Origin of the sequence: Nonomuraea sp. B19D2, from assembly GCF_040137845.1 — a bacterium.
Classification (GTDB): Bacteria; Actinomycetota; Actinomycetes; order Streptosporangiales; family Streptosporangiaceae; genus Nonomuraea.
In genome coordinates this window covers 506761-563854 of the sequence record NZ_JBEFAK010000003.1, presented here as the reverse complement: position 1 = coordinate 563854, position 57094 = coordinate 506761, and the positions used below count along the sequence as shown (strand labels likewise).

General features: G+C 69.7%; 49 protein-coding genes and 2 pseudogenes (2 of these 51 running past the window's edge). 31 read left to right on the top strand and 20 right to left on the bottom strand.

Features of this window, described 5'->3' with window-relative positions:
- The 4 genes from ABN273_RS09290 to ABN273_RS09275 form a co-directional block, all read left to right on the top strand.
- On the top strand, nt 1-982 hold the 3' portion of the coding sequence (locus ABN273_RS09290; protein WP_349448243.1) for a FecCD family ABC transporter permease. Its footprint begins 53 nt before the window's first position; the window shows 982 of its 1035 coding nt (coding positions 54-1035); its start codon lies beyond the left edge, outside the window; its stop codon occupies nt 980-982.
- On the top strand, nt 979-1752 hold the full coding sequence (locus ABN273_RS09285) for an ABC transporter ATP-binding protein (RefSeq protein ID WP_349448242.1): 774 nt from the start codon (nt 979-981) through the stop codon (nt 1750-1752). The genes ABN273_RS09290 and ABN273_RS09285 overlap by 4 nt, the downstream gene beginning before the upstream one ends.
- Nucleotides 1749-2387, top strand: a complete 639-nt coding sequence (locus ABN273_RS09280; protein ID WP_349448241.1) for an adenosylcobinamide amidohydrolase — start codon at nt 1749-1751, stop codon at nt 2385-2387. Before ABN273_RS09285 ends, ABN273_RS09280 begins: the two co-directional genes overlap by 4 nt.
- A gap of 63 nt (nt 2388-2450) precedes the next feature.
- On the top strand, nt 2451-3038 hold the full coding sequence (locus tag ABN273_RS09275) for a Uma2 family endonuclease (RefSeq protein WP_349448240.1): 588 nt from the start codon (nt 2451-2453) through the stop codon (nt 3036-3038).
- Here the strand turns inward: ABN273_RS09275 and ABN273_RS09270 are convergent.
- Both ABN273_RS09270 and ABN273_RS09265 read right to left on the bottom strand, forming a co-directional pair.
- On the bottom strand, nt 2987-4681 hold the full coding sequence (locus ABN273_RS09270; RefSeq protein ID WP_349448239.1) for a hydantoinase B/oxoprolinase family protein: 1695 nt from the start codon (nt 4679-4681) through the stop codon (nt 2987-2989). The two genes, ABN273_RS09275 and ABN273_RS09270, sit on opposite strands and share 52 nt — an antisense overlap.
- Complete coding sequence (locus tag ABN273_RS09265) at nt 4666-6696, bottom strand: hydantoinase/oxoprolinase family protein (RefSeq protein ID WP_349448238.1); 2031 nt, start codon at nt 6694-6696, stop codon at nt 4666-4668. The genes ABN273_RS09270 and ABN273_RS09265 overlap by 16 nt, the downstream gene beginning before the upstream one ends.
- 104 nt (nt 6697-6800) lie before the next feature.
- Here ABN273_RS09265 and ABN273_RS09260 point away from each other — a divergent pair, with 104 nt between their 5' ends.
- The 6 genes and pseudogenes from ABN273_RS09260 to ABN273_RS09235 all read left to right on the top strand — a co-directional run bounded on the left by ABN273_RS09260 (nt 6801) and on the right by ABN273_RS09235 (nt 14083).
- Entirely contained in the window at nt 6801-8279 is a 1479-nt protein-coding gene (locus tag ABN273_RS09260) for a hypothetical protein (RefSeq protein ID WP_349448237.1), read from the top strand.
- Nucleotides 8279-10003 (top strand): serine/threonine protein kinase, encoded by a 1725-nt coding sequence (locus ABN273_RS09255; protein WP_349448236.1) that lies wholly within the window; start codon nt 8279-8281, stop codon nt 10001-10003. The genes ABN273_RS09260 and ABN273_RS09255 overlap by 1 nt, the downstream gene beginning before the upstream one ends.
- A 135-nt stretch (nt 10004-10138) precedes the next feature.
- Nucleotides 10139-10276: pseudogene (locus ABN273_RS09250) on the top strand (LuxR C-terminal-related transcriptional regulator); the annotation flags it as partial.
- 62 nt (nt 10277-10338) lie between these two features.
- A complete protein-coding gene (locus tag ABN273_RS09245) occupies nt 10339-12402 on the top strand; it encodes a DUF6421 family protein (protein WP_349448235.1) in 2064 nt (687 codons plus the stop codon).
- A complete protein-coding gene (locus ABN273_RS09240) occupies nt 12399-13028 on the top strand; it encodes an SDR family NAD(P)-dependent oxidoreductase (protein ID WP_349448234.1) in 630 nt (209 codons plus the stop codon). The genes ABN273_RS09245 and ABN273_RS09240 overlap by 4 nt, the downstream gene beginning before the upstream one ends.
- Nucleotides 13025-14083, top strand: coding sequence for a threonine aldolase family protein (locus ABN273_RS09235; protein WP_349448233.1), 1059 nt, complete (start codon nt 13025-13027; stop codon nt 14081-14083). The genes ABN273_RS09240 and ABN273_RS09235 overlap by 4 nt, the downstream gene beginning before the upstream one ends.
- Before the next feature lie 22 nt (nt 14084-14105).
- Here ABN273_RS09235 and ABN273_RS09230 read toward each other — a convergent pair whose 3' ends face one another.
- Together ABN273_RS09230 and ABN273_RS09225 are read right to left on the bottom strand one after the other, a co-directional pair.
- The gene (locus tag ABN273_RS09230) at nt 14106-15518 is read right to left on the bottom strand and encodes a phytoene desaturase family protein (RefSeq protein ID WP_349448232.1); all 1413 of its coding nucleotides are present in this window, start codon (nt 15516-15518) and stop codon (nt 14106-14108) included.
- Between the two features lie 6 nt (nt 15519-15524).
- Nucleotides 15525-16160 (bottom strand): DUF305 domain-containing protein, encoded by a 636-nt coding sequence (locus ABN273_RS09225; protein ID WP_349448231.1) that lies wholly within the window; start codon nt 16158-16160, stop codon nt 15525-15527.
- A 120-nt stretch (nt 16161-16280) separates the two neighbouring features.
- Here ABN273_RS09225 and ABN273_RS09220 point away from each other — a divergent pair, with 120 nt between their 5' ends.
- On the top strand, nt 16281-16991 hold the full coding sequence (locus ABN273_RS09220; RefSeq protein ID WP_349448230.1) for a thioredoxin-like domain-containing protein: 711 nt from the start codon (nt 16281-16283) through the stop codon (nt 16989-16991).
- A gap of 71 nt (nt 16992-17062) precedes the next feature.
- On the opposite strand, the gene ald is transcribed toward ABN273_RS09220, so the two are convergent.
- Nucleotides 17063-18181, bottom strand: coding sequence for an alanine dehydrogenase (gene ald / locus ABN273_RS09215; RefSeq protein ID WP_349448264.1), 1119 nt, complete (start codon nt 18179-18181; stop codon nt 17063-17065).
- Nucleotides 18182-18329: 148 nt separating this feature from the next.
- On the opposite strand from ald, the gene ABN273_RS09210 reads away from it, so the two are divergent.
- Nucleotides 18330-19310 carry an excalibur calcium-binding domain-containing protein gene (locus tag ABN273_RS09210; protein WP_349448229.1) on the top strand — a complete coding sequence of 327 codons (981 nt, stop codon included), beginning with the start codon at nt 18330-18332 and terminating at the stop codon, nt 19308-19310.
- On the opposite strand, the gene ABN273_RS09205 is transcribed toward ABN273_RS09210, so the two are convergent.
- The 3 genes from ABN273_RS09205 to ABN273_RS09195 all read right to left on the bottom strand — a co-directional run bounded on the left by ABN273_RS09205 (nt 19307) and on the right by ABN273_RS09195 (nt 23181).
- Nucleotides 19307-20692: an NCS2 family permease gene (locus ABN273_RS09205; protein WP_349448228.1), complete on the bottom strand. Its 1386-nt coding sequence runs from the start codon at nt 20690-20692 to the stop codon at nt 19307-19309. The genes ABN273_RS09210 and ABN273_RS09205 overlap by 4 nt on opposite strands.
- Before the next feature lie 61 nt (nt 20693-20753).
- Complete coding sequence (locus tag ABN273_RS09200) at nt 20754-20987, bottom strand: EF-hand domain-containing protein (RefSeq protein ID WP_349448227.1); 234 nt, start codon at nt 20985-20987, stop codon at nt 20754-20756.
- A complete protein-coding gene (locus ABN273_RS09195) occupies nt 20971-23181 on the bottom strand; it encodes a xanthine dehydrogenase family protein molybdopterin-binding subunit (RefSeq protein WP_349448226.1) in 2211 nt (736 codons plus the stop codon). The genes ABN273_RS09200 and ABN273_RS09195 overlap by 17 nt, the downstream gene beginning before the upstream one ends.
- A gap of 95 nt (nt 23182-23276) precedes the next feature.
- On the opposite strand from ABN273_RS09195, the gene ABN273_RS09190 reads away from it, so the two are divergent.
- Nucleotides 23277-24770 carry a PucR family transcriptional regulator gene (locus ABN273_RS09190; protein WP_349448225.1) on the top strand — a complete coding sequence of 498 codons (1494 nt, stop codon included), beginning with the start codon at nt 23277-23279 and terminating at the stop codon, nt 24768-24770.
- A 201-nt stretch (nt 24771-24971) separates the two neighbouring features.
- Here the strand turns inward: ABN273_RS09190 and tnpA are convergent.
- A pseudogene (gene tnpA / locus ABN273_RS09185) lies at nt 24972-25206 on the bottom strand (IS200/IS605 family transposase); the annotation flags it as partial.
- A gap of 64 nt (nt 25207-25270) precedes the next feature.
- Between tnpA and ABN273_RS09180 the strand changes: the two are divergent.
- From ABN273_RS09180 to ABN273_RS09140, 9 genes are all read left to right on the top strand, one after another.
- On the top strand, nt 25271-26521 hold the full coding sequence (locus ABN273_RS09180) for an RNA-guided endonuclease InsQ/TnpB family protein (protein WP_349448224.1): 1251 nt from the start codon (nt 25271-25273) through the stop codon (nt 26519-26521).
- 76 nt (nt 26522-26597) lie between these two features.
- Entirely contained in the window at nt 26598-26972 is a 375-nt protein-coding gene (locus ABN273_RS09175; RefSeq protein ID WP_349448223.1) for a hypothetical protein, read from the top strand.
- Between the two features lie 127 nt (nt 26973-27099).
- Entirely contained in the window at nt 27100-27414 is a 315-nt protein-coding gene (locus ABN273_RS09170) for a PucR family transcriptional regulator (RefSeq protein WP_349448222.1), read from the top strand.
- A complete protein-coding gene (locus ABN273_RS09165; RefSeq protein WP_349448221.1) occupies nt 27415-28398 on the top strand; it encodes a M48 family metalloprotease in 984 nt (327 codons plus the stop codon).
- Nucleotides 28399-29351: 953 nt separating this feature from the next.
- Entirely contained in the window at nt 29352-34175 is a 4824-nt protein-coding gene (locus tag ABN273_RS09160; RefSeq protein WP_349448220.1) for a LamG-like jellyroll fold domain-containing protein, read from the top strand.
- Between the two features lie 87 nt (nt 34176-34262).
- Nucleotides 34263-35138: a hypothetical protein gene (locus ABN273_RS09155; protein WP_349448219.1), complete on the top strand. Its 876-nt coding sequence runs from the start codon at nt 34263-34265 to the stop codon at nt 35136-35138.
- 241 nt (nt 35139-35379) lie between these two features.
- Entirely contained in the window at nt 35380-35649 is a 270-nt protein-coding gene (locus ABN273_RS09150; protein ID WP_349448218.1) for a hypothetical protein, read from the top strand.
- A 730-nt stretch (nt 35650-36379) separates the two neighbouring features.
- On the top strand, nt 36380-36607 hold the full coding sequence (locus ABN273_RS09145; protein WP_138714219.1) for a GntR family transcriptional regulator: 228 nt from the start codon (nt 36380-36382) through the stop codon (nt 36605-36607).
- 747 nt (nt 36608-37354) lie between these two features.
- Nucleotides 37355-37480: a helix-turn-helix domain-containing protein gene (locus tag ABN273_RS09140; protein ID WP_349448217.1), complete on the top strand. Its 126-nt coding sequence runs from the start codon at nt 37355-37357 to the stop codon at nt 37478-37480.
- Here ABN273_RS09140 and ABN273_RS09135 read toward each other — a convergent pair.
- Entirely contained in the window at nt 37473-40286 is a 2814-nt protein-coding gene (locus tag ABN273_RS09135; protein ID WP_349448216.1) for an AfsR/SARP family transcriptional regulator, read from the bottom strand. The two genes, ABN273_RS09140 and ABN273_RS09135, sit on opposite strands and share 8 nt — an antisense overlap.
- A gap of 425 nt (nt 40287-40711) precedes the next feature.
- On the opposite strand from ABN273_RS09135, the gene ABN273_RS09130 reads away from it, so the two are divergent.
- The 4 genes from ABN273_RS09130 to ABN273_RS09115 all read left to right on the top strand — a co-directional run bounded on the left by ABN273_RS09130 (nt 40712) and on the right by ABN273_RS09115 (nt 45232).
- Nucleotides 40712-41995 carry a helix-turn-helix domain-containing protein gene (locus ABN273_RS09130; RefSeq protein WP_349448215.1) on the top strand — a complete coding sequence of 428 codons (1284 nt, stop codon included), beginning with the start codon at nt 40712-40714 and terminating at the stop codon, nt 41993-41995.
- A 44-nt stretch (nt 41996-42039) separates the two neighbouring features.
- Entirely contained in the window at nt 42040-42633 is a 594-nt protein-coding gene (locus ABN273_RS09125; protein WP_349448214.1) for a copper resistance CopC family protein, read from the top strand.
- Nucleotides 42630-44606 carry a bifunctional copper resistance protein CopD/cytochrome c oxidase assembly protein gene (locus ABN273_RS09120; protein ID WP_349448213.1) on the top strand — a complete coding sequence of 659 codons (1977 nt, stop codon included), beginning with the start codon at nt 42630-42632 and terminating at the stop codon, nt 44604-44606. Before ABN273_RS09125 ends, ABN273_RS09120 begins: the two co-directional genes overlap by 4 nt.
- Before the next feature lie 218 nt (nt 44607-44824).
- On the top strand, nt 44825-45232 hold the full coding sequence (locus tag ABN273_RS09115; RefSeq protein ID WP_349448212.1) for a sensor histidine kinase: 408 nt from the start codon (nt 44825-44827) through the stop codon (nt 45230-45232).
- A 13-nt stretch (nt 45233-45245) separates the two neighbouring features.
- On the opposite strand, the gene map is transcribed toward ABN273_RS09115, so the two are convergent.
- A complete protein-coding gene (gene map, locus ABN273_RS09110; protein WP_349448211.1) occupies nt 45246-46094 on the bottom strand; it encodes a type I methionyl aminopeptidase in 849 nt (282 codons plus the stop codon).
- Between the two features lie 5 nt (nt 46095-46099).
- Between map and ABN273_RS09105 the strand changes: the two genes are divergently transcribed.
- Nucleotides 46100-46300 carry a hypothetical protein gene (locus ABN273_RS09105; RefSeq protein WP_397145341.1) on the top strand — a complete coding sequence of 67 codons (201 nt, stop codon included), beginning with the start codon at nt 46100-46102 and terminating at the stop codon, nt 46298-46300.
- Here ABN273_RS09105 and ABN273_RS09100 read toward each other — a convergent pair.
- Nucleotides 46297-46941 (bottom strand): cyclase family protein, encoded by a 645-nt coding sequence (locus tag ABN273_RS09100; protein WP_349448209.1) that lies wholly within the window; start codon nt 46939-46941, stop codon nt 46297-46299. The genes ABN273_RS09105 and ABN273_RS09100 overlap by 4 nt on opposite strands.
- Nucleotides 46938-47189: a CBU_0592 family membrane protein gene (locus ABN273_RS09095; RefSeq protein ID WP_349448208.1), complete on the bottom strand. Its 252-nt coding sequence runs from the start codon at nt 47187-47189 to the stop codon at nt 46938-46940. Before ABN273_RS09095 ends, ABN273_RS09100 begins: the two co-directional genes overlap by 4 nt.
- A gap of 73 nt (nt 47190-47262) precedes the next feature.
- On the opposite strand from ABN273_RS09095, the gene ABN273_RS09090 reads away from it, so the two are divergent.
- Nucleotides 47263-48270: a LysR family transcriptional regulator gene (locus ABN273_RS09090; protein ID WP_349448207.1), complete on the top strand. Its 1008-nt coding sequence runs from the start codon at nt 47263-47265 to the stop codon at nt 48268-48270.
- Here the strand turns inward: ABN273_RS09090 and ABN273_RS09085 are convergent.
- A complete protein-coding gene (locus ABN273_RS09085) occupies nt 48245-48823 on the bottom strand; it encodes a hypothetical protein (RefSeq protein ID WP_349448206.1) in 579 nt (192 codons plus the stop codon). The two genes, ABN273_RS09090 and ABN273_RS09085, sit on opposite strands and share 26 nt — an antisense overlap.
- Nucleotides 48824-48997: 174 nt before the next feature.
- Between ABN273_RS09085 and ABN273_RS09080 the strand changes: the two genes are divergently transcribed.
- Nucleotides 48998-50140: a lipase family protein gene (locus tag ABN273_RS09080; protein ID WP_349448205.1), complete on the top strand. Its 1143-nt coding sequence runs from the start codon at nt 48998-49000 to the stop codon at nt 50138-50140.
- A gap of 74 nt (nt 50141-50214) precedes the next feature.
- Nucleotides 50215-50868, top strand: a complete 654-nt coding sequence (npdG, locus tag ABN273_RS09075) for an NADPH-dependent F420 reductase (RefSeq protein WP_349448204.1) — start codon at nt 50215-50217, stop codon at nt 50866-50868.
- 34 nt (nt 50869-50902) lie between these two features.
- Here npdG and ABN273_RS09070 read toward each other — a convergent pair whose 3' ends face one another.
- The 6 genes from ABN273_RS09070 to ABN273_RS09045 form a co-directional block, all read right to left on the bottom strand.
- On the bottom strand, nt 50903-51508 hold the full coding sequence (locus ABN273_RS09070; protein ID WP_349448203.1) for a response regulator transcription factor: 606 nt from the start codon (nt 51506-51508) through the stop codon (nt 50903-50905).
- Complete coding sequence (locus ABN273_RS09065) at nt 51505-52590, bottom strand: sensor histidine kinase (RefSeq protein WP_349448202.1); 1086 nt, start codon at nt 52588-52590, stop codon at nt 51505-51507. The genes ABN273_RS09070 and ABN273_RS09065 overlap by 4 nt, the downstream gene beginning before the upstream one ends.
- A gap of 65 nt (nt 52591-52655) precedes the next feature.
- Complete coding sequence (locus ABN273_RS09060) at nt 52656-53369, bottom strand: ABC transporter permease (RefSeq protein ID WP_349448201.1); 714 nt, start codon at nt 53367-53369, stop codon at nt 52656-52658.
- Nucleotides 53366-54253 (bottom strand): ABC transporter ATP-binding protein, encoded by an 888-nt coding sequence (locus ABN273_RS09055; RefSeq protein WP_349448200.1) that lies wholly within the window; start codon nt 54251-54253, stop codon nt 53366-53368. The genes ABN273_RS09060 and ABN273_RS09055 overlap by 4 nt, the downstream gene beginning before the upstream one ends.
- Before the next feature lie 45 nt (nt 54254-54298).
- Nucleotides 54299-54985 (bottom strand): alpha/beta fold hydrolase, encoded by a 687-nt coding sequence (locus ABN273_RS09050; protein WP_349448199.1) that lies wholly within the window; start codon nt 54983-54985, stop codon nt 54299-54301.
- Between the two features lie 13 nt (nt 54986-54998).
- Nucleotides 54999-56417, bottom strand: coding sequence for an aminotransferase-like domain-containing protein (locus ABN273_RS09045; protein WP_349448198.1), 1419 nt, complete (start codon nt 56415-56417; stop codon nt 54999-55001).
- Nucleotides 56418-56476: 59 nt separating this feature from the next.
- Between ABN273_RS09045 and ABN273_RS09040 the strand changes: the two genes are divergently transcribed.
- Nucleotides 56477-57094: the 5' portion of a trans-sulfuration enzyme family protein gene (locus ABN273_RS09040; RefSeq protein ID WP_349448197.1), read on the top strand. Its footprint extends 570 nt past the window's final position; only the first 618 of its 1188 coding nucleotides appear in the window; it begins with the start codon at nt 56477-56479; its stop codon lies off the right edge, out of view.

Genomic DNA, 57094 nt, shown 5'->3' with positions numbered 1-57094 from the left:
CCTGGGCGTGCTGGCCGTCTGCATGATCGCCGGCCTGATCGGCGGGGCCGCCGACATCTCGCCCTGGCAGGTGGTGCTCCAGGCGCTGGACTGGCTGCCGTTCGTGCGTCTGGACTCCGGGCTCGCGCCGGTCGAGCAGGGGCTGCTGTTCGAGCTGCGGCTGCCCCGGGTGCTGGTGGCCGCCGTGGTCGGGGGGCTGCTCGCCATGGCGGGGGCGGGGTACCAGGGCGTGTTCCGCAATCCGCTCGCGGACCCGTACCTGCTGGGCGCGGCGGCCGGAGCCGGGCTGGCGACGACCGTGGCCGTCGTGCTGCTGCCGGTGTCGGCCGGGAGCATCCCGGTCGCCGCCTTCGTCGGGGCGGTGGGCGGCGTGTTCCTGGCGTACACGCTCGGCAACACCGCCGGGCGCGCCGGCGGCACCGCGACGCTGGTGCTGGCGGGGGTGGCGGTCACGTCGTTCCTGACCGCGATCCAGACGTTCATCCAGCAGCTCGACGTCGAGGAGTTGCAGCGCATCTACGCGTGGATCCTCGGCGACGTCGGCGGCGGGTGGGACCAGTTCTGGCTGGTCCTGCCGTACGCCGCCGTCTCGGCCGTGCTGCTCCTGCTGCACGGGCGGATGCTGGACGTGCTGTCCGTGGGCGACGAGGAGGCCACGAGCCTCGGCGTGCGGGCGGCCAGGGTGCGACTCACCGTGCTGCTGGCCGCCTCCCTGGCCACCGCGGCGGCCGTGGCGGTGAGCGGGCTGATCGGGTTCGTGGGCATCGTCATCCCGCACATCGTGCGGCGGCTGGCGGGCGGCTCGTACCGGATCGTGCTGCCGCTCTCGCTGATCGTCGGCGGGGCGTTCCTGGTGCTGGCCGACCTCATCGCACGCACGGTGATCGCGCCCGCCGAGCTGCCGATCGGGGTGGTGACCATGTTCGTGGGTGCGCCGTTCTTCGTCGGCGTCCTGCGCATGACCAGGCGGGCGGCCACGTGATCAGGACCAAGGGACTGTCCGTACGGCTCGGCGATCGCGAGGTCGTCTCCGAGGTGGACCTCGAGGTGCGCGGCGGCGAGTGGCTGGCCGTCATCGGGCCCAACGGGGCCGGTAAGTCCACCCTGCTCAAGGCCGTCATGGGCCTGGTCGCGCACCGCGGCGAGGTCACCCTGGACGCCCGGCCGTCCGCCCGGCTCAAGCCCCGCGAACGGGCCCGCCTGCTCGCCTACGCCCCGCAGGCCCCCGCCCTGCCGCCCGACATGACGGTCTTCGACTACGCGCTGCTCGGGCGTACCCCGTACATCCCCTATCTGGGCCGGGAGAGCGCGCACGACCGGGAGGTGACGGCGTCGGTGCTCGACCGGCTCGACCTGACCGCGCTCGCCATGCGCCGCGTCGGGGAGCTGTCCGGCGGCGAGCGCCAGCGCGTGGTGCTGGCCAGGGCGCTCGCCCAGCAGGCGCCCGTGCTGCTGCTCGACGAGCCCACGACGGCGCTGGACCTCGGCCACCAGCAGCAGGTGCTGGAGCTGGTGGACCGGCTGCGCCGGGCCGACGGCCTGACCGTCGTCACCACCCTGCACGACCTGACCGTCGCAGGCCTCTACGCCGACGCCCTCCTCCTGCTGGCCGGCGGGCGCGCGGTGGCCTCGGGCAAACCCGCCCAGGTGCTCACGGAATCGTTGGTGGGACGGCACTTCGACGCCCATGTCAAGATCGAGCCAGGGCCGGACGGCCGGCCTGTCGTGCACCTGGTCAGGGGAGGGCCGTGAAGCTCACGTATCGGGTGGAGGACGGGGCGCGGCTGGGGGCGCTGCTGTGGGAGTTCGGACCGGGGTGGCGGATGATCTCCTCCGCGCTGCTCGGCGGCGGCATCGGGGTCCGTGCATGGGTGCTGAACGCGCAGGTGGTGGCGGGCTATTCGCGGATGGACCCGGTGGACCACCTGGTGTCGTTAGGCCCCGGCGGTGACGGCGTCGGCATGCTGACCGCCGCCTCCGTCGACCGGTACATCCAGGCTTCGGACGGCGGCGTGGAGGCGTACGCGACCGTCGGCCTCCGCGTCCCCACCTGGGCCGCCGCGCCCGAGGGCGCTCAGGACCCGGAGCTGGCGCCCATCCGGGCGGGCACCGTCAACATCGTGGCCGTGCTGCCGGTGGCCATGACGGACGCGGCCCTGGTCAACGCGGTGATGACCGTCACGGAGGCGAAGTCCCAGGCGCTGATCGAGGCCGGGTTCCCGTGCACAGGGACGGCGTCGGACGCGGTGTGCGTGGCGGTGCCCGTTGACGGGCCCGTGGAACTGTTCGGCGGGCCGCGGTCGGAGTGGGGGGCGCGGCTGGCCCGGGCCGTGCACACGGCCGTGCACAAAGGCGCCGGGGCGTGGCGGGCTCGTGACTTTAAGTGACGGAATTCGGGCAAGTAGCATGTGGGCGAGGGCGAGACTCCCGATACTGAGTGGGTGACCGCAATGGCGACGATCGAACCGACCGCGAGGCGCAAGCTTGTCCTTCCTGCGCCGCCATACACAGTCGACGACCTGCTCAAACTCCCGGACGACGGGAATCGTTACGAGCTCTTCAACGGGAGCCTAGTAGTGAGCCCTGCCCCCACCCCCCTGCACCAGCGTGCCATCTACCGGCTGGCGTATATCCTCACCGAAGCGGCGCCACCTGGGCTGGAGGCATTGCCCACTGTTAACGTCTGCCCGGGCGACAAGGATTTCTACATTCCCGACCTCGTCGTGGTGCCCGAGGCGGCGTCTGAGTCGGTAGGGCTCATGTTCGCGCCCAGCGATCTGCTGCTGGCTGTGGAGGTGGTCAGCCCGAGCACCAAGATGCATGACAGAGGGGCCAAAGCGGTGGCATACGCGGCAGCGGGCATTCCCCTCTACTGGCGCGTCGAACCCGAACCAGGACCGGCACTCTACGTTTACGAACTCGAGGGTGACTCCTACCGGGACCCCAGCGTCTACAAGGCAGGGACCACGATCACACTGTCGGCGCCTTACCGCGTCAGCTTTGATCCCGCAGACTTGCTCGGCCGCCGGAATCCGTAGTCCTCGGCCGCTCCCCGAGGCGTGACGCGCCCCGCCTCGAGGTCGGCCAGGACCGCCTCCCGGGACCGCTCGCCCGGCGGGCCGAGCCCCCCGCCGCCCGTCGTCTCCACGATGAACGCCTCCCCGGCCGCGAACCGCACATTGTTGACCTTGGACGCCAGGCGTTCCACCGTCCCGTCCAGGTGGCGCTTGAAGAAGCCCCCGAGGCGGCCCGGTGACCCGCCGTCGCGGCCAGGGGGTGCGAGGCGGAGGCGGTCGCCGCGGGTCGTGACGTGGCAGTCCGCCAGGAAGCGGTAGACCGTGCGCGAGCCCAGGCCGCCGCGGAAGCGGCCGGGGCCGCCCGAGTCCGGGATGGTCTCGATGGACTCGACGATCAGCGGGCAGCGGCTCTCCACCGGCTCCGCCTGCGGCACGGAGTTGCGGCCGATGCCGAAGTGCACGCCCGTCGCGTCCGGGCCGTCCAGGCCGGGGCGGGCGCCGACGCCGCCGAAGTCGTAGGAGAGGTGGATCCAGTACGGCGCCCCCACCGCGGCGATCGAGAACGGCTGCAGGATGCCGCTGGCGGCGATGGCCTGGTCGGGGACGGCGTCGGACATGGCCTGGAAGACGGCCTCCATGGCGGCGTAGATCGGGACGTACCGGCCGCCGCACGGGTAGGGGGAGCGGGCGTTGAGCAGGGAGCCCTCGGGCAGGCGCACCTCGATGGCCCGCAGGCAGCCGTCGTTCATGGGGATCGTGGGGTCCAGGAAGCAGCGGACGGCGAAGACGGCGGCGGCGAGGGACTGCGAGGCCGAGGCGTTGATCGCCGCCGGGACCTGCGGGTCCGTGCCGGCGAAGTCCAGCACGGCCTGGTCGCCGCCGAGGGTGACGGCGACGCGGATGTGGTGGGGTTGTTCCGGATTCATGCCGTCGTCGTCGATCGGGTACGCCGCCTCGAACCGGCCCTGCGGCAGTTCGGCCAGCGCCGCCCGGGTCCTGGCCTCCGTGTAGTCCAGGTAGTCGTCGATGCCCGCGCGCAGGCCATCCGCGCCGTACTCGCCGGCCAGGCTCTCCAGGCGGGCGGCGGCCACCGCCGTCCCGGCCACCAGCGCCCGTACGTCTCCCATGACCTTGTCGGGGGTGCGGCTGTTGGCCCTGAGCACGGCCTCGACGGCCGGGTCGAGTCCGTCCCTGGTGGCCAGGCGTACCGGGGGGAGCTGGAGGCCCTCCAGGAAGATGTCCGTGGCCAGCGGGGCCATGCCGCCGGCCGAGAGGCCGCCCAGGTCGGAGACGTGGATCATGGTGGCGGTGAAGTACGCCGGGGCGCCCCGGACGAAGACCGGGCGGTAGACGAGCAGGTCGTTGGTGTGCACGCCGCCCCGGTAGGCGTCGTTGAGCACGTACACGTCGCCGGGGCTCATCGTGTCCGGTGGGATGTCCTTGAGCAGTTCGGGGAGTGCCACCTTGAGCGCCATGCTGTTCATGAGCGTGGTGGCCATGGAGTGCGCGATCAGGCGGCCCCCGGCGTCGAGGACGGCGGCCGAGGCGTCGGAGCCCTCGACGATGAACGTCGAGTACGCGGAGCGCACCACTACGATGCTGGCCTCCTCGGCCGCCACGACCAGCGCGTTCCTGAGCACCTCGGCGGTCAGGGGGTCCGGCATGTCGTGCTCCCGGTGAGGTGTACGGCGCGGGTCTCGGCCAGGGCGGCGGCCCAGCCGGGCGGGACCACGATCGTGGACTCGGCGTCCTCGACGATCGCCGGGCCGTGGAGGGGTCCGGTGCCCATGGTGTCCCTGGTGTGCACGGGGACGTCGGTGTAGCCGCCCGCCTCCACGAAGTACGCCCGCCTGGTGCCCGGCCCGGCAGTGTCCGGCGGCGGTGGGGTGGAGGCGGCATCGAGGGCGGGGACGGCGTCAGAGGCGGCGGGGACGGTGACGCGGACGCGGTAGCTGACGAGCTCGATCTCGCCCCGTTGCGCGATGCCGTACACCGCCTCGTACCGTTCGAAGAAGCGGGAGGCCAGCACCTCGCGCTCGGGCGTCCACTCCACGGTCAGGTCGTGGGACTGGCCCGTGAAGCGGACGTCCACCGACCGCGACACCAGCACCCCGGGATCCGAAGGCGAGACGCCCAGGTCGGCGGCGGCGTCCGCGGCGAGGGACGCGAAGACGGCCGCGGGGTCGGGAGCGTCCAGGCGCGACAGGACGCGGTCCGTGGACAGGGCGCCCGACAGGAGACCCGCCGCTGAGGCCACGCCGCAGTACGCGGGCACCACCACCGTCCCGATCCCGAAGCGCTCCGCCACCCGCGCCGCATGCATGGGCCCCGCGCCGCCGAAGGCCACCAGGGCGAAGCCGCGCGGGTCGATCCCGCGCTGCACCGTCACCACGTGCACCGCCGACGCCATCGAGGCGCTCACGATCTCGTGCACGGCGTACGCGGCCTCCTCCCGGGACACGCCCAACGGCGACGCCAGCCGGTCAACGGCCTTGCCGGCCAGGGCAGGCGACAGGGGGAGCGAGGCCGAGGAGAGGTAGCCGAGGACGAGGTTCGCGTCCGTGACGGTCGGCTCAGAGCCGCCCAGGCCGTAACAGGCCGGCCCGGGTGACGAGCCCGCGGAGTGCGGGCCGACGCGCAGCGCGCCCGCCGGGTCGAGCCAGGCCACGCTGCCCCCGCCCGCCCCCACCTCCGCCAGGTCGATGGCCGGCGTCTTGATCGGCACGCCTGTGCCCGCGCGCCGCCCGCCGAAGCTGCCCTTGCCGCCCACGTGGAACTCGTGCGTGATCTCCGGACGCCCTCCGCGCACCACGCACGTCTTGGCGGTGGTGCCGCCCATGTCGAACGAGATCACGTTCGCGAACCCGGTGTCCGCCGCCGCCAGCACCCCCGCGGCCGGGCCCGACTCGATCGTGGCCACCGCCCGCCGGGCCGCCAGCTCGGCGGAGATCACGCCGCCGCTCGACTCCATGACGTGGATGGGCGCGCGGATCCCGATCTCGGCCAGCCGCTCCCGGAGCCGCGAAAGGTAAGACGCCATCAATGGGCCTATATATGCGGACATGATGGTGGTGGTGGCACGCTCGTACTCGCGGATCTCCGGCCAGATCTCCGACGAGGCCACCACGTCCGGGATCGATTCGCGGAGGATCGCGGCTACCTGCCGCTCATGGGACGGGTTGGCGTACGAGTGCAGCAGGCACACGGCCGCCGACGTGATCCCGCGCGCCGCGATCTCCGTGGCGACGCGACGTACCGACTCCGGATCAAGGGGCGTCAGTACGGCGCCGCGCGCCGAGACGCGCTCCACCACCTCGAAGCAGTCGCCCGCCGCCACCGGCGGGGGAGGGGGCGAGAACCGCAGGTCGTAGCGGTCCTCCTCGACCCGGGCGTAGCGGCCGAGCGGGATGTCGGCGCGAAAGCCCTGAGTCGTGACAAAGGCGACGCGGACCCCCTTGCGCTCGAGCACCGCGTTGGTGGCCAGCGTCGTGGCGTGCACCACCCGCGTGACCTGGGCGGGGTCGCGCTCAGCGAGCGCGCGCGTAACGCCGGTGACGATGCCCGCGATGGGGTCGTAGTGGGTGCTCAAACATTTGGCCACGGATACCGCGCCGTGCGTGCCGCGAAGGACCACATCGGTGAAGGTGCCACCGACATCGACGCCGATCGTGTAGCCCATCCAGGTACGTTATGACACCAAACAAGCGCTTGTCTATGTAGCGATCTATTGACTTACAGCACGTGATTGGGAACCTGGTTCTAGGGCCTGCGTTTGGAGCGGAGATGGCGCGCCTCACAGCTCTTGCCGGTGGTGTCGCGGCGGCACTGGTGCTGATCGCGATGCCGGTCGCGGCTCACGAGCACCCCAGCGGGATCACCGACCTGGTGACCCCCGCCGTGGTGCGGCTGGAAGCCGTGTCCCACGTGGAGATCACGCTGTTGGACCACATCGGCGAGCTCAAACATGTGGAGCGGTCCTACGACATCCCGTTCGGCGCGGGCACGGGGACCGTCGTCAACCCCGACGGCACGATCGTCGCGCTCAGGCGCCTGGCGGTGAACCCCGACGACGTCGCCGTCTACGCGGCGAACAAGATCTTCGCCGAGCACCACAAGGTGAAGATCCCGGCCGACTACAACAAGCACAAGCTCTCCGACGACCTGCTCGATCGCCACCTGCAGGAGTGCTACCCGCCGAAGTCCGACACGGCGACCTGCATCGTCAACGTGACCACCGAGATCACGGCCTACCCCAACGTCTCGCCGCCCAGCCAGGACGGCTTCAAGGTCAAGTGCATCAAGGCCGGCCCGACGCCCGACAGCCCCGCCGTGCTCGTGCCGGTGACCCCTGCGGCCGGAAGCGTCGGCATGCCCACCGCGCCGCTCGCCGACAAGGTGCCGGAGCAGGAGGGCTCGCCCACCAGCGTGGCGGGCTTCCTCGGCAGGCCGGGCCCGAAGGTGCAGGCCACGGTCGAGATCGCCCACCTGGCCAAGGGCGGCGCGGCGGGCGAGAACGGCAGGCCGTTCGCCGACCCGGAGAAGGACCCGAAGAAGAAGAAGACGGACGAGCCGGCCAAGCTCGGCGCGCTCGCCGACAAGGGGCTGATCGGCGCGCCGGTGATCGGCGACAAGGACGGCCACGTCATCGGCCTGCTGGTCGGCGGCGGCAAAGAAGGCAGGATGATCGGCGTCAGGGAGATCACCGGCATCCTCGCCGCGGCCAAGGTGGTGCCGCGCAGGGGCGCGATCGACACCGCGTTCGAGGCGGCGCTGACCCGCTACCACACCAAGTACTACACGGAGGCCGCGCCCGGCTTCCAGCGCGTCCTGGAGCTCTATCCGGGCAACGTGGTGGCCGCCCAGCTGCTCAAGACCTCGCTGGCCAAGCGGGGCGGGCCCGAGGACAGGGGCACGAAGCAGGCGGCGGCCACGCCCGCCAGGTCCGCGCCGCTGTGGCCGTTCATCCTGGCGGCCGGGATACTTTTCCTGGCCGCCGGGGGCGGAGCGTATCTGCTGTGGCGCCGCCGCGCTCCTGAAAGACCGGCAGGGCTGCCAGAGCCGCTGGCGGCCGGCCCGCCGCTCGACGACCGCGCCGACCAGACCGTCGTCGTACGGCGCTCGCAGTCGTTCCAAGTGGTCCCGCAGCAACAGCAGGTGATGACCGCGCCGGATCCGGCGATCCAGTACTGCACGTCGTGCGGTATGCGACTCGGGCCCGCGCACCGCTTCTGCGGCTACTGCGGCCACCCCATCGAGACGTGATGCCATTGAACGAAAGATCGCTCATCGGCCAGGAGGTGGCCGGGTACTACATCGAGGACATCGTCGGCAAAGGCGGCATGGCCGTCGTCTACCTCGCGCTCGACCCCAGGTTGAGCCGCCGGGTGGCGCTGAAGATCCTCAACCCGGTGCTCAGCGTCGACGACCGGTTCAGGCAGCGGTTCATCCTGGAGTCCAGAACGGTCGCCAGCATCGAGCACCCCAACATCATCCCCATCTACGAGGCCAACGCCGACGCCGACGGCGTGCTCTACATCGCCATGCGCTACGTCGACGGCCTCGACCTGCGCCGCCTCATCTACGACCGCGGCCCGCTGCCGATCGGCCAGGCGAACCAGATCTTCACCCAGGTCGCCGCCGCGCTCGACGCCGCGCACGCGCACGACCTGATCCACCGCGACGTCAAGCCGGCCAACATCCTGCTGGCCGGCGACCACGTCTACCTCACCGACTTCGGCATCACCAAGCACCGCTCGTCGATCTCCGGGCTGACCCAGACCGACCAGTTCATCGGCACGCCCCGCTACATGTCGCCCGAGCAGATCAACAAGGAGCACATCGACGGCCGCTGCGACCAGTACGCGCTGGCCTGCGTGATCTACGAGGGGCTGTCGGGGCGGCTGCCGTTCCAGCGCGAGAACGACATCGCGCTGCTCTGGGCCCACCTGGCCGAGCAGCCGACGCCGCTGTCGCACCTGCGGCCCGAGCTGCCGGCGCAGATCGACGCCGTGATGATGCGGGCGCTGGCCAAGTCGCCCGACCAGCGCTATGCGACCTGCGCGGAGTTCGTGTCCGCGCTGCGTGACGCGATCAGCGGGCTCCATCCCGACCCGCTCGGGGGCGCCCACTTCGTGCCGCGCCAGGGCCTGCCTTCTGGGCCCTATCCCATGCCGGGCTCCGGCCCGCCCTCAGGCCCGCACCCGGCCCCCTCGCCCGGCCCCCTTCCGGCGCCGACGTCCGGCCCCCACGTGTCGGCGACGTCCGGCCCGCACGCGGTGCCGACGTCCGGGCCCCATGTGGCGCCGACGTCGGGGCCGCACGTGGCGCCGGGGTTCGCCTCCCGGCTCGCGCCGCCCACGCAGCCGTCGGCGGCCAAGAGGCGCCCCGGCCGCGTCCCGATCGTGGCCGCCACGCTGGTCGCCGCCGTCGCGGCGCTCGCCCTGGTCATCATGATCATCATGAACCACCGCGGCGACACCTGGTCCCGCTACAAGACCAGCGCCGCCGCGCCGCTCACGTTCGAGTATCCGGGCGACTGGACCGTACGCACCCACCAGGACCTGTTCGCGGTGGCCTCGCCGCACGCGCAGGAGTTCGAGTCCCTGTTCGTGGCCGGCCCGGGCGCCGACTGGACGGCGGTCGCCCAGATCGTGGAGGACGACCCCGACAGCGCCTCGGGCGTGTACGTCCAGGTCTCCGACACCCTCGACGCCGGCGGCACATCCGACCAGATGAAGGCCAAGATGGAGGCCCTGCTGCCCGGCCAGGTCGACGTCGGCAAGCCCGTGCAGGACCAGGCGGGCACCAGCCCCGCCACCCGCTTCGACGGCGCCCTGCACGACCCCGGGAGCGGCACCAGGCTGGGCTTCGTGAGCTACGTGATCGACCGGCAGCCCAAGACCATGCTCGTGATGTACTTCTGCGCCAAGACCACCTGCGACGACGCCACCCAGGCCCGCATCAGGCAGAGTGTCAAGATTTCATGACTTGTGACTCACTTGTGTGCGGCTTGGTCCGGGTGTCCAAGGCGGGCACCCGGCGTCTACCGAGGTGCGGGTCAGTGCTCCCGCGCTTTGACGGGAGGTGAAGGACCGCGCGGGAAGGCCTCCAAGGGCCTGAGGGAGCTGTACGTGGGGGAGGCCACGGTCAAGACGCACGTGGCGCGGGTGCTGATGAAGCTCTCCCTGCGCGACCGGGCGCAGGCCGTGGTGTTCGCGTACGAGACCGGCGTCGTCCAGCCGGGAACCGCGAGGGATTGACGGGAGCGCCCATGGTTATGTGTATATTTTTCTGCATAAGGCGGTAGATACAGGAGATTTTCATGCAAGCGTTCCCTCGGGTGCTGTTCGACGAGGCTCACAGCGAGTCGTGGACCGTCCGCCGCGAGGTGGCGGAGGCCATCAACCCCGCTCACCCCGACGACAACAGTTACGCGCGCGCGGCCGGACTGCTGCGGCACCTGGGGCACACGGTCACCGCCCGCACGTCCGGCGCGCTCACGCCCGAGGTCCTGGCGGAGCAGGACGTCCTGGTGATCGCGCACCCGTCGGGAGAGCGCTGGGAACGCACCATCGGCCAGGGCAGCCCCGTCTTCACCGCCGCCGAGCTGGACGCGATCGAGTCCTTCGTCTCCGCGGGCGGCGGTCTGGTGGTGCTGGCCGAGGAGGAGCAGGACAAGTACGGCAACAACCTGCGCGAGCTGCTCGCCCGCTTCGGCGTGGGCGTGGAGCACGCGACCGTGCGCGACCCGAAGCACGCGCACCGGGACGTGGCCACCTGGGTGCTCGCCGAGCCCGCCACCAGCTCCGGCCTGCTCGCCGGCGTCCGCTCGGCCTGCTTCTACCGCACCGGCGTCCTCGCCGTCACGGGTGCGGCCGAGGTGCTGTTCGCCTCCTCGCCGACCGCGGACCCCGCGGGCGCGCCGCTGGCCGTCGCGGTCCGGCACGGGCGGGGCCGCGTGGTCGTGTTCGCCGACTCCGACCTCTTCGGTGACGACTCCATCGAGGACTACGACCACCGCCGCCTCTGGGGCAACGTGGTCACCTGGGCCGCCCGCGTCCCTGACGCCGGCGGCGCCGCCGGGGGCCGCGACGAGGCCAAGGCGGCCCTGTTCGCCCGGCTCAAGGCGGCCGTCGAGGAGCTCAGGCCGCTCCAGGTCAAGGACGGCTCCGTGCCGGAGGAGAAGGAGCGGGCCAAGGCACTGGTGGCCGAGATCGGGGCGCGGGTAGGCGAAATCTCGCCATATTTCCCGCATGACGCCGCGTACCTCCAGGCCGTTCAGGACGACCTGGCGCAGTGGGCCGCGCAGGACCTCGGCGTGCCCGACTTCCTCGGCTCGCTCGACCTCTTCCACCCCGACACCCAGCGCGAGGACGGCCTGGAGCACGTTGTGGTGTTCCCCATGTACACCCAGAACGGCAACCCCAACCGCAACCTCGAAGCCGTCTGGATCCGGACGATCTGGCCGGACTGGCTGGCCGAGCTCGAGGCGGGCGGCTACGACAACCCGATGTTCGTGCCGATCGCGTTCGAGGACTTCACCTCGGGCTACGACACCCACTCCGCCGTGCTGTTCCCCGAGACTGTCGCGGTGCGGCAGGCGCCGGCCCGCTTCACCTGGGGCGGGATCTTCGCCGACCGCGAGGCCGCCAGGTTCCGGCGGGTGTCGCAGGCGGCCGCCGACACGCTCAAGCTGGACCTGCCGCCGGACGCCGCCAGGCTGCTGGCCTCGCAACGGCTCGCGCAGGACACGTTCGTGCTGTGGGACCTGGTCCACGACCGCACCCACAGCCACGGCGACCTGCCGTTCGACCCGTTCATGATCAAGCAGCGGATGCCGTACTGGCTGTACTCGCTTGAGGAGCTGCGCTGCGACCTGACCGCGTTCGGGGAGGCGGTGCAGCTGGCGCAGCGCGGCGTGCCGCACGCGCGGTACGTGCAGGTGGCGATCCTGTTCGACCGGCTGTTCAGGTTCCCGATCACCGGGGAGCGGGTGCGGAACTACGACGGGCTCGGCGGGCAGCTGCTCTTCGCCTACCTGCACCGCAACGACATCGTGCGGTGGACGGACAACCGGCTCACGATCGACTGGGAGCGGGTCGCGGACGGCGTCGCCGATCTGCGCGGTGAGGTCGAGAAGCTCTATCGCGACAGCATCGACCGGTCCAAGGTGGCGCACTGGCTGGCGGCGTACGAGCTGGTGAGCGCGTACGTGGCGCCGCACCCCGGCTCGACCTGGGCCAAGGGGGTCGAGGCGCTGCCGGAGGAGCAGAAGGCCAAGGTGGACGCGGTGCTGCCGGACGAGTTCCCCCTCAGCATGTTCTACGAGGCGCTGCGCCGTAAGCTGACGGATGTGGTCGAATCGACTAAGGGACTGCGCGCATGATCATTCTGGTGACCGGAGCTGGTGGGCCGACAGGTGAGGCCGTTTGCGGATATTTCCGGAAAAACGGTGACACTGTGATCGGTGTCGACAAGGCGGACGTCGACCTGCTCGACCGCGCCGCCGTACAGGACCTGGCGGACCGGATCGGGCGCGAGCACGGCCGCGTGGACGGCGTGGTGCACCTGGTCGGCGGGTGGCGCGGGTCCGGCTCGTTCGCCGAGACCAGCCTCGACGACTGGGACCTCCTGCACGACCTGCTGATCCGCACGCTCCAGCACGTGTCGCTGGCCTTCGAGCCGCTGCTGCGGCGCAGCGACAACGGCCGCTTCGTGATCGTCTCGGCCAAGGCGGCCGAGCGGCCCTCCGCCGGCGGCGCCGTCTACGGTGCGGCCAAGGCGGCGGCGGAGGCATGGACGCTCTCGCTGGCCGACGCCCTGTCCGGCACCGGCGGCGCGGCGGTCGTCCTGGTCGTGAAGGCCCTGGTGAACGACGCCATGCGGGCCGCCAAGCCCGAGGCGAAGTTTTCCGGCTTCACCGACGTACACGACCTGGCGGCGGCCATCGGCGCCCTCTACGACCGACCCGCCACCGAGATCAACGGCACCAGATTGGACCTCACTACGTGACTCACCGGCACGACCCCCGGCTCAAGGCGTTCGCCAGCGACAACTACGCCGGGGTGCACCCCGAGATCCTCCAGGCCATAGCCGCCGCCAACGGCGGCCACCAGATCTCCTACGGCGAGGACGTCTACACCGAGGCGATGCGGGACGTCTTCAAGAAGCACTTCGGCGAGCAGGCGGAGGCCTGGCCGGTCTTCAACGGCACGGCCGCGAACGTGGTCTCGCTGCGTTCGATGACCGCCCACTGGGAGGCGGTCATCTGCGCCGAGAGCGCCCACATCAACACCGACGAGGGCGGGGCGCCCGAGGTGGCGGGCGGCATCAAGCTGCTCACCGTCCCCACGCCCGACGGCAAGCTCACCCCGGAGCTGATCGACCGGCAGGCGTGGGGGTTCGGCGACGTGCACCGGGCGCAGCCGCGCGTGGTGTCCGTCTCCAACACCACCGAGTGGGGCACCCTCTACACGGCCGACGAGCTCGCGGCGATCTGCTCCCACGCCCATGACCTGGGGCTCCTCGTCCACCTCGACGGCTCCCGCCTCACCAACGCCGCCGCCGCCCTGGACGTGCCGCTGCGTGCCCTCAGCACGGATGTGGGGGTGGACGTGCTCTCGTTCGGCGGCACCAAGATCGGGATGCTGTACGGCGAGGCGGTCGTCGTCCTCAACCCCGCCGCGGCCAGGGGCGTCGACTACATCCGCAAGACGTTCATGCAGCTGTCGTCGAAGATGCGGTTCGTGTCGGCGCAGTTCGAGGCGCTGCTGTCGGGTGATCTCTGGCTGCGCAACGCCCGCCAGGCCAACGCCATGGGGCGGCGGCTGGCCGAGGCGGTGAGCGCCGTCCCCGGAGTCTCGCTGTCGCGGCCGGCGGAGGCGAACGCCGTCTTCGCGGTGCTGCCCCGGGACGTGACCGAGCGGCTCGCGAAGCGGTTCCGCTTCTACACGTGGAACGAGGCCACGGGGGAGGTGCGGTGGATGTGCGCGTTCGACACGACGGAGGCGGACGTGGACGCGTTCGCCGCCGCCCTCGCCGAGGAAATGCGCGCCGCCCACGCCTGACCCCGGCCTGCCTTCCGCACGGTCACCGCTTCAAGGACGACGTGCGGAGGGCGAGGCGGGCCGCCTGCCAGCCACCCATCCCGTGCACGGAAGGGCCGGGGGGAGTGGAGGCCGAGCACAGGAACACCCCCGGCAGCGGGGTGCGCCAAGGGGCGGGTGACCAGACGGGGCGGCGCAGGAACTGGACCAGGCTCATGAGGCCCCCGGTGATGTCGCCGCCGACCAGGTTGGGGTTGGCGGCCTCCAGGTCTGCGGGGAACATCACGTGCCGGGCCAGGACCCGGTCGCGGAAGCCCGGCGCGTACCGCTCGATCTGGGTCTCGATGGCGTCCGTCATGTCCACGGTCGAGCCGCTGGGCACGTGGCAGTACGCCCACAGCGTGTGGCCGCCCCGCGTCGGATCCGCCGCGTACGGCTGGACCGCCAGCACGTACGGCCGGGGCGAGTGCCGGCCCGCGGCCATCTCCGCCTCGCTCAGCGCGATCTCCTCCAGCGTCCCGCCGAGGTGCACCGTGCCCGCGCCCGCCACCGCGGGGTCCCGCCACGGCACCGGCCCGTCCAGCGCCCAGTCCATCTTGAAGACGCCGGGACCGTACCGGAAGCGCGAGAGCCGCCTGCGGTAGCCCGCCGGAAGGTCCGCCATGGCGAGGAGGTGCCGGGGCGACACGTCCAGCACCACGATCGGCGCGGACAGCTCGGCCAGGTGGCGCACGCGGTGACCGGTGACCGCCTCCCCGCCCAGCGACCTGAGCTCGGCCACCAGCGCGTCGGCCAGCATCTGCGACCCGCCCCGCGCCAGCGGCCAGCCCACCAGATGGGCCAGGGACGCCAGCATCAGCCCGTACCCGGCGGTGATCGGCGCGCGCAGGTCGCGCACCGAATGCGCGGCCATGCCCGCGATCAGCGCCCGCGCCTCCACGGTCCTGAACGCCCGCCGGGCGAACGTCGTGGCGGACAACGCCGCCGCCAGCCCGAACCTGGCACCCTCCACGAACGTCCGCAGACCGGCCTCCCACGGGCCCAGCGGCTTGAGGAGCAGCTCCACCAGCGGGAACCCCGCCCGCGCCGCCGCCCCGGCGGTCGCCAGCCAGGCCCGCGCGTCCCGTCCGAGGCCCTCGGCCGTGCGCCGGGCGTCACGGTGCACGAGCACGGCGGGACGGTCGTCGAGCGGATGGGCCGCGGCCACCGGGGGATGAACGAACTCCACGCCCTTGAGCTCCAGCCCACGGATGGCCGGGGACGCCAGCGCCATCGCCATCACGGTCGCGCCCACGTCGTGCACCCGCCCGGGCAACGTCAGCTCACGGGACCGCAGCCCGCCGCCGAAGCCGTCGGCCGCCTCCAGCAGCAGCACCCTGCGCCCGGCGCGCGCGAGCGTGACGGCGGCGACGAGCCCGTTGGGCCCGGACCCCACCACGATCGCGTCGGCGTCCATCGTCCCTCATTGGGGTTTGAGTATCGACGGATACGGCTGCGCGCCGCGCTGCTTCAGCAACTCCGTCATGAGCTTGATCTCCCCGCTCTGCCCCTGGACGATCTTCTGCGCCATGCTGACCACCTCGGGACGGGTGGACAGCTTGAGCAGCCCCTCGGCCATCTGCACGCCGCCCTCGTGGTGGCGGATCATCAGCTGCAGGAACAGCACCTCGGCCTGCTTGCCCTGCGCCTCCTTCAGCTGGGTCAGCTGCTCGGGCGTGGCCATGCCGGGCATGACGCCGGGCGTCGCCGAGGCGGTGCCGCCGTGGCCGTGGCCGCTCATCCAGGCCATCGCCTTCTGGTCGGTGGCCTGGGTCAACCCCCACTGCTGCAACCAGCCCAGGAACATGCCGCGCTGGTTAGCCTGGGTGTAGATGATGTCGAAGGCCAGGTTTCTGATCTCCTTGGCCGGGCCCTTGTCCCTGATTGTGAAGGCCATGTCGACGGCCTGCGCGTGATGCGTGGCCATGTCGCGGGCGAAGCCGGCCTCGGGCGAGGTGTCGCCGGGCGTGCCGTCGCGGCCGAACAACAGGAACGCGGCCACGGCAAGCACGAGCACGCCGCAGACGATCAGGATGGGGTTACTTGCGGGCTTTTCCATGACCTGTCCAGCGTACCCACCGGCGGAAGGCGCTGTGATCAGACGCTTATAAGGCTCTTATTCTCGGCATACCCCGGAAGGCAATAGGGTGACCGGAGTTGGGACGCCGATGGAGGAACGATGACAAAGGAGAAGGCGCAGGCGAGGCGCGAGCATCTGGCCAAGATGCGGGCCGAGCAGAAGCGCAAACAACGCCGCGCCGCGCTGCTCATGTGGGGAGCCGGCGGCCTGATCATCGTGGTGCTCGTCGGCCTGGTGGGCTTCTACCTGATCAAGCAGGCCCGCGAGACCTCGCTGGACGCCGTGGCCAACTCCAAGTACGAGGGCGGGCAGCACGTGTGGAACGCGGTCAAGTACAAGGAGACGCCGCCGGTCGGTGGCGAGCACAACAACTACTGGCAGATGTGCTCGATCTACGACAAGCCCATCCACAGCGAGCACGCGGTGCACTCGCTCGAGCACGGCGCCGTCTGGATCACCTACCGGCCCGACCTGCCCAAGGCGCAGGTCGACAAGCTGAAGGAAGTGGCGACGTCCACGGGGCAGCAGGACTACATGCTGGTCAGCCCGTACCCCGGCCTGCCGTCGCCGGTGGTCGTGTCGTCGTGGGGGCACCAGCTCAAGCTGAACGATCCGGCCGACCCCAAGCTGTCCGCGTTCATCAAGAAGTTCCAGAACGGGCCTGACACGCCGGAGCTCGGCGCCACGTGCGGCGGCGACGACGCCATCACCACGACGGCCGACCAGGCGCCGCTGCCGCCGGAGCCCAAGGGCAACCAGCAGGCGCCGACGGAGACCATCTCGCCGTCGCCCACCCAGTCGCAGAAGTAGACTCTGCCCGTCTCACGCCCGTCCCCTCCGTACTTCGGCTGAGGTCCTTTGGGGGACGGGTAGTGGGCGGCTCAGGGGGAGAGGACGCGCTCCGGCGGCGTCCACTCCAGCCTGTGCGCCTCGGCCACCGGGCGGCTGGTCAGGCGGCCCTCGTTGGTGCTCAGGCCGAGCGCGAGCGCCCGGTCCTCGCGCAGGGCCCGCTGCCAGCCGAGGTCGGCGATGGCCAGCGCGTACGGGAGCGTCACGTTCGTCAGGGCGAACGTCGAGGTGTGCGGCACGGCGCCGGGCATGTTGGCCACGCAGTAGAAGATCGACTCGTGCACCTGGTACGTCGGCTCGGCGTGCGTGGTCGGGCGGGAGTCCTCGAAGCAGCCGCCCTGGTCGATCGAGATGTCCACCAGCACCGAGCCCGGCTTCATCCGGCTCACCAGTTCGTTGCTCACCAGCTCGGGCGCCTTGGCGCCGGGCACCAGGACCGCGCCGATGACCAGGTCGGCCTCCAGCACCGCGCGCTCGATCTCCAGCGTGTTGGAGGCGACGGTCTGGCAGTGGCCCTGGTAGATCATGTCGGCCTGGCGCAGCTTGTCGATGTTGTTGTCGAGCAGCAGCACCTCGGCCTGCATGCCGAGGGCGATGGCGGCGGCGTTCATGCCGGACACGCCGGCCCCGATGACCACGACGTTGGCCGCGCGCACGCCGGACACGCCGCCCATGAGCACGCCCCTGCCGCCCTGCGAGCGCATCAGGTGGTACGCGCCCACCTGCGGCGCCAGCCGCCCCGCCACCTCGGACATGGGCGCGAGCAGCGGCAGCGCGCGGTTCGGCGTCTGGACGGTCTCGTAGGCGATCGCGGTGCAGCCCGAGTCGAGCAGCGCCTGCGTGCACGTCCGGGAGGCGGCCAGATGCAGGTACGTGAACAGCACCTGCCCCTTGCGCAGCCGGTGGTACTCCTCCGGCACCGGCTCCTTCACCTTCATGACCAGGTCGCCGGCCCCCCAGACTTCGTCGGCGTCCGGGACCATGACGGCCCCCACCGCGGCGAAGTCGGCGTCGGGGATCGAGGAGCCGAGACCCGCGCCCTGCTCCACGAAAACCTGGTGGCCGTGGCGCACGAACTCGTGCGCTCCGGCCGGGGTGAGCGCCACCCGATATTCGTTGTTCTTGAGCTCTTGCGGAACACCGACCTTCATGAGCGAACTCTTCTCGGCGAGGTGTTTGTACACCTCCATTCTTCCTCCATCTCACGGATAGGTGAGGATTATTCGGCTGATTACCCCGGTGCCGCCGGTCCTCGATAGGCTCACCGGCAGTCCGAACGTCAGGATGGGATCGTCATCGATGGACAAGCCGGAAGAGCCGCCGACCGCGGAGCCGGGGGAGCCGAAGGCGAGCAGACTCACCACCATCGTGTTGATCGTCTCGCTCGTCCTCGTCGTGCTGGTCGCGGGCGTGCTCGGCACGATCGCCGTTCTGATGACCAGAAATCCCGACACGCCCCTCTTAGGCAACGCGCCGGCGCAGCAGCTGGCCGTGCCCATCCACTTCGCCCCCGTCCGGCAGGCCAAGGCCGCGCCGTGCCCCAATGAGAAGGCCGTGCTCGACGAGCAGCAGACCACCTGCTACCTCCTGGAGGACGGCGTCACGGTCGACCTCGTGCAGCGGGTCGAGCCGGTGCGCGAGAAGGACGGGCAATACTCCGTGCGCATCGCGGTCGCCCCGAAGTACAAGGAGCGCCTCGTGCAACTCATCGACGAGCTGGTGCCCGATCAGCGGCAGGTCGCCATCGTGCTGGCGCCCGCGCAGCCGGACGCGCCCAAGGTCGTGCTGGCCGCGCCCATCGTCACCCAGTACATGGACGGCGACAGCATGAGCATCGCGGGGTTCGAGAAAGAGGAGGCCGACGCCCTGGTGGCCCGCCTGCTGGGCACCCAGTCGAGCCAGGACACCGCCCCGACGAGCCCGGCGCCGACCGGCCCCGCCGCCACGGGAGCGCCCTCCCAGCCGTCCGGCACCACCCCGCCGCAGACCGGCAACCAGCAGAGCACCAACCCCGGCACCACCAACCCCGGCACCACGAACCCCGGCACCACGAACCCCGGCACTACCAACCCGGGCGCCACGAACCCCGTCGGCAGCAACCCCACCGCCACGAACCCGGCGTCGGGCACCAGGCGCACCCCGGACAAGCGGTACGCGAGCTGCAAGGAGGCCGTGGCCGCCGGAGACGGCCCCTACACCAAGGGCACGCACGAGGAGTACTCCTGGTACGCGGACGTCGACCGCAACGGCGTGGCCTGCAACAGCGGCGACCTCCGCTAACGGCCGCCGAACAGCTGCTCCAGCCAGTCGATCGCGAAGTAGGCCAGGAAGATCAGCGAGACGATCCAGAGCAGCCACGGAATCTCGGAGACGCGCCCCCTGGCCGCCTTGACGAGGGTGTAGGCGATCACGCCCGCGCCCACCCCGTTCGTGATCGAGTACGTGAACGGCATCAGCGCGATCGTCAGGAACGCCGGCACGGCCAGGTCCAGCTCGCCCCAGGGCACGTTCTTGCTCTGCATCATCATCAGCGCCCCGACCAGCACCAGCGCGGGCGCGGCAGCGGCGGCGGGCACCACCGCGGCCAGCGGCGTGAACAGCAGCGTCAGACCCAGCAGCGCCCCGGTCACCACGCTGGCCAGGCCGGTGCGCGCGCCCTCGCCGACGCCGGCGGCCGACTCGACGAAGACGGTGTTCGCCGAGGAGCTCACCGAGCCGCCCACCATGCCCGCCACGCCGTCCACGGTCAGGACCCGGCCCAGCCGGGGCACCTGCCCCCGTTCGTCCACGAGCCCGGCCTCGTCGCTCACGCCGATGATCGTGCCCATCGCGTCGAAGAACCCCGAAAGCACCAGCGTGAACAGCACCACGGTCGCCGTCAGCGCCCCCGCCCTGCCGAACCCGCCGAACAGGTCGAACGCGCCGACGAGCCCGAAGTCCGGCGCCGAGATCAGGCGCTCCGGCACGCGGGGCGTGACCACGCCCCACGACCCGCGCGGGACCCTGGCCAGCGAGTTGACCAGGATCGCCAGGGCGGCCGTCACGATGATGCTGATCAGGATGGCGGCCGGGGTCCTGCGCACGTACAGGACGATCATCAGGAGCAGGCCGAAGGAGAACACCACGACCGGCCAGCCCGTGAGGTGGCCCGTGGCGCCGAGTTGCACGGGCGTGCCCGTGCCCCGCGCCACGAACCCGGCGTCCACCAGGCCGATCAGCGCGATGAACAGCCCGATCCCCACGCTGATGGCGTGTTTGAGCGCCAGCGGGATCGCGTTCATGATGAGCGTGCGCAGCCCTGTCACGGCCAGCACGATGATGACAAAGCCCTCGAGCACCACCAGGCCCATGGCCTGGGCCCAGGTCATGTAGGGCGCGGCCTGGTAGGCGACGACCGCGTTGAGCCCGAGCCCGGCGGCCAGGCCGAACGGGGCGTTGCCGATGAAGGCCATCAGCAGGGTGGAGACGGCCGCGGCCAGCGCGGTGGAGGTGGTCAGCTGGGCGATGGAGAGCCGGGCGCCCGTGACGTCCCTCGCGCCGGCCAGGATGATCGGGTTGAGCAGGATGATGTAGGCCATCGCCACGAACGTGGTCAGCCCGCCACGCACCTCGCGGCCGACGGTGGTCCCCCGCCCGGTGAGCTCGAAGAATCGATCGAGCACCCGCCGTCCCCCTTCTGATGATCAGGGGGAACTCTGGCTAGTTACCCGGCGGGGGACGAGATCACGCCCTCTCGTGGCGCCCGTGGCCCACCAGGCCGACGAACTCCTCGAGCCCGACCGTCCCGTCGCCGTCGCTGTCGGCGGCCTTGATGAACGCCTCGATCTCGCTCTCGGAGGCGCCCAGCCCGCCCAGCGCCTCGTTCGCCTGGCGAATCTCGGCGGCGGTCAGCAGGCCGTCGCCGTCGGTGTCGAACCGCCTGAACTCGGCCTCGGCCGCTTCACGCGCGTCTGCCATCGGATACCCCCATTGTCGAACGTCCGTTGAACAACGCGATATCTTCCGGCCTAATCGGAACGCGAGTCAACCGCAGCCCGGTCGCCGCGCGTACCGCGGCAGCGATGGCGGGGGTGGAGGAGAGGGTCGGCGGCTCGCCCGCGCCGCGCAGTCCGTACGGCGCCGCCGGATCCGCGTTCTCCAGGATCTGCATCCGCATCGGCGGCATGTCGAGGATGGTGGGGATGAGGTAGTCGGTGAACGACGGGTTCAGCACCCGGCCGTCGCGGATCTGGATCTCCTCCATGAGCGCGAGGCCGAGCCCCTGCGCCGAGCCGCCCTGGATCTGGCCCTCCAGGGCCTGCGGGTTCAGGATCCGGCCCACGTCCTGGACGGCCGCCAGCTCGACCACCTTGACCAGGCCCAGCTCCACGTCCACGTCCACGACGGCCCGGTGCACGCACAGGGCGAGCTGCGTGTGCGAGTCGCCCTGGCCGGTGCGCGGGTCCAGCGGGTAGGTCGGGCGGTGCCGGTACTCGCGCGTCTCCTCGATCGGCCCGAACTTCTCGAGCGCCTCCTCCGGAGACAGGCCGTTGAAACGTTCCCGTACGGCCTCGCAGGCGGCCTTCACCGCGCCGCCGGTCACGTACGACTGGCGCGAGGCCGACGAGGAACCGGCCGAGCCGACCGAGGTGTCGGCCGTGGCCACGGTCACGTTCGCGATGCCCAGCTCGGTACGGGCGATCTGGGCCTGGACCGTCACCAGGCCCTGGCCGACCTCGGCGGCCGCCGTGTGCACGGTGACGTGCGGCTCGCCGCCGATCAGCTCGGCGCGCACCCTGGCCGTGGAGTAGTCGTCGAAGCCCTCGGAGAAGCAGATGTTCTTGATGCCGACGCCGTAGCCGACGCCGCGGCGCACGGACTCGCCGTGCGTGGTCTGCGAGACGCCGCCCGGCATGGACCGCAGGTCCTCCTCAGTCGCGGCGGGCAGCGGCATCGCCTCCAGCTCGCGCAGCATCTCCGCGAGCGGGGCGGGGGAGTCGATCACCTGGCCGGTGATGAGGTGGGAACCCTGGGAGACGGCGTTGCGCACCCGGATCTCGACCGGCGACAGGCCGCAGGCCTCGGCCAGCCTGTCCATCTGCGACTCGTACGCGAAGCACGCCTGCACCGCGCCGAAGCCCCGCATCGCGCCGCACGGCGGGTTGTTGGTGTAGACGCCGGTGGCGTCCACCCGCACGTTCTCCACCTCGTACGGGCCCACGCCGAGCGAGGCGGCGTTGCCGATCACGGCGAGGGAGGAGGAGCAGTACGCGCCGCCGTCCAGCAGGATGTCGGCCTTGACGTAGACCAGCTTGCCGTCGCGGGTCGCGCCGTGCTCGTAGCGCATCCAGGCGGGGTGGCGGTGCACGTGGCCGAAGAACGACTCCTCACGGCCGTACACGATCTTGACGGGCCGGTTCAGCCGCAGCGCCAGCATGCAGGCGTGCACCTGCATCGACAGATCCTCACGGGCGCCGAACGCGCCGCCGACGCCCGACAGCGTCAGCCGCACCTTGTCCGCGGGCAGCCCGAGGCAGGGGGCGAGCTGGTCGCGGTCCACATGCAGCCACTGGGTGGCGATGTAGAGGTCGACGCCGCCGTCCTCGGCCGGGACCGCCAGGCCCGACTCGGGGCCGAGGAAGGCCTGGTCCTGCATGCCGACCTCGTACTCGCCGGTGACGACGACCTCGGCCTCGAACGTGTCGCCCCGGCGCACCGGCTGGTGGCGGACGATCTCCTTGGACTCGCGGGGGTCGGTGACGGCCTGGCGGACCTCGTACTCGACCACGATCGCATCGGCCGCCCTGCGGGCCGTCTCCGGATGGTCCGCGGCCACCAGCGCCACCGGCTCGCCCTGATAGCGGACCTGGTCGATGGCCAGCACCGGCTGGTCCTTGTGCTCCAGCCCGTAGAACTTCGCGCCCGGCACGTCCTCGTGCGTCAGCACGGTCAGCACGCCCGGGATCTTCAGCGCGGGACCCACGTCGATCGAGCGGATCCACGCCGACGGATGCGGGCTGCGCAGCGTCGCGCCCCACACCATGCCGTCCAGCCACAGGTCGGAGGCGTAGGCGAATTCGCCGGTCACCTTCAGCGTCGCGTCGGGCCGCCGCGCGCTCGCGCCGACCCCCTCTTCGGCGCTGTGCAGGGTGGTGTACGCCGTCTCCGTCATCCTTCGAGTAGAGCACCGCGGCCTTGCCGCCGCCTATGCGCGCCGGGTGAAATCCCGGTCAGCGGTTCGCCCCACGGCCTTGTATATTCCTCCAAGTGCGTATCTCTGACCTGCTGGCCATCGAGGACCTGCGCCTGGTCCTGCTCGCCGGCGACCCCGCACGCGAGTTCCACACCGTGCACATCACGGACCTGCCGGAGCCCGGGCGCTACCTGGCCGGCGGCGAGCTGGTGCTGTCCGGCCTGATGTGGTGGCACGCGCCAGAGGACTCGGTCAGGTTCGTGTCGGCCCTGGTCGAGTCGGGGGTTGCCGCGCTCGGCGCCGGTCAGGCGTGGCTCGGCCACGTCCCGGCCGACCTGGTGGCCGCGTGCGAGGCCGCCGGACTGCCGCTGGTCGAGGTGCCGACGGAGGTGTCGTTCCGCACGCTGGCGGAGCTGGTCGTGCCGCGGCTGTCCGGCGACGTGCGCGACGCGCTCGGCCGCCACCGCAGGCTGGTCGCGGCCATCGCCGAGGGCGCCGACCTGCGCGAGCTGTTCCAGCTGACCGCCGCCGAACTGGGCGTCACCGGCGCCGTCCTGTCCGCCTCGGGCGAGGTGATCGTGGGCGCGGCCGAGGATCCGGTACGGCTGGCGAAGGCGTACCTCACGGCGCCGCGGCTGCCCGCGCACGTCGGCAACCACACGATCTTCGCGGTCGGGCGCGGCCACCGGGCCGCCGGCTGGGCCCTGGCCTGCGACGGCGACCTGATCGGCCAGGCCGACCTGGGCTACGAGCTGGCGGCCTGCGTGGGCCTCGAACGCAGCCGTATGGAGGAGGGCCGCAGGGTCGAGCGCCGCCTGACCGAGCAGCTCGTCGTGGCCGCGCTGGCCGAGTCGGACGTGGCCGAGCTCAACGCCAGGCTGCGGACGTGCGGGATCGGCGCGGCGGAGCCGTACACGATCGTGAACGCCACCGCGCCGAGGCCCGGCGCCACCCGCGGGCCCGACCCCGCCACGCTGGGCGGCCAGATCGTGGAGGAGCTGCTGGGCCGCGAGGTCGTCGCGGCGGCGGGCGCGGACGGCGCGGTCGCCGTGGTGCCGCTGCGCGAGCGCACCCCCGCCGAGCTGGCCGATCGGCTGCGCGCCGGCGCTGAGGTGCTGGCCGCCCTGCCCGACACCCGCCTCTGCGTGGGGCTGAGCGGCGCCCTGACCGGGGCCGCCGCGCTCAAGGGCGGCGTCGAGGAGGCCGGGCACGCCAGGCGCCTGGCCGAGGCCCGCGCCGGAGGAGTGGTGACCAGCGACGAGATCTACACGCACGCGCTGCTGCTGGCCACGGTGCCGGGGGACGTGCGCCGCTCCTTCGCGGCCCGGTTGTTGTCGCCGCTGCTGGACTACGACCGCAGGCACCAGTCGGAGCTGGTGCGGACGCTGGGGGTCTTCCTCGACTGCGCCGGCTCCTGGAACGCCTGCGCGGAGCAGTTGCACGTGCACGTGAACACGGTGCGCTACCGGATCCGCCGGATCGAGGAGCTGACCGGAAGAAACCTGTCCACCATGGCGGACCGCGTGGACTTCTTCCTGGCCCTGCGGGACACGGGCCTGCCTCGGTGATCGCACTACAGTTCGGCGAAAGACATCCGGATGCGTGATCGAGTGATAACGTTCCGTGTATGCCCTCCTCCCGGCACGACGCCCTCCTTCGACTTGTCCGCGACCATCTCGACCTGCCGATACGGCTGCTGTGGGAGGTCGGTGGGATTAAATTGCCGACCGACGGCCCGTTGTGGGTCGGGCCAGGAGACCTGCGGGTTTGCTGATGGCGACCTTGTGTGGGTAGTGCATGAGCAGGTGAACGTGGTCGTCGGCGCCGTTGAACTCGCGCAGTTCGGCCTCGAAACTGTCGCACACTTCGATCATGATGTCCTCACACCTGCGGAGCATCTCCTCGTCGAACACACCGCCGCCGGTACTTGGTCACGAAGACCAGATGACCATGCATCGCCGATACGACGTGGCGTCCGCGTCGGCATTCCGCTTCCCGGGCCATGGACCAACTGATAATGTGTTCGAGTTGCGGATTGTAGTGGATCAAGGGCGGAGGGTGGTCGAAGGTGAAGCTACGCTACAACTACCGGCTCTACCCCGACCCAGGCCAGCGCCAGATGCTGGCCAAAACGTTCGGCTGCGCCCGGGTGGTGTGGAACGACGCGCTCGCCGCCCGCAAAGTCGCCCGTAAGATGGGGCTGCCCTACATCGGCGACGCCGCCATCCAGCGCCTGGTGCTGACCCAGGCCAAGAAGACCCCGGAGCGGGCGTGGCTGGCCGAGGTGTCCTCGGTGGTGCTGCAGCAGTCGGTCCGCGACCTCAACACCGCCTACAAGAACTTCTTCGACTCGGTGGCGGGCAGGCGCAAGGGCCCGAAGATGGGGCTGCCGGTGTTGAAATCCCGGCACGATCACCGCCAGGCGGCACGGTTCAACGCCAACGCCTTCGCCCTGACCGGCGACGGGCGGCTGTATCTGGCGAAGATCGGGCAGGTGGAGGTGCGCTGGTCGCGCCAGCTGCCCGCGGCGCCGTCCAGCGTGACAGTGATCAAGGATGCGGCGGGCCGCTACTTCGCCTCGTTCGTCATCGACGTCCCCGACACCGTAAACCGCCTGCCCGAACTCGATACCGAGGTCGGGATCGATCTCGGGCTGACCCATTACGCGATCCTGTCCACCGGAGAGAAGATCGCCAACCCCAAGTGGCTGCGCCGGCGGGAGAAGAAACTCGCCCGCCTGCAGCGTGGATTGTCGCGCAAGCAGAAGGGATCGAAGAACCGGGAGCGGGCCCGGCTGAGGGTGGCCCGCCAGCACGCCAAGGTCGCCGACGCCCGCCGTGACTTCCTGCACCAGACCAGCACGTCGATCATCCGTGAGAACCAAACGGTATGCATCGAGACGCTGCAGGTGCAGGGGCTGGCGCGCAGCCGGCTGGCCAAGGCGGTGCACGAGGTGAGCTGGGGCGCCTTCACCCGGCTGCTGGAGGGCAAGGCCGCCCGCCACGGCCGGACCCTGGTGAAGATCGGACGGTTCTTCCCGTCGTCACAGCTGTGCCCGTGCTGCGGCCGGCAGAACGGCAAACTCCCGCTCGAGGTACGGGAGTGGGACTGTCCCTCCTGCGGAGAGCATCACGACCGTGACATCGCCGCAGCGATCAACATCCTGACCGAAGGCATGCGCATCATCGGTTCATCGGGTTCCACCGTGGCCGCCGGGCTGGCTGGACACGGCATAAACGACTGTGGAGGGCAGGTAAGACCAGGCGAGGCAACTCCGACCCTGGCACCACCCGCAACCTACAACGCGCAGGCGGCGTAGCAGAAGCAGTAAGAACCTCACGGCGACGTGGGGCAGTCCCCAGCGTTCACGCCGGGGAGGAAGTCAAACTATCGACATGGCCGCGCCGCAGGCCCGCCGGCTTCTGGAGGAGACCGTGACGACCTACGTTCCCGAGCACAGCCCCTGGGCCCAGAACCTGTACCGCAAGGGTGCGGTCGCAGGCCGAGAAGAAGGCCGAGAAGAAGGCCGAGCAGAAGGCTGGCAAGAAGGCTGGAGAATAGGCGATGCACAAGGCCGCGTCAGGGAAAAGGTGGCCTCTGTGTTCACCGTCCTGCGCTTCCGCGGCATCGATATTCCCCCCGACCGGCATATGCGGATCGTCACCTGCACCGACCTCGACCTCCTGGGGGTCTGGCTGCGGCGCGCTCTCGAAGCCACGCACATCGACGACCTTTTCGACGACGGTTCGGGGCCGGAACCCCGGTCCTAGGTAAGTGGGTCATCCCGGCTCGGTCCTTCCGAGGGTGACCCGCTGGGTGATCTCCTGGGTCGCGTCTCAATGGCGGCGTGGAGGTGGGGCACGCCAGGCGCCTGGCCGAGGCCCCTGCGGGGGAGTGGTGACCAGCGATGAGATCTACACCCACGCGCTGCTGCCGGCCACAGTGCCGGGGGATGTGCGCCGCTCCTTCGCGAGCCGGTTGCTGCCGCCGCTACTCGACTACGACCGAAGGCACCAGTCGGAGCTGGTTCGCACGCTCGGCGTCTTCCTCTACGGCGCCGGCTCGTGGAACGCTTGCGCCGAGCAGCTGCACGTGCACGGAATCAGCCCGCGGCCATCGCGGCAGGGCTGCGGCTGCCGCAGCTGGCTCACCTTGACATACTCCGCGTTCTCGCGGTCCGAATCGACCTGGAACGATATGGGAGCTCTTTGAATGGATACGCTCTTAAGAATAGCGGCCCTGCTCCTGTCGCTCGTGGTCCACGCGCTCACCCTCGCGTTCGTCGTCATAGGTTGCTGGATCATCTACGCGAACTCCAACTTCCTGGTCTTCTGGCTCGTGGGCTTGGTCGTGGCGGGTGTCGGCGTGCTGCTGTTGCCACGATCACGTCGCCTGCCCGCCGACGCCGAGTCGCTGGCCCGCACTTCGGCCTCTGAGCTGTACGGTGTCGCGGAACGGGTGGCACAGGCGGTGGGCGTGGAGCCGCCAGCGACTGTGGCGATCAGGGATCTCACCGTGGCGAGTGCGTACATGCGCGTGGGACGACGCCGTCGGGTGCTTGTGATCGGCCTTCCCCTGTGGCTTGTCCTGTCAGCCAGGCAACGTGTGGTGTTGCTGGCCGGAACCTACGCCGAGGCGCGCGACGACGGGTTGATCGTCGGCGGCGCGCTCTCCACTCTGGCCGTGTGGCGCGAGTCGCTGCTGCAGGGCGAGTCGGCGCCCCGGCGCGAGGAGGCGCACACGCGGATCGGTGCCACGTTGGGCTCGTTCGCCACTCCGGCCGGTACGTATGAGGGCATGGGGTCGATCGGCCGGGGCTTGGGCAAGGTCCTCGGCCTCCCGGTGCTGCTCCTGGAGTGGACGTTGATCAGGCTGGTACGCAGCGGCAGTAGTGGTGCGGCGCGGCAACGGCTCGCGCGGGCGCACGGCGTCGCCACGGAAGTGGAGTTGGCCGAACTGGCCGAGCTGGTGCGCGGTGGCCGCTTCCTGGCTCCGGTACAGGCGGCGGCACTGCGTGGGGCGAGCGTTCCGGAGATCCGCCAGTCCGCGTGCGCGCGCCTGGAGACCCTCGTCTCCTATGGGGGCGCCCACGGCACCGAGCCCGGCCTACTCACCGAGGACGCGTCGGATCGCATCGACAACGAGCTGAGTGGGCACTATGCGCGCGCGATCAAGGGGTTCGGACTGCTGGTGTGAAGCCGCTGATGTGACGGCGCCAGCGAACGCGCTGGAGTGAAGCCGCTGGTGTGGAGGCGTTCCCGCGATGACTGCGGGAACGCCTTCACCGCGTATGACAGCGTAATCGCGAGCCTCGTGCAGCGCAGCCCGTTCCTCCTCGAGTTGCCGCTCATCGAACTCGACCACCTCGCGCATCCCGTAGAGGGACGAAAGGTTCAGCGTTCGCGGCAGCTTTGTCGGCCGTCAGGTGCTCGGCGTTGCCTTTAGTCACCTTTAGCAGAGCCGTAATGTAGACCGAATCTAGAGGCGTCTGTTTATCCTTCCGCGTGGACATCACGAAGGGAGGACGGAATCAAAGCACCAGCTAAACAGAACACGTCGCACGACCCAACGCATCTATGCCTCGGACGGCAGAGCACACTGCACGCCCTGCACGCTCAGCACCCACGCGACCAGGGCACGCAGCGACGCGGAGCCTACACCTGGTATGTCAGGAGGACCACTGTCCTCATCGCTGACATGCACGCCGACCTGCAACGCTCTCGCCGTCGCCTATTCAATTCGGGGGATGTTCCATACGCCGAAGTCGAGTAAGTGTGGCCCGGTCGTGTCGCAGACGGGGTAGAGCGCTCACCGATTTCGAAAACGCTGATCAACAACTTTAGGTCTGTTTGAGCAGATACATCTGCTCTCCCAGACCAAGTTTTACGGTCAGCCGCGTGCGGCTACGGTGACTCTTCTTACCTTGTTCGGCGATTTCCGGTCAAGGTAATGGTCTTATCATTTCAACGTACAACAGATAGAGGGTGTTAGTGAACAAGTTAGTCAGCACGGCGGGACGGGACTGGCCGTCTCGCCGACACCTCGCTCTGGCGACGGCGCTTACGGTGGCAGCATCGCTGCTGGTAGCAGGTGTATCAGGCCCAGCACAGGCTGACCCGGCGCCAGCCACAACTCCGTCCGCTCCCACTGTGACCACCTTTCCCCGCCCCGAGGATCCCGATGCTTCCTTACGGGCCGCCATTGAGGAGGCCAAGAAGCAGAACAAAGCGGTAGCCGTCCAGGCGGCTTTCACCGAAACCTCTCGTACGTGGGCGTATCCGGACGGTCATTTATCCACCCAGTCATATAACGGTCCCGCCCAGTTACGGCAAGCCGACGGTTCATGGGCGTGGATCGACAGCACACTCGAGGAAAAGAACGGCGTACTGAAGCCACGCCTGGCCAAGGGCGGCCTGCAGGTGTCGGCAGGGGGCCCGGGCCCGTTCGCGAGTATGCGGCTGGGCCGCGAGGGCACCTTCGCCCTGTCCTGGCCGACCGCGTTGCCGAAGCCTCAGGTCAAGGGCAACGTCGCCACCTACGTCGGCGCGGCCGGACCGTCGGCGGACCTGGTGGTGACGGCGTTGCCGACCGGGTTCCGGCACGATGTCGTGCTGCGCGAACGGCCGACCGGGCCGGTGGAGTACCGCATTCCGGTGCAAGCACCGGGGCTCACGCTGCGTGAGACGAAGTCCGGCATGCTTACCCTGTCGGGCGCCAAGGGCAAGAAGGTGGCCACCGTGCCCGCTCCGCGCATGTGGGATGCGGCGGCGGCCAAGGCCGATGCCCAGCGGCCGGGCCGGGAGGCCAAGGTCGCCACGGAGGTGAAGAGGGAGGACGGCGGCACCGTGCTGGTGCTGAAGCCGGACCCGAAGTGGCTGGCTGATCCGGCGACGCAGTACCCGGTGACGGTGGACCCCACCACCACGCTGGGCGTGACGCAGGAGGTGTCGGTCAAATCCCCCGTGTACCAGAAGGGGCCAGGTCTGGTCTCCCGGTCCAACTACAAGAACTGCCCGACGACCGCGACCTGTACCTACCCCAACGAGCAGGCGACCCGAGCGCTGCTGGCCTTTGACACCGCTCCCATCACCGGGCGGCAAGTGGTCAAGGCCACCATGCAACTGTCTTTGAACGGCAACGCCACCACGTGTGGCACCCTGCAGGCGGTCAGCGCGTTCCGGATCACCGAGCCGTGGGTGGCCGACGACACGTTCTGGGGAAACCAGCCGGCTGCCACCGCTGAGGGACGTTCTTCACTGGACCCCTGCGCCCAGGTCAGGACGGACGGCGCCATCTGGAGCTGGGACCTCACCGCGATCACCAGCGCCTGGGCCTCCGGCACCGCCAACCACGGAGTGCAGCTTCGCCTGGGTGACGAGCTTCCGGTCCCCAAGGACTTCGGCGAGGACTATTCGTTCTGGGCCCAGCTGTGGGGCGGAGCCCGGGTTCCCAAGCTGAGCGTGGACTGGGTGCTGCCGCCGGAGATCCCCACGGTCACCGCCGAGTCCATCGACTCCATGACCGGTAACGACGCGATCGCGCGCAGCACCAACGTCAAGGTCACCTACAAGTCCAGCGTCCCGGAAACCGCCAACCTGGACTACACCGTCACAGTCAACGACTCCACCATGGCACCCCCGGCCGCCCAACTCCCCATGGGCGAAGCAGCCCTGTGGAAGCTGGATGAGACCTCTGGCACCAGCGCCGCCGACTCCTCAGGCAACGGCTTCAACTCCACACTCACCGGCACCTACAGCCGCGTCCCCGGGCAGCTCGGACAGGCCGTCAAGCTGTCCCCCGGCGGCCTGGCCAGCACGGGCAAGCCGGTTCTCAACACCGACCAGAGCTATACGGTCACGGCATGGGTGCGTCTTGACTCCACCAGCACCGATCAGGCCGTCTTGTCGCAGATGGGCACCAACACGCCCGCCTTCAGCCTGGGCTACCTCACCTCGGACGCGGCCGAACTGGATCAGCGCTGGACCCTCACCCTGATGGACGTCGACAGCGCCACCACCATCCGACCGGTCCCCATCCAACCCAAGACCCTGGCCAAACCCGGCCAATGGCAACATCTCGCGGCGCAATACGACGCAAGCGCCCACAAGATGCGCCTGTATGTGGACGGGGAACTGGCCGCCGAACGCGACCACACCGTCACCTGGAACGCCGGCGGAGCCTTCGAGATCGGCCGCGGCAAGATCTTCGCCGAGAACGCGACCTTCGACGGCGCCATCGACGACGTCCACGCCTACCAGCGCGTACTGACCGGCGATGAGATCCGCGCCATGGTCGGCGTGCCCGGCACCACCACCCACAACAACATCCCCTCTGGCCAGACACTGGACAAGGTATTCACCTTGGACAACCCGGCCAGCTTCAAGTTCGTGGTCAAAGCCTGCCGAACTGGAGTCACTCCGCCCTCCTGCAACGAGAGCCCGGCCTACCGCATCACCTCGGATGCGCCGATGCTCCCGACAGACACCGAAACCGGTATGGACGACCCCACCCAGCCGATCTTGTCAGGCATGGTCAACCGCCCCTCCGGCGGCCCAGTCACCGCTAAGTACTACCTCTACGACAACAACGGCACACCCATCGGCGCTGCACCACTCGGCACCCGAACCGTCAACGGCGGCGAACGCGCCTCCTTCCAAATCCCCACCAACACGGTCCAACCAGGCACCACCTACAAGTGGCAAATGGTCGCCTGCGCCAACGGCGAAACAGCAGGCGACGAGATCTGCACCTCCAAGACCGCCCCGATCTCCTTTACAACCCCCGGCACGCCACCACCGGATCCGGTGGAAAACGTCAAGACCCTGACACTGGGCAAGGACAGCTTCGTCATCAAGGCAGCTAAGACGGATCCCACCGCATGCAATGGCGCACCTTGCACTGTGGAGGACGCCACTGCCATGCGGGTCGGCGGCACCGGAGTCGACAAAACGGCAGCAGTGATCGGGTTTAAGCTCGATGAGTTGCCGGACGGGGCGGCCATCTCCGAAGGCATCCTCAAGCTCGGCTCCGCCACCTGCGCGGGAGCCCCCTGTCCAACGGATAATGTCATCACAGCGACGCCGTTGAAGACGCCAGTCAACAGCGAAAGCAAAGGGTCGGATCTGCCGAACGATGCCGACACCAGCGGCAACTTCTCGCTGCCGATCGGCGATCCTAAGGCGGACATTGGTGACGATGCTTTCCGGTGGCTGATGCTCACCTCCAATAAAGACGAGGTCATCACCTTCGGCGAGGCGGCAGCGGTTGAGCAGCCGTCGCTGGCGCTCACTTACCTGCCTGCGAAGCCGCCGAGCAAGGTGCTCAATCTCGCTGCGCAGGCAGGCGATGCCAGTGCGATCGCCAGTTGGGGCCTGCCCCTGGAAAATGGCAGCATGGCGATGCTGGACGGCTATGACGTCGAGGTGGCCAACAGTGCTGGCTCCGTGGTTAAGACCCTGGTGGTCAAGGACCCGTACGTGGCGATCACTGGGCTGACGAACGGCGAAGCCCACACAGTGAAGGTGCGCGCCAAGACCGCATTCGGGCAGAGCGACTGGGAGGCGACGACGGTCACCCCGAAGGCCGTGCCGCCACCGCCGGTCAAGGACGCGACCAACCCGTGTATCCCGTTCTTGGACGGGGAGCAGCCGCCGACTAGGGCTGCTGCCGAAGAACCTGGGGCGCAGGAGTATATCGACCGGGTCAAGGCCTACTACCAGGCGCAGGACGCTGTACTGGAGGGCCAGGCTGGGACGATATGGGAGGCGTCGGGTGTGACGCCCAGCGCGCCGAATACGGCGAAACTGTCTCTGCTCAACGCCGTACTGGTCGAGCAGCGCGAAGCGATGCAGCGAGCCGGGGAGTCACGGACCAACTCGACTGTCACTCTGATCAGCCCCGTTGTCCAGGCTGGTGCGAATGGAACCGCCCGCGTCTTTACGACGGTGAAGCGTGATTGGACGCTCACCACACCAGATGGGGCCAGTGCAGCCGTTGTGCGTCCATCTGGAACGGTGACGCCAAGCGATTCGACTATCTCCATCCATGTTTTCGACCGGTGTGGGAACATGGCCGAGATCCAGGTTCCTCTTCCGGCATTCTTGGATCCGACGGACAGCATCGACTCGTGTGCAGGTTTCGTCGACCCCGATGGCTCTGTGCAGCGTGTGTGTGGAGTCTCAGAAGAAGTGCCTGGCGGTGGAAACGGTGGAACGGGACCGCTTCCTCTTCCTTCGGCCGGAAAATCAAATAAGCGCTGTACGCTGACTACGCGGCAGAACTACTGCGAGATAATCCAAAGCCTCGGCCGGAAGAATTGGTACTTTCAATCATCCGTCGTATCCACGTGGAATCCTTGGGACGCTGACGCCGAAGAAGATCCGCTCAAGTCCTGGTCTGCCCAGCGCTTTGAGAATTGGCTCTACGTCTTCCCTGGAAACTCTGCGGACTGGAATCCGAAGAAGACGTTCACCAAGAATCTGCTCAAGGCGTTGAGGAAGGCGTACGAGATCGACGACAAGAAGACCAAGGCCATGGAGATGCGAGCAGGGGCGTGCTACGAGCATAACCTTGACACGACGGAAGTAAGTGCCGGTCTTACCGTCGGCGCCAGTGAGGCTGCCGCTGACGTGGGGCTCTCCCACGGTCAGACGCAAGGGGAAGAGTGCATCGATAGGGCGGAGAATAACTGGGCAGAGTCACAGCCCAGTATCGTCGCCGACAAGGCCAACAATGCCGCGATCTGGATTCGTTGCACGGCAAAACATCTGAATTCATGCAGTATCGATCGTTTCACGCACAGGATGGTCGGGCGTCTGAAAGTTGACTTCACGGTCAAGAGCGCGAAGTATCTGGTAGTCGCCGAGCATGCCTATCGCTGTGCGGTCGAGCGGATGCCCTACGGGACCAAGCTCAAACTCCGTCACGCAGGCTGTACTGTCCCCGATCCCACTATCATTGGTGGTCTCAACTAGCAAGTAGGCTAGGGTTGGGCGTTTCAGCTTCTGGGGCGCCCAACCCGGCGGCCGGCTTCGACCATGCCTGTATAGTGGGGGATTGTCATGCTGGGCAGCTTAAGGCTCAAGATCGTTACTGGCCTCGTCGCTCTCCTCGTTGCCATCGCGGGCGGCATCGCCGCCTTCCAGAGGTTCGGACCATGGGCCGAGTATGTCGACTCGGGACACGCACGACGAGTGCTAGTAAACGCGTTCAACGTAGTGAATCCTGGTTACACCATTGACTATTTCGGTATAGAAGATGGGAACTTTGACATCCATCCTCGCGGTGGCACGGTTACCATTCCCATTAGCGCGCGATCTTCCTATTTTAAAAGCCTGAATCACCAGTGGCATAGATTCTCGGTTAAGGTAGAGCTGTCCTCAGATATGGAGATAGAGGCGCCTTCTCTGGAGGCAACGACAACCGGCATAGCAATAGACGCTGTCAGTGGTGATGCGGAAGACATGGCTGCGCGCACATCTGAATATACGCGGAAAATGCTTGTGGATATGGATGAGCCGCTCGCGGTAACCGCGGTCGTGAAGTTAAATACCCCGCAGCCCGAGGAAAACCTTGCCCGTGCCTGGAGCATCTGGGACGGCAGAATTGGCGCAGTAATACTTACGCACGCGAACGGCCGTGCGAAGCCAATTACGTGGTCTGGCGGTGACTGCGGCGCAATGGGTTTTGACTGTGGTCCCGCAGGAGACCTGCGCGCGCATCAATTTCAGCGGTGGGTCGCTTCACTCAGGGAAGACGATGCTGATGCGCTCGCGGCCTTCGGCCTCAATCTACAAGAACTCCGAGACAGCTCGGTTAATCCTCTCATCGGTGGGTTCGTTGTAACGGCTTCACCGAAAGATATCCGAGACCTACAGGACGATCAGCGAGTGCAATGGATTCGCATGACAGACGTTGCATTGGATTATTCAAGCTGATGTTGATCGTGCCCATCGCCGTCGTGTCGCTCACCGACCGCACGACAGGCACGACTTCCGAACGAGGCCAACCATAAAACGGTCGTCTGGGTAAACCTCGATGGCTCACGCCTTGGGGATCTCTACACCTCGGAGCCCGGTTCCATACACAAGGATTGGGACGAGCCACCGTCCTCGGATAGACCGCTTGGCGGCGGCTCTGAGCGTGACCTTGGGAACAGCATCGCGAGGAGTCGGCGACATGAAGCTCCCCAAGGGCTATACCGACGAGCTGATCGCAACCGACGGCGGAGCCTTGAGTGGCAGCATCGTCGACAAGCTCCTGCGGTACGGCAGCTTCGACGATGCGTTCCTCCTCGGCATAGCCAACAAGGTCTTCAACGATGCCAAGAAACCACGCGTCGGACGGCAGGAGATCATCGGTTCGGCCCTGGACTCGCCGCCGCTCTGGCCAACAATGCCAGGGTTGCCCAGGACTTGGCATCCTCGGCTAACCGAACGCGGCCATTGAAGACCGGCTGTCCCTCCGCGATTGGCTTGCCCAACCACGTACAACCTGGCCTCAGCCCCAACACCTTCTCTTCAGGGCCACAGACGGACACGCAACATGACTCCGGTCAGGAACCGTGAGGCTACGTATGCGAGTTGTGCGTCCGGCACGCCGTCATTGCGCTTCGCCCAGGATTATCTGCGACCAGAGCGCTTCGGCGTCGCGAACTTTCACCCATGGGCTCTCGACCACGGACTCAGGCCAAACGGACCGGTCATACCGCCGCACGAAGCCCAGCCCGCTGGCTACGCACTGCTCGAAGACCACCGACAAGCACTCGCACGTGTAGGCACGGACGCGGACGCGATCCGTACGCCGCTGGACGGGGGACCACTTCACCGGCACCGCGTTCGGCCGGGGTGCAGCGGGGTGCATGCCATGAAAGTCGCCGACGTCGGCCACAGGTTCACCGTCCTCCGTGCTACGTAATGCCCATGCCTGACCAGTCATGCCGCCGAAGACCACGGGCGCCGGTGAGGCGCTGGCGAGCGAATGGCGAATATCGTCCGCACTGCGCGCTCCCACGGGCGGCCCGATGGGAGCGCACAGGGGAAGCCCACCCGGAGGGGCTCTCGACCTTCGTTCACCAGCGCCACGGGAAAACCTATATCGTCCTGTCCTAGCCTGTCTATAGCATTCCTAGGCATGCCTGTTCTATGCTGGTAGGTCCAGAGATACGTAAAGTCGTCCTGTGATTGAGTGGGACCCGAGGCTCTACAAGTGGGAGCAGATAGCGAATGTCGTCGCGGAGCGCATCGAGAGCGGCACCTACCCTCCTCTTGCCCTGATCTCGGAGGTGAAGCTTCAGGAAGAGTTTGATGTTGCGCGCGTCACCGTTCGGAAGGCGATGGGTGCCCTCAGGGACCGGGGACTGATCACCACCAAGCCAGGCAAGGGCTCCATAGTCGCGCCGCAGTAGCCGTGTCCGGCGTTTGAATCGCTCAGCTCCGCGCCCCCGGTTATGCGGCGGCCATGAGGCCGCGGCAGCGGCACCGACAAGCCCAAAGAGGAGGTGTCGGCGGAGTAGGCTTCTGTAGCTCAACACCGCCTCGCGAAGCGGTGTTGAGGGCGATTGATTTCGACAACCGGACTTGTGGCGTCTATGACGGTGGTGGATCAAAGGGTCGGCCCGGCTGATCGATCTCAATAGGACTCGCGCTGCGTCTTCCGCCAGTCGCTGCCCGTGCTGGTGATGCAGGACCACGGCCTTTGAGCGTGCCTGCATGCTGACGGCCCACCAGGCGCTGATCCGCGCCGCCACCGACGCCACGGCCAGTCGGCCGGGCCTGGACATGGAGCGGATCAGCTTCACTGTCCTGCTCCAGGCCGTCGCCACCACGATCACCATTGCGGCCGGGATCTTCCCTGCCGCCCCGATCGATCTCTGTCGGCGCCGTCGGCCGGGCCATCCTCGGCGCGCTTCTGCCCGGCCAGCGCAGACCTCGCCTCAAGGACTCTCCCGCAAGAACCCGACCAGCAAGTACGGCCCAAACGCTGGACAACACACCCAGGCTACGAATGCCGGGTATATGCGGCGCTCGTTCGCGGCCAGTTGCTTTCGCCGCTGCTCGACTACGACTGCCGGCACCAGTCCGAGCTGGTGCGCAGGCTCGGGATCTTCTCCGGCTGCGTCAGCTCGTGAAGCGCCTGCGCGGAGCGGCTGCCCGTGCACGTGAACACAGTCCTTTATCGGATCCGCAGGATCGAGGAGCTGACCGGAAGGAATTTGGCGACTATGGCCGACCGGGTCGATTTCTTCCTGGCGTTCAGGGACACGGGCCTGCTCAGGTAGCCGCTCTTGCCTCGGCCACGGCCGCCCACTCCTCCCTCAACCGGCGCTCCCAGCGGGCGTGGCCGAGCCCGCCACCGCAGGCCATGGCCTCGACGACGTAAGACAGGGCCCGGTCGGGGTCCTCCATCATCCGGTACGCGCGCGACAGCCCGATGAGGCAACGTACCTTCCCGATCCGGTAGCCACTCGCCGAGATCAGCTCACGAGCCCGGAGAAGGTGTTGCAAAGCCTGCTTCGGGTCGTCCAGGTCAAGGTGGGCCTCGCCGAGCACGAGCCGGATCTGCCCCTCGTGGCTGGAGTCTCCCGCCTCCTCGGCGCAAGGCAGGGCCTCATGCAGCGCCTCGCGCACCTTCTCTGGACGTCCCGCACCCAGGTGGGAGTACCCCATCATCAGCAGCGCGTACCTGACTCCCACGCTCGCGCCGATGCTCCTGGCCAGTGCGAGCTGGTCCTCCGCCCAGGGCAGCGCCTCCTCGTAGCGTTCACCCGAGACGTAGGTGTTGGCCAGGTTACCCAACGTACGCATCTGGGCGAAGGCGTCGCCGAGCCGCCGGGCGAGCTCCAGCTCGGACCGTAGGTGCGCGAGGGCCTCGTCCGCGTGTCCCGTCATACGAAGGGCGTTGGCGATGTGGTCGTGTGCGAGCAGGGCGCTGGCCTCATCCCCGAGGCGCTCGCTCACTCTCAACGCCAGCGTGTTCAGCTCCTTCATCTCCGTCATGTGGTAGGCGAGATTCTGGTGCCAGAAGAGGCCGAACGTGAGGTTGACGCCTAGCCGGGCGATCGTGTCGTCGGGGGAGTTCAGCGCCTGTACGGCCGCAGCCGGCAGGACGGCCTCCTCATCGCGCAGCCAGGCCCGCGCCTCGTCCGGGGTGCGGATCTCGTGCGCGACCGCGTCGACCGGGGCCGCCAGTTGCGTGCGATGCGGGTCGTCGATCTGGCTGGCCAGGCGCGTGGAGGCAGCGTAGTACGACAGCGCGCGGATCAGTGGCTCACGCGAGTCGTCGGGCCGCAGGTCGCCGGCGAAGAGGCGGATGAGGTCGTGCAGCTGGTAGCCGCCAGGGCCGGCGCGATCGAGCAGATGGGCGTCCACCAGCCGCTCCAGGGCCGGTTCCGCCTCGCTGGATGCCACGCCGACCAGTGCGCCCGCTGCCTCAACAGTCACCTCGGGCACGTGCAGGAGGCCCAGCAGCGACAGCGTGCGCGCAGCCAGCCGATCCACGGGGCGCGAGCCGCGTTCGAGCGCGGTGTGGCTGGCGGCCAGGCTGGAGCGGACCGCCAGGTCGCCGACCGCCAGCTCGTTCAGCCGGGTCCGTTCGTCGCTCAGGCGGGACGCCAGCGCGGAGACGTTCCAGTCAGGGCGGCTGGCCAGGCGCGCCCCGGCGATGCGTATAGCCAGCGGGAGACCGTCACACAGGCGCACGAGCCTGGCCGTCTCGCTCGCGTCGGCCGAGATTCGGCCTGCACCCGCCAGCGTGGCGAGCATCGTGGCCGACTCCGCCTGGGACATCCTGGCGAGCTCCAGCTGGAAGGCGTCCTCGCCCCAGCTCATGGTCTCCCGGCTGGTCACAAGCAGTGTGTTGCCGAGCGAGGCCGCCAGCAGCAGCCGGATCTGCGCGAGGTCGGTGGCGTCGTCCAGCACGACCAGCACCCGCCGGTCGTGCAGGCGGCTGCGCCACGCGGCCGCCGCCTCGTCCAGGTCAGCGGGCACGGCGCTGGGCGGCATGCCGAGCGCGCGCAGGAACCGCCCGAGCACGTCGAGCGGGGTGAGCGCAGGTAACTCGGGTGTGGCGCCCCGGCAGTTGACGTAGAGCTGCCCGTCGGGGAAGTGGTCCTTGGCCAGGTGCGCGACGTAGGCGGCAAGCGCTGACTTGCCGACGCCCGGCGGCCCGGTGATGATCACCAATGGGGTGGGCGGGGTCTCCCCCCAGGGCGCGAGCTGCTCCTTCAGGCGCACGATCTCCGCCGACCGGCCCACGAACTCCGCCAGCGGGCGGGGCAATTGGTGTGGTGTCGGCGCACGCGGGGCGGGCGCCGCATCGGCCTGCAGCACCATCTCGTAGCACCGGCGCAACCCCTCGCCCGGCGACAGTCCGAGCTCCTCGGCAAGCAGGACCTTGCCTTCCTCATAGGCCCTCAGTGCCTCCGCCGGGCGGCCCGAGCGGAATAACGCCACCATGAGCAGCTCGCGGACCCGCTCCCGTAGGGGATTCCGGCGAGTGAGATACCGCAGCTCCTCGACGATGTCCCGGTGGCGGCCCAGGCGCAGCAGGCTCTCCGCGCGCAGTTCCAGAGCGGCAAGCCGGAGCTGCTCCAGGCGATCACGTTCCGCTTCCACGAAGGGGCCGGACAGCCCACTCAGCGCGGTGCCCCGCCACATCGCCAGGGCCTCGTCGAGGCGGCGTACGGCCTGACTGTCGTCGCCGGAGCGCTGGACCCGCTTGGCTTCTGCGGTCCACTCGGCGAACAGCTGCGCATCCACCTGGGCGGGCTCCAGCCGCAAGACGTAGCCGGCCGATGTTCCCGCCAGCACACGCGACGGCTCGCGCCGCCCGCGATCGGGCTCGAAAGCGCGGCGCAGTCCGGAGATGTAGGTGTAAACGCCCTGCTCAGCATTACGCGGGGCGTCCTCGCCCCAGACGCCGGCGACCAGCTCTCCCATCGGGAGGGGGCGGGGCGCTGCCGCGGCTAGCATGGACAGGGTGGCACGCTGTCTGGCTGGTCCGAGGCTGATGGGTTGTTCGGAGCCCCGGCAGCGAAACTCGGCGATCACCTCGCCGAGAAGGCGGACGAAGATTCCTTCGCTCATGCGGCCCCCTGGATTCGCCACTGATTCCCGTCAAGAAGGCGGCGTAGTAAGTATCGCCATGACGCAAAGAAAGATCGTCGCAATGATGCTGCTAAAGCCAAGATCAATAAGGTGCGGTGAGCACGCCTGTATCGGTAGAACAACCCAGCCCTGGGCCTTCGAATCTCGTGCGGAACAGCCGAGGGCCGCCGCCTCAGTGGGCAGATCATGCGCCTCTAGTCCCCGAGATGCTCAGCAGCAAGTAGGAACATCCGCCGCCATCTGGAGAGACGAATCCGCCCATGCAGCCGTAGCATTGCCTCCGACGGCCGCAAGGGCCACAATCACTGCAGCAAGTACGGACAGTGGAGTACGTGTGCGCATCAGGGGGATCTCCCTCGCCTATTCGTGTTGCTCGAACGCAATAATCTCAGGGAGCGGTAGCAGTGACCACATCTGACATGGTCGGACTTCGCATCAAGACAGTCAGGCGTCAGCGCGGCCTCTCTCAGGCGCAACTCGCCCATCCGGAGTTGTCGGACAGCTACGTCTCTCTCATCGAGAGTGGCAAACGCACCCCGACCCCCGCAGTGCTGGAGCTGCTCGCTCAGAAGCTCGACTGTTCCCTCTCCTATCTGGTCAACGGTGTCACGGCCGAGCAGATGGAAGACATCGAGCTGGCGCTGGGCTACGCGCGGCTGGCCCTGGAGAACGGTGAGGTCTCCGAGGCCCAGACCCGCTTCGCTGAGCTTTTGACGGACAACAACCTGACAGGTCTCACCAAGCTTCGTCAAGATACGGAATACGGCCTGGCCCTGGCGACGGAGGCAGCCGGCGATCTCGACGAGGCGATCTCCATCCTCACCCGGCTACGGGGTGAGGAGACCACAGAAGAGCGCGCCGTGGAGCTCGCCATCGCTCTCTGCCGGGTCTATCGCGACAGCGAGAGGCTCACAGAAGCGGTCGAGGTCGGTGAGCAAATTCTCGGCGGCGCCTCCCGCCCTACCTGGACGGACTCTCTCATCGAGCTGGGCGCCACGCTCCTTTCCGCCTACCTCTACCGTGGCGACATGCTCAGGGCCAAGCAGTTCGCCGCCGAGCTGCTCAACGCCGCAGACATGCTGGGCACGCCAAGGTCGATCGTCGCCGCCTGCTGGAACGCCGCGGTGGTAGCGCAGAGCGCTGGGCACGACGGAGAGGCACTCGCGTTCGCTGAGCGCGCGCTGGCGGTGCAGTCGGAGAACGGCCAGCCGCGTAACCTCGCGCGCATGCGCAACGCCTTGGGCGCGCTGCTCGTACGGGTGCGTCCCGACCAGGCACGGAACGCGCGTGACATGATGTTGCGGGCCGTAGAAGAGCTGGCGCAGACATCAGCGAGCACGGGTGACCTGGCCCGGTGCCGGGTCGAGCTAGCCCGAGCCGAGATCATCCTGGGCTCGCCCGCCGAGGCGCTGGATCACGTCCAAGCCGGACAGGAAATGCTGCCAAGCAACGTGCGCGCCCTCGGTGCGGAGGCCAACCTGCTGGTCAGCCGAGCCCACAGCGCCCTGGGACACCTCGACGAGGCCGTCACGCAGGCGCGTGCCGTACGCGACTGGCTCGCGCCGCTGCCCGACTCCCGGCGAGCGGCCGGCACCTGGTACGCCGCGGCCGAGACCATGGAGCAGCTTGGCGACTCCGACGGCGCGGTGGAGGCCTATCAGCGGGCGCTGGCCTGCGCGGGGCTGTAGGGAGGTCCGGACCGGGCGGTGGCGTCGGTAGCCTTGAGGATGTCATGAAGAGATCCCCGCTCGCGGCGCTCGCCGCCGTCGCCGCCGCCCTGTTCGTGCTCGTCACCGCCGCGCCCGCGCTCGCGCACGACGCGCTCAAGAGCAGCTCTCCGGCCAAGGGCGCCAAGGTCAAGGCCCTCGAGGAGGTGCGCCTCGAGTTCACCGCCGGCGTGCGCCTGCCGTACGTGATCGTGCGCGGGCCCGGCGACGCCGAGCATCAGCGCGGCAAGCCGCAGGTGGACGGCAAGGTGGTGACGCAGGCGGTCGAGGGGCCGCTGCCCGACGGGAAGTACACGATCGCCTACCGGGTCGTGTCGTCCGACGGGCATCCCATCGAGGGCGAGATCCCCTTCAGGGTGGAGGGGGCGGAGACGCCGTCTTCCAGCCCCTCCGCCTCCGAGAGCGCGGCGCCGGCGAGCTCCGCCCCGCCCACCCAGGCCCAGGCTCCGGCCGGTGAGGCCAGTGAGGCGGCGCCGGCCACCGACCAGGCGTCGAGTGGCCAACAAGCAACGTTCCCGGTCTGGCTGGTCATCGTGATCGGCGCGCTCGTCGGCATCGGTATCGGCTTCCTGCTCAGCGCGCGGAGAAAGAAGCCATGAGCAAGGCGGCGCGGCTCGCGCTCGCCGGGGCGGCCGCCGCGGTCGTCGCGCTGGTGCTCGGCATGATCGCCGGCGGCAGGGCGTTTCCGAGGATCATCCCGGGGCTGCCCGACTCCGGAGCCGTCGTCCGGTGGGGGCTGCCGCTGTCGAAGCTGGCCATGGACGTGTCGGGCGTGGCCACCGTCGGCCTGCTGCTGATGGCCGCCGTGCTGCTGCCCAACGACAAGGGCGTGCTCGGCAGGAGCGGCGTCGAATACGTCAAGGCCGCCTCGTGGGCGGCGCTGGCCTGGGCCGGGTCGGCCTTCGCCGCCATCCTGTTCGGCACCGCCGAGTCCATCGGCAGGACCGTGCCCGAGATCCTCAACGGCGCCTTCCTCACCAGCTACGCCACCCAGACCACGCAGGGCGTGGCGCTCACGCTCGTGGTGCTGTTCGGGGTGGCGATCGCGCTGTTCTCGCGCGGCGCCATCACCGCCGGGGCGGCGGCGGGGCTGCTGGTGTTCGCGCTGGTGACGCTGTTGCCCGCGCCGCTGACCGGGCACACCTCGTCCTCGCCCAACCACGACCTGGCCACGTCGGCGGTGTCGCTGCACCTGCTCGCGCTCGCGCTGTGGGTGGGCGGGCTCGCCGTGCTGGCCCTGCACGCGGTGCGCAAGCAGCCGCAGCTCGAGGTGGCCGCGGCCCGGTTCTCCGACATGGCCCTCTGGTGCTACGCCGGGGTCGGCATCTCCGGGGTGTTCAGCCTGGTCGCCCGGCTGGGTGCGGTGTCCGACCTGTGGACCACCCCGTACGGCGTGCTCGCCGTGGTCAAGATCGTGGCGTTCGTGCTGCTCGGCTACGTCGGCTACTGGCACAGGCAGCGCACGGTGGCCGACCTGCGCAAGGGCAGGCCCCGCGCGTTCACCCGGCTGGCCGCCGGCGAGCTGCTGCTCATGCTCGCCACCGTCGGCGTGGCCGTGGCGCTGTCGCGCACGCAGCCGCCCGAGTTCAGCGTGCCCGCCGACCGGGCGTACGAGCTGCTCGGCTTCCCCCTTCCCGCCGAGATGACGCTCGGCAACGTGTTCTCCCTGTGGTGGTTCGACCTGTTCTTCGCCGCGGTCGCCGCGGTGCTAGGCGGGCTCTACGGGCTCGGCGTGTTCAGGCTGCTGCGGCGTGGCGACAAGTGGCCGTGGGGCCGTACGGCCTCCTGGTGCATCGGGGTGGTGCTGCTCGTCTTCGCCACGCAGAGCGGCCTGGCCCGCTACGCCAAGGTCATGTTCGACATGCACATGATCGAGCACATGACGCTCTCCATGGTCGTGCCGATCTTCCTCGTCCTCGGCGGGCCTGTCACGCTGGCCCTGCGCGCGCTCAAGCCCGCCACCCGCAGGGGTGACCGGGGGCCGCGGGAGTGGATCACGACGATCCTGCACAGCCGGTTCACCAAGGTCATCACTCATCCCGGCGTCGCCACGTTCATCTTCGTGGCCTCGACGTACGCGCTGTACTTCACGCCGCTCTTCGAGTCGGCCATGCAGGAGCATCTCGGGCATATCTGGATGACCCTCCACTTCCTGCTCAGCGGGTGCCTGTTCTTCTGGGTCATCATCGGGGTCGATCCCGGGCCCAACCGCCTGCCGTACGTCGGGCGGCTGCTGATGCTCTTCGTCACCATGCCGTTCCACGCGTTCTTCGGGATCGCGTTGATGATGACCGGCACGGTGATCGCCTCCGACTGGTACGAGCAGCTCGGCCGCACGTGGGGCGAGACGCTGATCCAGACGCAGCGCGACGGCGGGGCCATCGCCTGGGGGTTCGGCGAGATCCCGACGCTGATCGTGCTGCTGGCCATCGCCATGCAGTGGTACAGGGACGACGAGAGGCAGGCGCGGCGCGCCGACAGGCGGGCCGACCGCTCGGGTGCGGGGGATCCCGACCTCGACTCCTACAACGCCTACCTCGCCCGTCTCAACCGCGCCGACAAGGGGGAGTAGCGGTTCTTCCGCGGCCTCAGGCTCGCGTAGCGGTTCGGCCATGGCCTTCTATCTTCCGACTACACGTCTCTGGACCGGCCGGTAGCCTGTCTCGCAGGGGAGACGGGCATAACCGCATCAGTCAGCGTGCGTAGGCCTTGAGGGGGGATGCGCACCGCCAGGTGGGAGCGCCGGAGTGGGGACCGGTGCGAGCCCGGCGTGCCGAGGAAGGCGAAACCATGTCGGAAGAGACACGGATGCGCGGGGGGCAGAGGCTGGGAGAGGCGCTCGAGAGCTACCTGGCCGAGTGGTCCGAGCGCACGGGGATCGCCGTGGAGACCTGGGCGTTACCCGCCACCGATGTGCCGTCGCAGGTCTCTCGCGGCGTCATGGCCGTGCTGGACGATGCCCTGTCCAACGTCGAGCTGCACAGCCGGGCCCGGATCGTGTCCATCGCCGTGACGGCCGGCAAGAGCGGGCTGCGCATGACGGTCAGCGACAACGGCCAGGGCTTTCCTCTCACGGGGGCAGGGAGCGGGATCGCGAGGATGCGGGCGGCGTTCGCGGACCTGGGCGGGAGCCTGTCGGTCAACAGCGTGCCGGGTGAGGGCACGACGGTGACCGGGGTGGTGCCCAAGCGCCGGTGACACGCCGCCGCGATCAGGCGAGCGTGAGGATCTCGCTGCCGGTCTCGGTCACCACGATCGTGTGCTCGAACTGGGCCGTGCGCTTGCGGTCCTTCGTCACCGCCGTCCACTTGTCGGGCCAGATGTCGTACTCGATCGTCCCCAGCGTGAGCATCGGCTCGATCGTGAACGTCATCCCCGGCACCAGCTCCACCCGCAGCGACGGGTCGTCGTAATGGGGCACCATCAGCCCGGAGTGGAAGCTGGTGCCGATCCCGTGACCGGTGAAGTCCCGCACGACGCCGTAGCCGAAGCGCTTGGCGTACGCCTCGATGACCCGCCCGACCACGTTGAGCTGCCGCCCCGGCGCGACCGCCTTGATGGCGCGCGTCATCGCCTCACGCGTGCGCTCCACCAGCAGCCGCGACTCCTCGTCCACCTCGCCCACGAGGTAGGTGGCGTCGGTGTCGCCGTGGACGCCGCCGATGTAGGCGGTGATGTCGACGTTGACGATGTCGCCGTCCCGGAGCACGGTGTCATCGGGGATGCCGTGGCAGATCACCTCGTTGATCGACGTGCACAGCGACTTCGGGTAGCCCTTGTAGCCGAGCGTGCTCGGGTAGGCGCCGTGGTCGATGAGGAACTCGTGGCCGATCCGGTCGAGCTCGTCGGTCGTCACGCCCGGCTGGATGCGCTTGGCGACCTCTTCGAGCGCCTGGGCGGCGATCCGGCCGGCCACCCGCATGCGCTCGATGATCTCGGGGCTCTTCACGTCGGACTCGCCGGTTCTGGGGCGCTTCTTACCGACGTACTCCGGCCGCTCGATGTGGGCGGGAACCTTTCGCATGGGCGAAACTCGCCCGGGCTGGAGCAGTGTCGTCATGAAACATGAGTCTACGGGGCAGAATTGACCTCGTGAGCGAAGGCCAGTGGTGGTTCTGTCTCAAGCACATGCGGGTCGAGCCCGAGCAGGGCTGCCCCAACAAGGACCGGATGGGTCCCTACGAGTCCGAGCAGGAGGCGGCCGGGGCGCTGCAGCGCGCCGCCGACCGCAACAAGGCCTGGGACGAGGCCGAGGAAGAAGACTAGGCGACGACCGCGTACGCCCTGACCGGAAACGTCCCCATGCCCGCGACCATCGGGGGCGCGGCATGGAAACGGAAGCCGTCCGAGGGCAGCTCGGCCAGGCCCGTCAGGTGCTCCACCAGCGGGATCCCCGCCTTCAGCAGGATCGAGTGGGCGGGGCGCTCGCCGTGCGGCGGGGTGTCGTCGATGTTCAGCGAGTCGATCCCCACCAGCGCCGCCCCCTGGTCGGCCAGCCACTGCGCCGACTCGGGCGCGAGGTAGGGGTGGCCGTGCAGGTACGCGTCGGTGCCGAAGTGGCGGTCCCAGCCGGTGTGGATCAGCACGGCCCGCCCGCGTACGTCCAGGCCCTTGTCGATCACCACCTCCCGGCCCTGGCCGCCGCGGACGAGCAGGCCGGGGAGGTCTGCCAGCTTGCTCAGCGGCACCTGCGACAGGTCGGGCCCGTCGGCATAGCGGTGGTACGGGGTGTCCACGTAGGTCCCGGTGTTGGCGGCCAGCGTGATCGTGCCGATGTGGAACTCCGTGCCCGGTGCGTACACCTCGCGCGAGTCCTCCCGGCTCAGGTGCACTCCCAGCTTCGGGCCGGGGATGCCGGGATAGGTGACCATCCCGTCGACGATGCGGTGGCTGAGTTCGACGATCATTTGGCGACTCCAAGTCGGGTGAGCTTGACGAGGGCCACGGCGCCGATGCCCGCCCAGATGAGGTTGAGCCCGGCCGACGGCCAGGCGGCGTTGTAAGCACTGTTGATCATCAGGCCGACCGAGCCGGCGAGGTTGACGATCTGGTACGTCACGCCGTCCCCCGCCAGCCGGGACGACGTGACCAGGGCGTACCCGGCCAGCAGCAGCGCGGCGCCGGCCCAGCCGACGGCGGCGAGGACGAACTCCATGGCGGCCATTGTCCGGATTAATCGTCCTGAAGCGCAAATAAAGAAACCTAAAGGTGCGCGTAAGCTGACCTGCATGGACATTGATCCACGGCGGCTGCGTATCCTCCACGAGGTCGCCCGTCGCGGCGGCGTGATGCGGGCCGCCGAGGCGCTCTACCTCACCCCCTCCGCCGTCTCCCAGCAGCTCGCGCAGCTCGAACGCGAGGTCGGGCTGGCCCTCATCGACCGCTCCCAGCGCAGCGTCTCGCTCACCCCGGCCGGGCGCGTGCTCGCCGGTTACGCCGAGCGCGTGGAGGAGGAGCTGCTGGAGGCCAAGCGGGAGCTCACCCGCTTCACCGAACGCCTGGCCGGGCCCGTGCGCATCGCCGCCTTCCCCACGGTCATCACGCACGTGCTGGTGCCGGCCATGCGTGACCTGGCCGCCCGCCACCCCAAGATCGCTCCGATCATCCACGAGATCTACGGCCAGCCCGCGCTGCAGGAGCTGCGGATGGGAGCCGTGGACGTGCTCATCACCGAGCAGGACATGAGCCTGCCGGCGCTGTCACAGCCGTCGCTGCGCACCCGGCTGCTCTACGTGGACGAGTACCGCATCGTGCTGCCGCCCGACTGGCCCGACCCGCCCACGGTCGCCGGTCTGATGGAGAAGCCGTGGGTGGCCAGCGAGCCGAACCAGGCGTGCGGTCAGGCGCTGGAACGGCTGGCGGGGCTGCACGGGCTGGAGCCGCGCAAGGTGCACGTGATCACGGAGTTCGGGCCCACGCTCGCGCTGGTGGCGGCCGGGCACGGGGTGGCGATCGTGCCCGCGCTGGCCTTGCTGGACGTGCCCGAGGGCGAGGTGCGGGTGAGCGAGATCCGCGACGTGGGGGCGCGCAGGCTGGACGCCGTCACGCGGGTGAGCCGTACCAGGTCGGGGGAGCCCGACCCCGTGCAGGCCGTGGTGATCGGTGCGATCGAGGACGCCACGGCGGCACTGGGCACGTCGCTGAGCGGACGCCTGGCTGCTCCACCGGCTGAGGACCGCCTGGCTGGTCCGCCGGTCGGGGGCCGGCCGGCTAGTCCGCCAGCTGAGGACCGCTGACCTTCTCCAGCAGGCGGGCCAGTCGCTCGCGCAGGCCGGGGCGGCGCTCCGGCTCTCCGGCCGCCGCGCTCACCAGGTGCTGCGCCCCGTCGAACGTCACCAGCCCGTCGCGCGGCACCTGGATGGCGTCGTGAGCCAGCCCGGCCAGCTCGCGGTCGCCGCCCTCGATGGCCAGGATGGTCGCCCCGGTGCGCCGCGCGTCGTTCACGCGCTCGAGCAGCGGGACCGGCGCCTGCTGCTCGGACAGCACGAACAGCGTCTCGCCGCGGGCCGCCCGCTCCAGGCGTTCGAGGCCGACACGCAGGTGGGCGGGCGCGTCGAGCGGCGGCGCCCAGCGCACCAGCGTGGGCGTGAGCTGCGACAACCCCGAGAACCTGGCCTCGTCGGCGAGGTGCGCGGTCAGGTGCCAGGGCTCCTCGTCGGGGGTGCCGACCAGGAGCAGGCCGCCGGGCGAGCGGGTGGCACGCAGGGCGACGCCCAGCTCGCGGGTGCGTTCGAGCCAGCCGGTCTCGGCCAGGAGCTCGCGGAGCAAGGCCACCGATCCTGAGTCCATGTCAACCATGGTGCACGACCCGGCACGCGCGGGGTGGCTGATTCGAGAGTGATGTGTTGACACGACGTCTGTTTCCGCGTCATTTCAGGCCTTGACACGGGGTTACTCCCGGGTAACGATCGGCTCGCGGCGCCGCCGTCCCAAGTATGTGGTCCTCACGGAGAGGGGCGGCACATGACCTTACGTGTCCGCGTCAGCATGTCCATGATCCTGTTATTGATCATGTCCCTCACCACGACCCCGGCCCGCGCCGCGGCTCCGGGAGACGTGGTCTCCGCCCAGCCCACCACCGTCTACCTCCTGCCGGGCAAGCTGCTGGAGGTCCCGGTCAACGCCTGGCACCTCCGCTACAACTCCACCTCCGCCACCGGCTCGCTCAACACCGTGTCGGGGACGCTGCTCGTGCCCAAGAGCAGCTATCCGCTCGGCGCGCGCCCCATCATCGGGTACGCCGTGGGCACCCACGGGCTCGGCGACCAGTGCGCCCCCTCGGCCAGCATGAGCCAGGGCAAGGAGGCCGAGCTCGCGCTGGTGAGCCTGTTCCTGCTCAAGGGGTTCGCGGTGGCCATGACCGACTACGAGGGGCTCGGCACGCCCGGGCCGCACACGTACATGGCCGGGATCTCGCAGGGGCACGCCGTGCTCGACTCGATCAGGGCCGCCACCCGCGTGTCCGGGGCCGGGCTGTCGAGCAAGGCGCCGGTCGCCGTCATGGGCTACTCCCAGGGCGGCTCGTCGGCCGGGTGGGCGGCGCAACTGCAGCCGTCGTACGCGCCCGAGCTGCGGCTCAAGGGTGTCGCGGCCGGTGGCGTGCCCGCTGACCTGCACGCGGTCGCGGACCACCTGGACGGCGGGCCGAACTTCGGGCTGGGGGCTGCGGCCGGGGTCGGGCTCGACGCGGCCTATCCCGAGCTGGACCTCGAAGCCGACCTCAACGACCGGGGCCGCGCCCTGCTCGCCGACGCCGCCGACGACTGCGTGGGCGACCTCGGCAAGCTGGCCGGGCTCCGCTTCTCCGACCTGAGCCCGGTCGACCTGCTCAACCAGCCGAAGTGGCTGGCCAGGCTCGGGCAGAACCGCCTGGGCGCCGCGGCTCCCCGGGTGCCCATGTTCCTGTATCACGCGCGGGGCGACGAGATCATCCCGCTCACCGTCGGGTCCACGCTGCGCTCCGAGTACTGCCGGGCCGGCGTGAACGTGCGGTGGGCCGCGCTGCCCGCGCCCGACCACGTCACGGGGGCCGTCGAAGGAGGGCCGCCGGCCATCGAATGGCTGGCCCTGCGGATCCTCGGGCTGCCTGCCATCGGCAACTGCTGACTGATTCCGCGGCCGGGCTCGACGATTCGAGCCCGGCTGAGCCGGGTCCGGCCCAAGCTGGCATGATCTGGCCTATGACAGACGCGAGCGGACTTTCCATCGGCATCCTTGGCGGCACCGGCGACCAGGGGAAGGGGCTGGCGCGGCGGTTCGCGCTGGCGGGGCATCAGGTGCTGATCGGGTCGCGCAGCGCGCAGCGCGCCCAGGACGCGGCCGGCGACATCGGGGCGGGCGCGAGCGGCGCCGAGAACGCCGCCGTCGCCGCCCAGGCCGACATCGTGATCGTGGCGGTGCCGTACGAGGGGCACAAGGCGCTGCTGGAGTCCCTGCGCGCCGAGCTGGCCGGGAAGATCGTGGTCGACTGCGTGAACCCGCTCGGGTTCGACAAGCAGGGCGCCTACGCGCTGCCGGTGGCGGAGGGGAGCGCGGCGCAGCAGGCGGCCGCGGTGCTGACCGAGAGCCGGGTGGTGGCGGCCTTCCACCACGTGTCGGCGGTCCTGCTGATGGATCCGGCGGTGGAGAAGGTGGACCTCGACGTCCTGGTGCTCGGCGACGACCGCGAGGCCACCGACACCGTGCAGGCGCTGGCCGAGGTCATCCCGGGGGTGCGCGGCGTCTACGGTGGGCGGTTGCGTAACTCTCACCAGATCGAGGCGCTCACCGCCAACATCATTTCCGTGAACCGCCGCTACAAGGCGCACGCCGGGCTGCGCATCACCGACATCTGACCGGAGGCGCCGGCCTGAACCCTCAAAGGGGTTGTCACAGCCAGCCCGCGTCCTCGGCGATGCGGATGGCGTCGATCTTGTTGCGGGCTCCCGTCTTCGTGATCGCCCCGGTCAGGTAGTTGCGTACGGTGCCGGGGGACAGGTGGAGGCGGGAGGCGATCTCCTCCGCCGAGGCGCCCCTGGCGGCCTCCTTGAGCACCGTGCACTCGCGCGGCGTCAGGGGGCTCTCGCCGTACTGCATGGCCGAGGACACCAGCTCGGCGTCCAGCACGCGCAGTCCGGACGCGGTGCGCCTGATCGCGTCCGCCAGGCGGTCGCCGGGGGCGTCCTTGACCAGGAACGCCTCGATGCCCGCGGCCAGCGCCCTGCGTACATGGCCCGGCTGGCCCATGGCCGTGAGCACCAGGACGCGGCACGACGGAAGGCGCTCCAGGAGCGTGGCGGCCGCGGTGATGCCGTCGAGCACCGGCAGGTCGATGTCCACGACGGCGACGTCGGGCCGGACCCGGAGTGCCTCGGGCACGATCTCGTCGCCCCTGGTCACCTCCGCGACCACGTCGATGTCCGGCTCCAGGCGGAGCAGGGCGGTGAGCGCGGCGCGGATCATGTGCATGTCCTCGGCCAGCAGCACCCTGATCATGCCGCGACCTCCATGGCCAGGAGGAAGCCGCCGGCGCCGGTCGGGGCGGCGGTGCAGGAGCCGCCTGCCTGGGCCGCCCGCTCATCCAGCCCCGTGAGGCCGCCTCCGGCGGGGCCCGGAGACTCGGGGACGCCGTCGTTGGCCACCTCGAGCCGGAGCCTGCCGCCGTTCACGGACGTGGTGATCGTGCAGGTCGTGGCCCTGCTGTGGCGAAGCACGTTGGTGACCGCCTCGCGTACGGCCCAGGCCAGCGCCTCCTCCGAGCGTCTCGGCACCGCCACGTCCGCCAGGTGCGCCTGGACCCCTATGCCCGACGACTCCAGCAGCGCCACCGCCCGGTCCACCTCGCCCGCCAGCGACATCGCCCGGTAGCCCCTGGCCACCTGGCGGACATCCTGGGCCGCCTCCCTGGCGACCTGCACCAGCTCGCCCACCTCCGTACGGGCGGCGGCGGGGTCGCGCTCCACGAGCCGGGAGGCCAGGTCGCCCTTGAGCGCGATCGCGGTGAGGCTGCGTCCGAGGCCGTCGTGCAGGTCGCGGGAGATGCGCAGGCGCTCCTTGAGCACCGCGGCGTCCGCCAGCTCGGCCCTGGCCTGCTCCAGGTCCGCCGTCACGCGCGCGAACCGGACGAGCGCGTAGATCATGGCGCCCGTGGTGGGCACGGTGACCACGTAGAAGAGGGTGACCACCAAGAGGTCGGCGTTCACCCACATCGCGGCGCCCTCGTACAGCATCATCAGCACCACCAGCGCGCCGCCCCAGCCCAGCGGCAGCAGCACCAGCAGCGTCCCGGCCAGCATGGGCGCGGCCACCGCCGACATGCCGCCGGGCAGCAGGAGGTCAGGCAGGTATGTGGCGACCGCCTGGAGCACGAGCGTGAGCGGGAAGGCAGGCGGGCGCTCGCCGCGCAGGCCGGCCCGCATGTTCAGGTAGTGCGTGGAGATCACGGCGGCTATCGCGAGGCCGGCCGTCGCGCCGAAGACCGGGCCCTGCAGGAAGTACAGCAGCGCGATCACTGTGTAGGCGACCGAGACGGCGGCGATGAGGCCGCTCGCGAGCCGCCTCGCCGATTGGGAGATCACGGCGACGATTATGACCGAGCCCTGTGGTGAGCCGCGTCCAGCGGGTTGTGCACCTACGACCGGCCCTAAGATCGGCGGGGTTCCCAGCGGAACCACAGCCGGATCGCGACGAGCCCGACGACCGTCCAGGCGGCCAGGACCAGGGCGGGCACGGCCGGCTCGCCGGTCTTGACGGCGTTCACGACGGCGGTGGTGGGCAGCAGGTCCAGGACGGGCCGCAGCCACGAGGGCAGCGGGATGGGGCCCATCGCGCCCGCCGAGACCCCGGCCAGCAGGAAGACGGGTGTGGTGAAGGCCGCGGCCAGCTCGGCGCGGGGGATCGCGGCCGTGTACGCGGCGCCGAGCAGGGACAGCACGGCCGACCCCGCGACCGTGATCGCGGCGAAGGCCAAGGGGTCGCCGGGCAGCGGGACATCGGCCACGAGCCACACGGCCACCGTGCACAGCACGATCATGGCCATGGTCTGGGTGGCCGTGCTGGCGATCTGGCCGAGCAGGATCTGCCCGTCCGTCAGCCGGCCGGACCGCAGCCGCTTGAGCACGAGCTGGTCGCGGCGGGTGGCCAGGGCGACGGCGATGTTCATGAACGCGGTGATCGCCAGCAGGATCGAGATCGTGCTCTGGAAGATCGAGGCGGCGGCCGGGGCGCCCAGCACCTGCTTCATGAGCAGCGGCATCCCGACGGCCAGCCCGACCGGGGTGAGCACCGAGGCGAACAGCATGGTCTTGTCCCGCCAGAACAGGCGCGTGCCGAGGCGGTAGGTCGCGGTCAGGCTCATCGGGCGCTCCTCGCGAGGTCCAGGAAGAGGTCTTCGAGGGTGGCCGTGCGGACCTCCAGGCCCGTCAGGCGCAGGCCGCGCCCGGCCGCCCAGGTCAGCAGCGTCTGCGCGGCCAGGTCGGGGTCCTCGGCGCGGCAGACGGCGCTGTCGCCCTCCACAGTGACCGGCAGCGGCAGGTCGGCCGGGTCCACGTGCGCGGGCAGCCGGAACGCCACCCGCCCCGACCTGGCGGCGAGGGTCTCCGCCATGTCGCCCGACGCGACCACCTCGCCCGCATCCATGATCGCCATGGCGGAGGCCAGGCGCTGCGCCTCCTCCAGGTAGTGCGTGGTGAGCAGGATCGTGGTGCCCTGCCTGGCCAGGTCGCGGACGACGTCCCAGGTGCTCCTGCGTGCCTCGGGGTCCATGCCGGTGGTCGGCTCGTCGAGGAACAGCACGTCGGGACGGCCCAGCAGGGCCAGTGCCAGGTCGAGCCGGCGCTTCTCGCCGCCCGAGAGCTGGCGGACCTTGGTGCCCTGCTTGCCCGTCAGCCCCGCCAGCTCCAGCGCCTCGTCGCCCGGGCGGGGCGCGGCGGTGAAGTCGCGCCAGGTGGCGACGGTCTGGGCCACCGTCAGGTCAGGGAAGAACCCGGCCTCCTGCAGCATGATCCCGGTGCGCTGCCTGACGGCCGCGCGGTCGGCGTACGGGTCGAGGCCGAGCACCCGCACGGTCCCGCCGTCGGCCCGCTGGAAGCCGGCGAGCACCTCGATCGTGGTGGTCTTGCCCGCGCCGTTCCTGCCCAGCAGGGCGAAGATCTGGCCTTCGGCCACCTCGAACGAGATGCCCTTCACCGCCTCGAACCCCTGGTGGCTCTTCCTGAGCCCGTTCACTTCGATCGCTGTCATGCGTACGAGTGTTTCTGGGCCGATCGCGGGGCGACAGTGAAGAATTCACGACTTCCGTGAGAGCTTGAGCAGCGCGTCCGTGACGCCCTCAGGGTCGACGAGCTGGTGTAGGTGCATGCCGGGCACACGGGTCACGGGCCAGCCCCGCCGGCCCGCCTCCTCGGCGACGTTCTCGTACGGCGGGCCGAACCACAGGCACGAGCACCTGACGTCGTCCCACCCGGCGGGCACGGGGACGAGCTGGGTGTAGTAGTCGAGCGGCAGCCGCGGCTGCTCGGCCGCCACCCGGATGCGCACGGCGGGATCGGGCAGCATGGCCACCACGTCCTCCTCGTCCCACCAGTCGGTCCAGCGCGGCAGCACGCCGTCGGGGCCCGCCAGGTCATGCAGGAACGGCAGGAAGCTCTCGTCCGCGATCTTGATCAGGCCCTCGCGCGGCGGGATGTGCGCGTCGGCGAACACGCACGCCACCACCCGCTCGCCCAGCCCCTCCTTGATCAGCGGCAGGAAGAAGCCCGCGTTGCTGTGCACGGCCAGCACGACGGGTGTGTCCGGGGTGGCCGCGCGCACCGCCTCCACCACCCGCGGCCAGTAGGGCGCGCCGCCCGCCGCCACGCCGGTCAGGTCGGGCACCACGGCCGCGTGCCCGCGGCGCTCCAGGGACTCGGCCACGGGCGCCCACGTCGAGGGCCCGACGGAGGGGCTGTGCACGAGTACGAACGTCGTCTCCATGGGGTCCACACTGTCAGACGACGAGGGGGTGGCGGGAGACCGATCGGCCCGCTCCGCCGTAGAACGCCCAGGCCGTGGCCAGGTTGTTCACTGCCCGCGAAAGCTCATCCTCCGGGAAGAGGAAGTGCAGGCGCATGCAGTCGGCGTGCCCGCCGAGCGGGTCGAACGATCTTCCCGGCGGTACCGCGACGCCGTGCCTGAGCGCGACCTGTGCGAACGAGTCGACATCGCCGCGCGGGATCCGCACCCAGATGGTCTGGCCACCCAGTGCCGGCTCGAAGGACCACGACGGCAGGTGTGCGCGCAGCTCGGCGCACAGGTGGTCGTGGCGCTCGCGCAACGTGCGCACGCGGGCCGCGCGTACCTCGTCCAGGCGGCGCAGCAGGGCGACGGCGGCGAGCTGGCTGAAGACCTCGCCGCCCAGGTCGTGCACGGCCCGCAGCCTGGCCAGCCGTGAGACCAGCGGCGCCGCCGCGCGGATCCACCCGACCCGCAGCCCGCCCCAGACGAGCTTGCTCAGCGAGCCGACGGAGATCTGGTGCTCTCCGTCCCTGAACGAGGCCAGCGGCGGCGGAGTCTCGCCGGTGAAGCAGAGCTCGGCGCAGACCTCGTCGTCGATCAGCGGCACGTCGTGCTCGGCGGCCAGCGCGGCCAGCCGCCTGCGGGCCGGGCGGTCCATGATCGAGCCGTCCGGGTTGCGGGCGGTGGGCACGAAGTAGGCCATGGCGGGGCGTTCGCGCAGGTCCTCCGCCGTTCCCGGCCGGATGACGGCGGCGGCGTGCCGGAACACCTCCAGCGCGCCCGGGTACGTCGGCGTCTCGGCCAGCACGGTGTCACCGGGCGCGACCAGCAGCCCGGTCAGCAGGGTGAGCGCCTGCTGCGCGCCCGTGGTCACCATGATCTGCTCGGCTGTCGTGGGCACGCCGCGGCCGGTGTAGTAGGCGGCCAGGGCAGCGCGCAGGGCCGGGTTGCCCGCCGGCTGGTAGCCCAGGTCGCGCGTCCCGGCCAGCCGCGCGCCCGCCTCCTCGTACGCCTCGAACATCGCGACCGGCATGTCGTGCGGCGCGGCGCAGGTCAGGAGCTGCACGCCGTCCGGCGGGTGCAGGATGTGCAGCAGCAGCGGGTTGGCCACCACGCCGTCGGCGGTCCTCGTCGAGGGCAGGTCGAGCGCGGCCACCCGGGTGCCGCTGCCCTGGCGGCGCACCACGCGGCCCTCCTGGTGCAGCAGGTCGTACGCGGCCACCACGGTGCCCCGGCCCACCGCCAGCCGCTTGGCGAGCACCCGGTCGGGCGGGAGCGGCTGGTCCGGCGGCAGCACGCCGTCGTCGATCAGGGCCCGCAACCTGGCCGCGAGCAGCAGGTACAGCGGGCCTCGGCCCGACGCCCAGCGGCCCAGCAGATCGACGAGATCATCAAGATTGGCCCCATTCATGGACCAATTCTGTCGTATTGGCTCTCACGTCGGGCCCTTCTTGCGGCGATCCTTGCTCTATGACCGAATCCCGTCCTGAGATGCTCCGTCCGGAAACCCGCGCCGTTCACGTGCCGCAACCTTCCGTCGAGGGCAGCCGCCCGATCACCATGCCGATCTACCAGACCTCCGGGTTCGCCTTCGACGACCCCGCCGTGATGGCGGACGCGATGGGGCGGGCCGACGGGCCGTTCGTGTACGGGCGCTACACCAACCCCACGGTGCGCGCGCTGGAGCTGGCCGTCGCCGACCTGGAGGGCGGGGCCGCGGCCATCGCCACCGGCTCGGGCATGGGCGCGATCAACACCGTCCTGCTCGGCCTGCTCAAGCCGGGCGACCACCTCATCGCCCAGAAGTCCCTGTACGGCGGGACCGCCGCCATGATCAACGACCTGGCCGGCAGGTTCGGGATCACGGTCACGTACGTGCCCGAGAACGACCCCGCCGCCCTGCGCGCCGCCGTCCGGCCGGAGACCAAGCTGGTCTACCTGGAGACGATCAGCAACCCGATGACGCTGGTCGCCGACCTGCCCGGGATGTTCGCGGCGGCCCGCGAGCTCGGGATCCTGTCCGTGGTGGACAACACCTTCGCCACGGCCCTGCTCTGCCGGCCCATCGAGCACGGGGCGGACATCGTC

Excerpts from the sequence above, each read along its gene's own strand:
- ABN273_RS09240 (WP_349448234.1), top strand. The coding sequence starts at position 12,399 with ATGATCATTCTGGTGACCGGAGCTGGTGGGCCGACAGGTGAGGCCGTT.
- ABN273_RS09150 (WP_349448218.1), top strand. The coding sequence starts at position 35,380 with ATGAAGCTCCCCAAGGGCTATACCGACGAGCTGATCGCAACCGACGGC.
- ABN273_RS09200 (WP_349448227.1), bottom strand. The coding sequence starts at position 20,987 with ATGGCAGACGCGCGTGAAGCGGCCGAGGCCGAGTTCAGGCGGTTCGAC.
- ABN273_RS09255 (WP_349448236.1), top strand. The coding sequence starts at position 8,279 with ATGCCATTGAACGAAAGATCGCTCATCGGCCAGGAGGTGGCCGGGTAC.
- map (WP_349448211.1), bottom strand. The coding sequence starts at position 46,094 with ATGACGACACTGCTCCAGCCCGGGCGAGTTTCGCCCATGCGAAAGGTT.
- ABN273_RS09090 (WP_349448207.1), top strand. The coding sequence starts at position 47,263 with ATGGACATTGATCCACGGCGGCTGCGTATCCTCCACGAGGTCGCCCGT.
- ald (WP_349448264.1), bottom strand. The coding sequence starts at position 18,181 with ATGAAGGTCGGTGTTCCGCAAGAGCTCAAGAACAACGAATATCGGGTG.
- npdG (WP_349448204.1), top strand. The coding sequence starts at position 50,215 with ATGACAGACGCGAGCGGACTTTCCATCGGCATCCTTGGCGGCACCGGC.
- ABN273_RS09050 (WP_349448199.1), bottom strand. The coding sequence starts at position 54,985 with ATGGAGACGACGTTCGTACTCGTGCACAGCCCCTCCGTCGGGCCCTCG.
- ABN273_RS09155 (WP_349448219.1), top strand. The coding sequence starts at position 34,263 with ATGCTGGGCAGCTTAAGGCTCAAGATCGTTACTGGCCTCGTCGCTCTC.
- ABN273_RS09245 (WP_349448235.1), top strand. The coding sequence starts at position 10,339 with ATGCAAGCGTTCCCTCGGGTGCTGTTCGACGAGGCTCACAGCGAGTCG.
- ABN273_RS09220 (WP_349448230.1), top strand. The coding sequence starts at position 16,281 with ATGACAAAGGAGAAGGCGCAGGCGAGGCGCGAGCATCTGGCCAAGATG.
- ABN273_RS09060 (WP_349448201.1), bottom strand. The coding sequence starts at position 53,369 with ATGAGCCTGACCGCGACCTACCGCCTCGGCACGCGCCTGTTCTGGCGG.
- ABN273_RS09135 (WP_349448216.1), bottom strand. The coding sequence starts at position 40,286 with ATGAGCGAAGGAATCTTCGTCCGCCTTCTCGGCGAGGTGATCGCCGAG.
- ABN273_RS09265 (WP_349448238.1), bottom strand. The coding sequence starts at position 6,696 with ATGGGCTACACGATCGGCGTCGATGTCGGTGGCACCTTCACCGATGTG.
- ABN273_RS09120 (WP_349448213.1), top strand. The coding sequence starts at position 42,630 with ATGAGCAAGGCGGCGCGGCTCGCGCTCGCCGGGGCGGCCGCCGCGGTC.
- ABN273_RS09230 (WP_349448232.1), bottom strand. The coding sequence starts at position 15,518 with ATGGACGCCGACGCGATCGTGGTGGGGTCCGGGCCCAACGGGCTCGTC.
- ABN273_RS09195 (WP_349448226.1), bottom strand. The coding sequence starts at position 23,181 with ATGACGGAGACGGCGTACACCACCCTGCACAGCGCCGAAGAGGGGGTC.
- ABN273_RS09210 (WP_349448229.1), top strand. The coding sequence starts at position 18,330 with ATGGACAAGCCGGAAGAGCCGCCGACCGCGGAGCCGGGGGAGCCGAAG.
- ABN273_RS09225 (WP_349448231.1), bottom strand. The coding sequence starts at position 16,160 with ATGGAAAAGCCCGCAAGTAACCCCATCCTGATCGTCTGCGGCGTGCTC.
- ABN273_RS09275 (WP_349448240.1), top strand. The coding sequence starts at position 2,451 with ATGGCGACGATCGAACCGACCGCGAGGCGCAAGCTTGTCCTTCCTGCG.
- ABN273_RS09175 (WP_349448223.1), top strand. The coding sequence starts at position 26,598 with ATGGCCGCGCCGCAGGCCCGCCGGCTTCTGGAGGAGACCGTGACGACC.
- ABN273_RS09100 (WP_349448209.1), bottom strand. The coding sequence starts at position 46,941 with ATGATCGTCGAACTCAGCCACCGCATCGTCGACGGGATGGTCACCTAT.
- ABN273_RS09260 (WP_349448237.1), top strand. The coding sequence starts at position 6,801 with ATGGCGCGCCTCACAGCTCTTGCCGGTGGTGTCGCGGCGGCACTGGTG.
- ABN273_RS09270 (WP_349448239.1), bottom strand. The coding sequence starts at position 4,681 with ATGCCGGACCCCCTGACCGCCGAGGTGCTCAGGAACGCGCTGGTCGTG.
- ABN273_RS09115 (WP_349448212.1), top strand. The coding sequence starts at position 44,825 with ATGTCGGAAGAGACACGGATGCGCGGGGGGCAGAGGCTGGGAGAGGCG.
- ABN273_RS09095 (WP_349448208.1), bottom strand. The coding sequence starts at position 47,189 with ATGGAGTTCGTCCTCGCCGCCGTCGGCTGGGCCGGCGCCGCGCTGCTG.
- ABN273_RS09165 (WP_349448221.1), top strand. The coding sequence starts at position 27,415 with ATGGATACGCTCTTAAGAATAGCGGCCCTGCTCCTGTCGCTCGTGGTC.
- ABN273_RS09105 (WP_397145341.1), top strand. The coding sequence starts at position 46,100 with ATGAGTCTACGGGGCAGAATTGACCTCGTGAGCGAAGGCCAGTGGTGG.
- ABN273_RS09125 (WP_349448214.1), top strand. The coding sequence starts at position 42,040 with ATGAAGAGATCCCCGCTCGCGGCGCTCGCCGCCGTCGCCGCCGCCCTG.
- ABN273_RS09055 (WP_349448200.1), bottom strand. The coding sequence starts at position 54,253 with ATGACAGCGATCGAAGTGAACGGGCTCAGGAAGAGCCACCAGGGGTTC.
- ABN273_RS09045 (WP_349448198.1), bottom strand. The coding sequence starts at position 56,417 with ATGAATGGGGCCAATCTTGATGATCTCGTCGATCTGCTGGGCCGCTGG.
- ABN273_RS09085 (WP_349448206.1), bottom strand. The coding sequence starts at position 48,823 with ATGGACTCAGGATCGGTGGCCTTGCTCCGCGAGCTCCTGGCCGAGACC.
- ABN273_RS09080 (WP_349448205.1), top strand. The coding sequence starts at position 48,998 with ATGACCTTACGTGTCCGCGTCAGCATGTCCATGATCCTGTTATTGATC.
- ABN273_RS09070 (WP_349448203.1), bottom strand. The coding sequence starts at position 51,508 with ATGATCAGGGTGCTGCTGGCCGAGGACATGCACATGATCCGCGCCGCG.